General features: G+C 69.5%; 56 protein-coding genes (2 of these 56 cut by a window edge). 19 read left to right on the forward strand and 37 right to left on the reverse strand.

All coding sequences use genetic code 11. From position 1 onward, the window contains the following. On the reverse strand, nucleotides 1-538 hold the 5' portion of the coding sequence (locus ASC65_RS10410) for a hypothetical protein (protein ID WP_056452402.1). Its footprint begins 200 nt before the window's first position; only the first 538 of its 738 coding nucleotides appear in the window; it begins with the start codon at nucleotides 536-538; its stop codon lies off the left edge, out of view. 131 nt (nucleotides 539-669) lie between these two features. On the opposite strand from ASC65_RS10410, the gene ASC65_RS10415 reads away from it, so the two are divergent. Then, nucleotides 670-1074, forward strand: coding sequence for a hypothetical protein (locus ASC65_RS10415; RefSeq protein WP_056452405.1), 405 nt, complete (start codon nucleotides 670-672; stop codon nucleotides 1072-1074). Between the two features lie 29 nt (nucleotides 1075-1103). On the opposite strand, the gene ASC65_RS10420 is transcribed toward ASC65_RS10415, so the two are convergent. The 12 genes from ASC65_RS10420 to ASC65_RS10470 form a co-directional block, all read right to left on the reverse strand. Then, a complete protein-coding gene (locus tag ASC65_RS10420) occupies nucleotides 1104-1619 on the reverse strand; it encodes a hypothetical protein (RefSeq protein ID WP_156459618.1) in 516 nt (171 codons plus the stop codon). A 50-nt stretch (nucleotides 1620-1669) separates the two neighbouring features. Continuing rightward, nucleotides 1670-2635 carry a hypothetical protein gene (locus ASC65_RS17150; RefSeq protein WP_156459619.1) on the reverse strand — a complete coding sequence of 322 codons (966 nt, stop codon included), beginning with the start codon at nucleotides 2633-2635 and terminating at the stop codon, nucleotides 1670-1672. A gap of 131 nt (nucleotides 2636-2766) precedes the next feature. Then, nucleotides 2767-3003: a DUF2093 domain-containing protein gene (locus ASC65_RS10425; protein ID WP_082525983.1), complete on the reverse strand. Its 237-nt coding sequence runs from the start codon at nucleotides 3001-3003 to the stop codon at nucleotides 2767-2769. Beyond that, nucleotides 3000-3692, reverse strand: coding sequence for an SDR family NAD(P)-dependent oxidoreductase (locus ASC65_RS10430; RefSeq protein WP_056452410.1), 693 nt, complete (start codon nucleotides 3690-3692; stop codon nucleotides 3000-3002). Before ASC65_RS10430 ends, ASC65_RS10425 begins: the two co-directional genes overlap by 4 nt. A 19-nt stretch (nucleotides 3693-3711) precedes the next feature. Beyond that, nucleotides 3712-4809: a CobW family GTP-binding protein gene (locus ASC65_RS10435; RefSeq protein WP_056452413.1), complete on the reverse strand. Its 1098-nt coding sequence runs from the start codon at nucleotides 4807-4809 to the stop codon at nucleotides 3712-3714. Between the two features lie 259 nt (nucleotides 4810-5068). After that, nucleotides 5069-6049, reverse strand: a complete 981-nt coding sequence (locus ASC65_RS10440) for a cation diffusion facilitator family transporter (protein ID WP_056452416.1) — start codon at nucleotides 6047-6049, stop codon at nucleotides 5069-5071. An 81-nt stretch (nucleotides 6050-6130) separates the two neighbouring features. Then, on the reverse strand, nucleotides 6131-6790 hold the full coding sequence (locus tag ASC65_RS10445) for a hypothetical protein (RefSeq protein ID WP_056452419.1): 660 nt from the start codon (nucleotides 6788-6790) through the stop codon (nucleotides 6131-6133). 52 nt (nucleotides 6791-6842) lie between these two features. After that, complete coding sequence (locus ASC65_RS10450) at nucleotides 6843-7136, reverse strand: hypothetical protein (RefSeq protein ID WP_056452420.1); 294 nt, start codon at nucleotides 7134-7136, stop codon at nucleotides 6843-6845. Between the two features lie 8 nt (nucleotides 7137-7144). Then, nucleotides 7145-8605, reverse strand: a complete 1461-nt coding sequence (locus ASC65_RS10455; RefSeq protein ID WP_056452422.1) for an alpha/beta hydrolase — start codon at nucleotides 8603-8605, stop codon at nucleotides 7145-7147. 63 nt (nucleotides 8606-8668) lie between these two features. After that, nucleotides 8669-9721: a class I SAM-dependent methyltransferase gene (locus ASC65_RS10460; RefSeq protein ID WP_056452424.1), complete on the reverse strand. Its 1053-nt coding sequence runs from the start codon at nucleotides 9719-9721 to the stop codon at nucleotides 8669-8671. Nucleotides 9722-9870: 149 nt separating this feature from the next. Then, entirely contained in the window at nucleotides 9871-15141 is a 5271-nt protein-coding gene (locus ASC65_RS10465; protein WP_056452430.1) for a beta strand repeat-containing protein, read from the reverse strand. A gap of 228 nt (nucleotides 15142-15369) precedes the next feature. Continuing rightward, on the reverse strand, nucleotides 15370-19077 hold the full coding sequence (locus ASC65_RS10470; protein ID WP_056452432.1) for a beta strand repeat-containing protein: 3708 nt from the start codon (nucleotides 19075-19077) through the stop codon (nucleotides 15370-15372). 263 nt (nucleotides 19078-19340) lie between these two features. On the opposite strand from ASC65_RS10470, the gene rplU reads away from it, so the two are divergent. The 3 genes from rplU to ASC65_RS10485 all read left to right on the forward strand — a co-directional run bounded on the left by rplU (nucleotide 19341) and on the right by ASC65_RS10485 (nucleotide 20902). Continuing rightward, entirely contained in the window at nucleotides 19341-19865 is a 525-nt protein-coding gene (gene rplU, locus ASC65_RS10475; protein ID WP_056452435.1) for a 50S ribosomal protein L21, read from the forward strand. 53 nt (nucleotides 19866-19918) lie between these two features. Next, nucleotides 19919-20200: a 50S ribosomal protein L27 gene (gene rpmA / locus ASC65_RS10480; protein WP_056452438.1), complete on the forward strand. Its 282-nt coding sequence runs from the start codon at nucleotides 19919-19921 to the stop codon at nucleotides 20198-20200. A gap of 168 nt (nucleotides 20201-20368) precedes the next feature. Beyond that, nucleotides 20369-20902, forward strand: coding sequence for a GNAT family N-acetyltransferase (locus tag ASC65_RS10485; protein WP_056452442.1), 534 nt, complete (start codon nucleotides 20369-20371; stop codon nucleotides 20900-20902). A gap of 356 nt (nucleotides 20903-21258) precedes the next feature. Here ASC65_RS10485 and ASC65_RS16755 read toward each other — a convergent pair whose 3' ends face one another. From ASC65_RS16755 to ASC65_RS10495, 3 genes are all read right to left on the reverse strand, one after another. Then, the gene (locus ASC65_RS16755) at nucleotides 21259-21399 is read right to left on the reverse strand and encodes a hypothetical protein (RefSeq protein WP_235561473.1); all 141 of its coding nucleotides are present in this window, start codon (nucleotides 21397-21399) and stop codon (nucleotides 21259-21261) included. Between the two features lie 177 nt (nucleotides 21400-21576). After that, complete coding sequence (locus ASC65_RS10490) at nucleotides 21577-22146, reverse strand: BA14K family protein (protein ID WP_056452444.1); 570 nt, start codon at nucleotides 22144-22146, stop codon at nucleotides 21577-21579. A gap of 54 nt (nucleotides 22147-22200) precedes the next feature. Continuing rightward, the gene (locus ASC65_RS10495) at nucleotides 22201-22707 is read right to left on the reverse strand and encodes a hypothetical protein (RefSeq protein ID WP_056452445.1); all 507 of its coding nucleotides are present in this window, start codon (nucleotides 22705-22707) and stop codon (nucleotides 22201-22203) included. A 148-nt stretch (nucleotides 22708-22855) separates the two neighbouring features. Here ASC65_RS10495 and ASC65_RS10500 point away from each other — a divergent pair, with 148 nt between their 5' ends. Genes ASC65_RS10500 through ASC65_RS10510 form a run of 3 tightly spaced genes read left to right on the forward strand, consistent with a single transcriptional unit; the run spans nucleotide 22856 to nucleotide 25051 of the window. Continuing rightward, nucleotides 22856-24058 (forward strand): threonine ammonia-lyase, encoded by a 1203-nt coding sequence (locus ASC65_RS10500; protein ID WP_056452448.1) that lies wholly within the window; start codon nucleotides 22856-22858, stop codon nucleotides 24056-24058. Beyond that, complete coding sequence (locus ASC65_RS10505) at nucleotides 24039-24584, forward strand: FKBP-type peptidyl-prolyl cis-trans isomerase (protein ID WP_056452449.1); 546 nt, start codon at nucleotides 24039-24041, stop codon at nucleotides 24582-24584. Before ASC65_RS10500 ends, ASC65_RS10505 begins: the two co-directional genes overlap by 20 nt. Continuing rightward, nucleotides 24584-25051 (forward strand): PaaI family thioesterase, encoded by a 468-nt coding sequence (locus ASC65_RS10510; RefSeq protein WP_056452450.1) that lies wholly within the window; start codon nucleotides 24584-24586, stop codon nucleotides 25049-25051. Before ASC65_RS10505 ends, ASC65_RS10510 begins: the two co-directional genes overlap by 1 nt. Here the strand turns inward: ASC65_RS10510 and ASC65_RS10515 are convergent. The 5 genes from ASC65_RS10515 to ASC65_RS10535 are packed head-to-tail and all read right to left on the reverse strand — an operon-like array spanning nucleotide 25048 to nucleotide 27671. Further along, nucleotides 25048-25704: a glutathione S-transferase family protein gene (locus ASC65_RS10515; RefSeq protein WP_056452452.1), complete on the reverse strand. Its 657-nt coding sequence runs from the start codon at nucleotides 25702-25704 to the stop codon at nucleotides 25048-25050. The two genes, ASC65_RS10510 and ASC65_RS10515, sit on opposite strands and share 4 nt — an antisense overlap. Then, nucleotides 25704-26174 carry an SRPBCC domain-containing protein gene (locus ASC65_RS10520; RefSeq protein WP_056452453.1) on the reverse strand — a complete coding sequence of 157 codons (471 nt, stop codon included), beginning with the start codon at nucleotides 26172-26174 and terminating at the stop codon, nucleotides 25704-25706. The genes ASC65_RS10515 and ASC65_RS10520 overlap by 1 nt, the downstream gene beginning before the upstream one ends. Continuing rightward, entirely contained in the window at nucleotides 26171-26836 is a 666-nt protein-coding gene (locus ASC65_RS10525; protein ID WP_056452454.1) for a dihydrofolate reductase family protein, read from the reverse strand. The genes ASC65_RS10520 and ASC65_RS10525 overlap by 4 nt, the downstream gene beginning before the upstream one ends. Further along, nucleotides 26836-27327, reverse strand: a complete 492-nt coding sequence (locus ASC65_RS10530) for an SRPBCC family protein (protein WP_056452455.1) — start codon at nucleotides 27325-27327, stop codon at nucleotides 26836-26838. Before ASC65_RS10530 ends, ASC65_RS10525 begins: the two co-directional genes overlap by 1 nt. Then, the gene (locus ASC65_RS10535; protein ID WP_056452458.1) at nucleotides 27324-27671 is read right to left on the reverse strand and encodes an ArsR/SmtB family transcription factor; all 348 of its coding nucleotides are present in this window, start codon (nucleotides 27669-27671) and stop codon (nucleotides 27324-27326) included. The genes ASC65_RS10530 and ASC65_RS10535 overlap by 4 nt, the downstream gene beginning before the upstream one ends. A 90-nt stretch (nucleotides 27672-27761) precedes the next feature. Between ASC65_RS10535 and ASC65_RS10540 the strand changes: the two genes are divergently transcribed. Next, complete coding sequence (locus ASC65_RS10540) at nucleotides 27762-28142, forward strand: hypothetical protein (protein WP_056452462.1); 381 nt, start codon at nucleotides 27762-27764, stop codon at nucleotides 28140-28142. On the opposite strand, the gene ASC65_RS10545 is transcribed toward ASC65_RS10540, so the two are convergent. The 3 genes from ASC65_RS10545 to ASC65_RS10555 all read right to left on the reverse strand — a co-directional run bounded on the left by ASC65_RS10545 (nucleotide 28139) and on the right by ASC65_RS10555 (nucleotide 30943). Then, on the reverse strand, nucleotides 28139-29149 hold the full coding sequence (locus ASC65_RS10545) for a hypothetical protein (RefSeq protein ID WP_056452465.1): 1011 nt from the start codon (nucleotides 29147-29149) through the stop codon (nucleotides 28139-28141). The two genes, ASC65_RS10540 and ASC65_RS10545, sit on opposite strands and share 4 nt — an antisense overlap. A gap of 88 nt (nucleotides 29150-29237) precedes the next feature. After that, nucleotides 29238-30014, reverse strand: a complete 777-nt coding sequence (locus ASC65_RS10550; protein WP_056452468.1) for an ABC transporter permease — start codon at nucleotides 30012-30014, stop codon at nucleotides 29238-29240. After that, complete coding sequence (locus ASC65_RS10555; protein WP_056452471.1) at nucleotides 30011-30943, reverse strand: ABC transporter ATP-binding protein; 933 nt, start codon at nucleotides 30941-30943, stop codon at nucleotides 30011-30013. Before ASC65_RS10555 ends, ASC65_RS10550 begins: the two co-directional genes overlap by 4 nt. Nucleotides 30944-31046: 103 nt before the next feature. On the opposite strand from ASC65_RS10555, the gene ASC65_RS10560 reads away from it, so the two are divergent. Continuing rightward, complete coding sequence (locus ASC65_RS10560; RefSeq protein ID WP_235561474.1) at nucleotides 31047-31952, forward strand: DUF1206 domain-containing protein; 906 nt, start codon at nucleotides 31047-31049, stop codon at nucleotides 31950-31952. Between the two features lie 81 nt (nucleotides 31953-32033). Continuing rightward, nucleotides 32034-33368 carry a PQQ-dependent sugar dehydrogenase gene (locus tag ASC65_RS10565; protein ID WP_056452473.1) on the forward strand — a complete coding sequence of 445 codons (1335 nt, stop codon included), beginning with the start codon at nucleotides 32034-32036 and terminating at the stop codon, nucleotides 33366-33368. Nucleotides 33369-33448: 80 nt separating this feature from the next. On the opposite strand, the gene ASC65_RS17475 is transcribed toward ASC65_RS10565, so the two are convergent. After that, the gene (locus ASC65_RS17475; protein WP_056452478.1) at nucleotides 33449-34006 is read right to left on the reverse strand and encodes a hypothetical protein; all 558 of its coding nucleotides are present in this window, start codon (nucleotides 34004-34006) and stop codon (nucleotides 33449-33451) included. 369 nt (nucleotides 34007-34375) lie between these two features. Between ASC65_RS17475 and ASC65_RS10575 the strand changes: the two genes are divergently transcribed. From ASC65_RS10575 to ASC65_RS10605, 7 genes are all read left to right on the forward strand, one after another. Beyond that, entirely contained in the window at nucleotides 34376-36175 is a 1800-nt protein-coding gene (locus ASC65_RS10575; protein ID WP_056452480.1) for a long-chain-acyl-CoA synthetase, read from the forward strand. A gap of 92 nt (nucleotides 36176-36267) precedes the next feature. Then, nucleotides 36268-37134, forward strand: coding sequence for a flagellar motor stator protein MotA (motA, locus tag ASC65_RS10580; protein ID WP_056452483.1), 867 nt, complete (start codon nucleotides 36268-36270; stop codon nucleotides 37132-37134). Nucleotides 37135-37279: 145 nt separating this feature from the next. Further along, nucleotides 37280-37549, forward strand: coding sequence for a hypothetical protein (locus ASC65_RS10585; protein WP_056452484.1), 270 nt, complete (start codon nucleotides 37280-37282; stop codon nucleotides 37547-37549). 182 nt (nucleotides 37550-37731) lie between these two features. Beyond that, nucleotides 37732-37977 (forward strand): hypothetical protein, encoded by a 246-nt coding sequence (locus tag ASC65_RS10590; RefSeq protein WP_056452489.1) that lies wholly within the window; start codon nucleotides 37732-37734, stop codon nucleotides 37975-37977. A 189-nt stretch (nucleotides 37978-38166) separates the two neighbouring features. Then, nucleotides 38167-38448: a hypothetical protein gene (locus ASC65_RS10595; protein ID WP_056452490.1), complete on the forward strand. Its 282-nt coding sequence runs from the start codon at nucleotides 38167-38169 to the stop codon at nucleotides 38446-38448. A gap of 103 nt (nucleotides 38449-38551) precedes the next feature. Next, nucleotides 38552-40354 carry an FAD-dependent 5-carboxymethylaminomethyl-2-thiouridine(34) oxidoreductase MnmC gene (gene mnmC, locus ASC65_RS10600; RefSeq protein ID WP_056452492.1) on the forward strand — a complete coding sequence of 601 codons (1803 nt, stop codon included), beginning with the start codon at nucleotides 38552-38554 and terminating at the stop codon, nucleotides 40352-40354. 41 nt (nucleotides 40355-40395) lie between these two features. Then, entirely contained in the window at nucleotides 40396-40836 is a 441-nt protein-coding gene (locus ASC65_RS10605; RefSeq protein WP_056452495.1) for a DUF6491 family protein, read from the forward strand. Between the two features lie 15 nt (nucleotides 40837-40851). On the opposite strand, the gene scpA is transcribed toward ASC65_RS10605, so the two are convergent. Together scpA and ASC65_RS10615 are read right to left on the reverse strand one after the other, a co-directional pair. Beyond that, entirely contained in the window at nucleotides 40852-42993 is a 2142-nt protein-coding gene (scpA, locus tag ASC65_RS10610; protein WP_056452498.1) for a methylmalonyl-CoA mutase, read from the reverse strand. Beyond that, nucleotides 42990-44384, reverse strand: a complete 1395-nt coding sequence (locus ASC65_RS10615) for a methylmalonyl-CoA mutase family protein (protein WP_056452501.1) — start codon at nucleotides 44382-44384, stop codon at nucleotides 42990-42992. The genes scpA and ASC65_RS10615 overlap by 4 nt, the downstream gene beginning before the upstream one ends. Before the next feature lie 254 nt (nucleotides 44385-44638). Between ASC65_RS10615 and ASC65_RS10620 the strand changes: the two genes are divergently transcribed. Both ASC65_RS10620 and ASC65_RS10625 read left to right on the forward strand, forming a co-directional pair. Further along, nucleotides 44639-44899 carry a hypothetical protein gene (locus ASC65_RS10620; protein ID WP_056452504.1) on the forward strand — a complete coding sequence of 87 codons (261 nt, stop codon included), beginning with the start codon at nucleotides 44639-44641 and terminating at the stop codon, nucleotides 44897-44899. 475 nt (nucleotides 44900-45374) lie between these two features. Further along, a complete protein-coding gene (locus ASC65_RS10625) occupies nucleotides 45375-46079 on the forward strand; it encodes a glutathione S-transferase N-terminal domain-containing protein (protein WP_056452508.1) in 705 nt (234 codons plus the stop codon). On the opposite strand, the gene ASC65_RS10630 is transcribed toward ASC65_RS10625, so the two are convergent. The 10 genes from ASC65_RS10630 to ASC65_RS10675 form a co-directional block, all read right to left on the reverse strand. Next, a complete protein-coding gene (locus ASC65_RS10630) occupies nucleotides 46076-48544 on the reverse strand; it encodes a membrane-bound PQQ-dependent dehydrogenase, glucose/quinate/shikimate family (protein ID WP_235561475.1) in 2469 nt (822 codons plus the stop codon). The two genes, ASC65_RS10625 and ASC65_RS10630, sit on opposite strands and share 4 nt — an antisense overlap. A 150-nt stretch (nucleotides 48545-48694) precedes the next feature. Beyond that, nucleotides 48695-49153, reverse strand: a complete 459-nt coding sequence (locus ASC65_RS10635) for a hypothetical protein (RefSeq protein WP_056452514.1) — start codon at nucleotides 49151-49153, stop codon at nucleotides 48695-48697. After that, nucleotides 49150-49752 carry a response regulator gene (locus ASC65_RS10640; RefSeq protein WP_056452515.1) on the reverse strand — a complete coding sequence of 201 codons (603 nt, stop codon included), beginning with the start codon at nucleotides 49750-49752 and terminating at the stop codon, nucleotides 49150-49152. The genes ASC65_RS10635 and ASC65_RS10640 overlap by 4 nt, the downstream gene beginning before the upstream one ends. Continuing rightward, nucleotides 49752-50102, reverse strand: coding sequence for a hypothetical protein (locus ASC65_RS10645; protein ID WP_056452516.1), 351 nt, complete (start codon nucleotides 50100-50102; stop codon nucleotides 49752-49754). Before ASC65_RS10645 ends, ASC65_RS10640 begins: the two co-directional genes overlap by 1 nt. Continuing rightward, the gene (locus ASC65_RS10650; protein ID WP_056452519.1) at nucleotides 50102-50653 is read right to left on the reverse strand and encodes a chemotaxis protein CheD; all 552 of its coding nucleotides are present in this window, start codon (nucleotides 50651-50653) and stop codon (nucleotides 50102-50104) included. Before ASC65_RS10650 ends, ASC65_RS10645 begins: the two co-directional genes overlap by 1 nt. Continuing rightward, a complete protein-coding gene (locus ASC65_RS10655) occupies nucleotides 50653-51042 on the reverse strand; it encodes a response regulator (protein ID WP_056452522.1) in 390 nt (129 codons plus the stop codon). The genes ASC65_RS10650 and ASC65_RS10655 overlap by 1 nt, the downstream gene beginning before the upstream one ends. A 10-nt stretch (nucleotides 51043-51052) precedes the next feature. Then, a complete protein-coding gene (locus tag ASC65_RS10660) occupies nucleotides 51053-52105 on the reverse strand; it encodes a protein-glutamate methylesterase/protein-glutamine glutaminase (protein ID WP_056452523.1) in 1053 nt (350 codons plus the stop codon). Then, nucleotides 52102-52959, reverse strand: a complete 858-nt coding sequence (locus tag ASC65_RS10665; RefSeq protein ID WP_056452527.1) for a CheR family methyltransferase — start codon at nucleotides 52957-52959, stop codon at nucleotides 52102-52104. The genes ASC65_RS10660 and ASC65_RS10665 overlap by 4 nt, the downstream gene beginning before the upstream one ends. Further along, entirely contained in the window at nucleotides 52956-53417 is a 462-nt protein-coding gene (locus ASC65_RS10670) for a chemotaxis protein CheW (protein WP_056452528.1), read from the reverse strand. The genes ASC65_RS10665 and ASC65_RS10670 overlap by 4 nt, the downstream gene beginning before the upstream one ends. Before the next feature lie 2 nt (nucleotides 53418-53419). Further along, a protein-coding gene (locus ASC65_RS10675; RefSeq protein WP_056452531.1) for a chemotaxis protein CheA crosses the window boundary here: on the reverse strand, nucleotides 53420-54839 show its 3' portion. It continues 842 nt past the right edge of the window; the window shows 1420 of its 2262 coding nt (coding positions 843-2262); its start codon lies beyond the right edge, outside the window; its stop codon occupies nucleotides 53420-53422.

The following is a 54839-nucleotide window of genomic DNA, read 5'->3' on the forward strand; positions in this document are numbered from 1 at the left end:
CGACGATCATGAAGGCGCAGGTGGCGACCACCACCGCCTTCTTGGTCGGCAGGAAGCCGAGGGCGATGGTCTGCAGCGGCCCGACATCCGTGGTGTCGGTGCGGAAGCGGGTGTCGATCGTATAGACGAGCATGACATCCGCCTTCAGCTGGGCCGCGGCGGCGCGCAGGTCGCGGGTGTTGCGCAGCTGGGCCGGAAGGAGCAGCCGGCTGACCGGGGCGACGGCGGCGACCTGGGGCATGCGGGCGAGGCGCGCGAGGCTCTCGTCGCTCTCGATGTCCCGCGTCGTCACGATGGCGAAGGCGCCGGAGCCGTAGGCGCTGTTGTTGGAGTAGCTGCGGTAGCCCGCGGACGCGACCCGGATTACGGCCATGCGGGCCGGGAATGTGACGGCGGCCTCGCGCTGGAAGGCGGCGCTGATGTCCTTGTCGCCTTCGGAGATGGCCCCCAGGGAGACGCCGGCGCCGGGCGTGGTGTAGGTCGAGCCGCAGCCGGCGAGCATGGTGGCCAGGCACGCGGCCAGGATCAGTCTCTTCATCGCTTCCTCCCTCGAACGGGCCGAAGCTGCGCAGTGAGTGGGGCCGAATAGTGACGCTCGGCGAGGTTGGCCTCGCACGGCGTTGACGAAGCGAAGGCGGCGGGAGCTTCCCCAAGAGGGGGACCATCGACATGCACCATCGCCTTGCGCGCGCAGTAGCGACGGCCGTCATCGGCCTGGCCGGCGCGGCCTCGGCCCAGACGCTGCCGCACCGGGACGATCCGACTTGGGAGCCGATCGGCGCCGACGGGGCCCGGTACGCCATCCTGCCAGCCCTGACGTCTCAGGCGCACGCCACCGTCTTGCTGACCCTGAAGGCGACCGTCGCCCCGGCCTCGGACGGAACGCCCAATACGGTGGTGGCGCGCGTCACAGTGGACTGCGAGCGGTCGGAGATTGGCGTGGTAACGTCGGAATTCTACAACGAGACCCAGCGCTTCCTGCGCACAGTCGAGGGGCCGGAGCATCCGCCCCTCAAGCCCGCCACGGAACCGGGCCAGCTGCTGGTCGTCCGGCACATGTGCGCCGCCGAGTGAGCGGACCGTACCGACCTAGCGGCGCTCCCTCATCCGCAGGGTCCCCACAAGCCAAGTGTCTGGGCGGGAAAATAGAAGAAGTCCGCGGACTGACCTGTCCGCGCGAGCCCCGGCAGCCCTTCCGCCCTCGCCACGGCGATCAGATCCTCCTTGCCGAGCGGGTCCCAGTACAGGCCCTGCATGCCGTACCGCGAGAAGACGTAGACCACATTCGGACGCGCAGAGTTGCCGAGCAGGAACATCGGGCTGTTCGGAAGGTCGGCGTCGAGGCGGGCGCGAACTTCCGGCCCCTCTTCGACACGGAGGACCTCAGTCTTCAGCTCGCCTTCCCCGAAGGCGCCCTGCGCGTAGCCGTTGCACAGGCGCGGCGTCGTCAGCCTGAGCATGCCGCCGTCGAGACATTTGTTGTCGCTGTCGGAGCAATCCCGGATGGCGAACGTCTGGCCGGCGCGGCCGCGGCCGGCCTCCAGATCGATGGCGATCGAGCCCCAGACGTAGACCCGCGGCGAGCCGTCCGGGACTTGCGCCGCCGAGACAGCTGGCATGGCGAACAGCGCGGCGGCTACCGCGAGAGCCTGGATTAAACGACAAACCATCATTGAGGCGCACTTCCGTAGGGTATCGAAGAGCCAGAATAGGACTGGGCCACCACGCCGCCGGTCATCGTAGCGAGCCCCTGACCAAATGCAGTGGCTCGCTGCTGATCCAGAATGGCCGCTGAGCTAGTCGGCCAAGCTGCGGCAGCCTGCGCTGGGGTCATATTGTTCGGTGGTCCAAGTTGGGCGGTGTACCAGCCTTGAAATCGTGCTGTCGTCTCCACCCTCAGTGCAGCATGTCCGAGTTCATGATAGAGAATAGTCGTGGCGCTGCCCGCGTCAGTGAGGTTGGCACTGCCAAAATAACCGGACACCATCGATGGCCAAATCGTAATGGTTGTTCGCGGCCCATTGATGTCCGTTTCGCCTGCCGCGCCGCGCGGATTGGTGCCTCCCATCAAGACCAGGTCCACCGTTTGCATCAGAGAGAACCAGTCTCTTGCCGTCACGTCGGCAGTGTCAGGGCCATTTATCAGCGCATCAGGATTTGACATCGCCTGATAAACGGTGGCGATGAGATCATTCTTTACGGTGTCGACCGCCGCCTTTTGCTTAGGGTCATTTAGATTCACCGATGTATCAACCCTAACATGCTGATTGACCCCAACTTGGGCACCGCCAGCAATCCCCATTTGCTGTGAGTAGTACATGTTTACTTGAATGGCTATCTGACCGTAGTCAGGAACACTCGGATTCTGCTGACTGCGCAGGTCTGCCTCAAATGCTGCCGCCTTCACTCTGACCGCTTCGACGACCACGTCGGGCAGAGTGGGAACCGGAGGGGGAGGAGTTGTTTGAGTGCTGGCGGCCGATTGCGATCCCTCGATTGCAACTCTCGCCTCAGGCGATAGATCCAAGACATACGCTGGGTTTGAATCAGCTTGACCTTTGGCTTCCGAAGGCACTTTGGCTGCTAGGGGATTGGAAATACTCGACGCTGTTCCGCTCAAGGCTCGGACGTCCATATGATCCCCCGGATGGACTAGATTTAAACTCGGTTAGCTTCTTGAACGCTGTCTCCCCATCTGACCGAGCGACTTGGACTCGCTAGACGGGAGCTGAGGAGCCTAGACACAGAATGCGGATTCGCACAACCTCAGCGAGAGCCACTGTCTAGCTCTGTCCGCCCGTGCGTCTCGACCCACCGCTGCGTCATGAAAGCGGCGGTGGCGTAGGCCTCCTGAAACTCGACGCTCCAGTAGGTCAGCAGGTCCAGCGAGATGAGCTTGCCCGAGACGGCGCAGACGACGTGATCGCCGGGCTGGAGGATTTCGATGTCCGGCGTGGCGTAGCGGACGACGGCGGCGCGCCGGGGCGTGGGCGGCGGGTTCACCAGGGCAGCTCCCGACCGTTCCAGCCGACGAAGCGATGCCCGCCTGAGCCGGCCTGGGCCTCGATCTGGTCGGCGATGCCGCGGGCGCTGGTGGGCACGTCGATAGTGGCGCCCGACCCGCCCATGTCGGTCTGGACCCAGCCCGGATTGACCGACAGCACGGTCAGGCCGCGGGCCTGGCCGGGGCCGATCCAAAGGCTGCGGGCCAGCATGTTCTGGGCGACCTTGGAGGCGCGGTAGACGTCATAGCCGCCCATGGTGTTGTCGGCGATCGAGGCCATGCCGGTCGACATCAGGGCGACCACGCCGGTCTTCTCGCGGATGCGGTCGACCAGGAACCAGGCCAGGCGGGCGGGGCCGAAGGCGTTGGTGTGCATGACCCGGTCAATCTCTTCCGGCAGGGCCTCGAGCATGTCCTTCGGACCCATGACGCCGGCGTTCACGAACAGCAGGTCGAGCGGGCTGTCGATGCGCTCGACCAGGCCCTGGATGTCGGCGTCGCGCGTGACGTCGGCGCGGTAGACGGTCAGGCGGCCGCCCCTGTCCAGCGCGTCGAGGACGGCCTCGCCGTCGCCGTCGCGGACGGTGGCGACCACCGTCCAGCCGCGCGACAGATACTCCTCGACCAGGCCGAGGCCGATGCCGCGCGAGGCTCCCACGATCAGGGCGATCCTAGCTGCATCGGCCATGGCGAGCTCCTTCAGGGTGTCAGGCGGCGCAAGCCTCGAAGCCGCGCTTCAGTTCCGCCTCGTCGAGATCGCGGCCGATGAAGACGGCGCGAGACCAGCGGCGTTCGTTGGCCCCCCAGGGCTTCTGCAGATCGCCCTCGAGGATCATGTGCACGGCCTGGAAGACCAAGCGGCGATCCTCGCCCTGGACGTCGATGATGCCCTTGGCGCGCAGGATGTTCTGGCCCTGCTCGCCGAGCAGCCGGTCCAGCCAGGCGGTGAACTTCTGCCCATCCATCGGCCCGTCGATCGACAGTGAGACGCCCTTGATGTCGTCCTCGTGGGCGTGACCGCGCGCGCCGCCATGGGCGTGCTCGTGCTCGTGGGCGTGGTGATGATGATCATGGTCGTGGCCGTGATGATCATGGCCGCAGTGCTCGTCGTGGACATGGCCTTCCTCGCCGTGGGCGGGGTTGGCGAACTGCGGGTTGATGTCGAGGATCCGCTCGAGGTCGAAGCCGCCGAGGCCCAGCACCTGGTCCAGCGGCACGTCGGCGCGGGTGGCGCGGGTGATGGGGGCCAGCGGATTGAGCTTGCGCAGGCGGCGCTCCACCTCGGCCAGCTCGATGTCCGAAGCCAGGTCGACCTTGTTGAGGATGATGCGGTCGGCGAAGGCGACCTGTTCGCGGGCCTCCTTGGAGTCGTCGAGGCGGGCCATGACGTGCTTGGCGTCGACCAGGGCGGTGACGCTGTCCAGCTCGGTCTTGGCCTTGACGTCCTCGTCGACGAAGAAGGTCTGCGCCACCGGGCCGGGGTCGGCCAGGCCCGTGGTCTCGACGATGATGGCGTCGAAGGCGGGCTTGCCCGGGCGCTGGCGCTTCATCAGGCCGGCGACGACACGGATCAGGTCGCCGCGCACGGTGCAGCAGACGCAGCCGTTGTTCATCTCGAACACGTCCTCGTCGGCGCCGACCACCAGGTCGTTGTCGATGCCGATCTCGCCGAACTCGTTGACGATGACGGCGTAGCGCTTGCCGTGGTCCTCGGTGAGGATGCGGTTGAGCAGGGTGGTCTTGCCGGCGCCGAGGTAGCCGGTGAGGACGGTGACGGGGATCTTGCCGGAAGCGGTATCGGTCATGGCGCTCATCTAGGGGCGGGAGAGGCCGAGCGCCAGACCGGGCTGCGCGTGGGGTTTGGGTCTGGCAGTTCTGGTTCGTCACGAAGGACACCAAGGGAGCACGAAGAACACGAAGGGAGCGGGGGCGCGTCGCGCGAAGCGCCTCAAATCCTTGAGGGGATGGACGCGTGCCGCGTCGTTCGCGGGCGCACGGTCCCTTCGTGTCCTTTGTGAAGCCTTGGTGCCCTTCGTGACGAACCAGCCGACGCCCGCGGCGCGCTCAGCAGTCGGGACAGTCCGGGAGGGCGCCTGCCTCGAGCTGCAGCGTCGTGTGGCCGATCTTGAAGCGGGTGCGGGCGAGGCCTTGCGCCTCTTCCAGCAGGGCGCCGGCGTCGGGGCGGTCGTGGACCAGGTGGGCGGTCAGGGCGGTTTCGGTGGTCGACAGGCCCCAGACGTGCAGGTCGTGCACGGCGCTGACGCCCGGCAGGGCCAGGAAGGCGGTGCGGATGGCGTCGACGTCGACGCCGCGCGGGGCCGCGTCCAGGGCCAGGTTGACCGAGTCCTTGAGCAGGCCCCAGGTGCCGATCAGGATCACTGCCACGATGACCAGGCTGACCAGCGGGTCGATGATCGACCAGCCGGTGAACAGGATCACCGCCCCGGCGATGACCACGCCGATGGAGACGGCGGCGTCGGCCAGCATGTGCAGATAGGCCCCGCGGGCGTTCAGGTCCGAGTGCTGGTCGCGCATGAACAGCAGGGCGGTGCCCAGGTTGATGACGAAGCCGACGCCGGCGACGATCATGACCGTGGCCGAGTGGACCTCGGCGTCGCTGTTGAGGCGGCGGACGGCCTCCAGGGCGATGGCCCCGCAGGCGAAGATCAGCAGGATGGCGTTGGCCAGGGCGGCCAGGACGGTGGCCTTGCCGAAGCCGTAGGTGTGGTGCGTCCCGCCGCTGCGCCGGGCCAGCCAGGCCGCTCCACCGGCCATGGCCAGGCCGAGCACGTCGGACAGGTTGTGGCCCGCATCGGCCAGCAGGGCGGTCGAGCCGCTCCACAGGCCGGCGCCGACCTCGACGCCGACGAAGGCGAGATTGACCAGCAGACCGACGGCGTAGCGCCAGTCGCCGGTGTCGACCGGACCGTGGTGGTGATGGCCGTGGGCGTGCGAGTGGTCGTGCCCGTGGTCATGACCATGGTCGTCATGATCGGGGTGATCATGGCCGTCGTGGCCGTGCGGATGCCCGTGGTCGTGCGCCATGTCCCCTCCTAGGCCCCGCGCGGCGAGGGGTCAACGCCGCCGCGAACTAAGTCTTTGATTGTTAATATATAACCTATCAGCCTAGTGCTGATTGAGGACCACCAGCACGCCGACGGCGATCAGGGCCAGGCCGAGCACGGCGCCCTCGTAGCGGGCCCAGCGCTCCAGGCGCAGCACCGACCAGCCGGCCCGCGCCAGCAGGGTGAACACGGCCATGCCGGCGATGGTGCCGACGGCGAAGATCAGGGTCAGCAGCGCCAGCATGCCGGCGCCGGCCTCGGCCTGGGTCAGGTAGAAGGGCAGCAGCACCTCGCCCGGCGACAAGGCCATCATCGCGACAAGCCCGCCGAAGGCGGCGGCGTGGGACACCGAGGGCTCGGCCAGATCGAGCTGGGGCCCGCCGGCCAACTGGGGCCCGCGGATCAGGGCGCGGACCAGATAGAAGCCGCCGAACAGGAAGAGGAAGACCGCCGACAGGTGCGGCAGGATGCCGGCGATCCACTGGTCGAGCGCCAGCCCGGCCAGAACGATCAGGCCGCCGACGAAGGCGGTGGCGGCGATGTGGGCGAGGCCGGCGGCGACCACGGCCGCCATGACGCGGGCCAGGCTCCAGCGCTGGGCGCGGCCGACGAGGACGAAGGGCAGCCAGTGGGTCGGCAGGGCGGCGTGCAGGAAGGCTGTCGCCAGGCCACCTCCGAGCACGGAAAGCAGGATCGGTTGCTGAAGGTCGGGCGGGGCCATCGCCCGACCCTGTAGCGTGTTACTTTATAACAGTCGAGAGGTTTGTTGCGCGTCAGGCCGGCAGAGGGGCGAACCAGAGCGTGATGACGGCAAGACATCCGACGACCAGGCCGAGGCGCGCCGCCCAGACGGGGATCCAGAGAAGGCCGAGGTTGCTGTACTGGTGGCCGAACAGGCCGCGCAGATGGTCGGACGCGTTCGTCGGCGTCCAGAGGATGATCGGGAAGGCGAAGCCGCTGATGCCAGAACGGGCGGCGATGACCCCCGCATTGAAGTGCATCACCACGATCGCAGCCCAGTAGACGAAGACGCAGATCGCCGCGACGGCTAGGCCGATCGTAAACATAGCGGGCCCTACTCCGACTCGGTGAACTCCAGCGGCGTGCCGGGGGCCGGCAGGCAGCTGCGGTCGACCGGCTTGGACGGATCGCGCAGGAAGTCGCGGGCCATCTTCTGGGTGCAGACGCTGGCGCCGATGACGCCGTGGGTGGCGTTGGTGACGATGACCACCTGGCTGTTCGAATAGCCCTTGGCGGCGGCCTCGGTCAGCGGCGGCGGGCAGCCCGGGTCGATCTCGGCGGCGACGAACAGGGTCGGGATGTCCGTCGTCACCGGCTGGTTCTCGATCGGATCGGCCGGGCCGGAGTCGACCGCCTTGCAGACATCGAAAAGGCGGTTGAGCGAAGGGACCAGCACCTCGGCCACCGGGTCGCCCTTGGCGCCGGCGGCCACGCGCTCGGCCGACTCGAAGGGCAACTCCTCCTTGCAGATGTAGGCCAGCTGCTGACCCTCGAAATAGTAGGTCCGGTTCTCGGCCACACCGGCCACGGGCGACAGGTCGCCGGCGATGATCTTCTCCAGGTCCGCCGGCAGGCTGGGCACGCCGGTGCGCGAGTAGAGGGTGTCCATCAGGAAGGCCGACAGGTCGTCGACGGTGAAGGTCCGGCCGTCCTTGCCGGTCTGGGGGCCGGCCAGCCACAGGCGGGCGTTCGCCTCGAAGCGGGCCTGCAGGTCAGGGTGGCGGGCGGCGCAGGCCGGCTGGGCCTGGCATTTGGCGAGGAGGATCTTCACCGCGGCGGAGACCTGCTCGGGCGTGCCGACGGCCCAGTTGCCCTCGGGCGGCCAGGGGCTGTCCATGACGGCGACGCGAACGATCTCGGGCGCGTGGGTGATGACGGCGGCCTCGACCCGCGGGCCGTAGGAGCCGCCGTAGAGGTCGATCTTCGGCAGGTTCAGCACCTTGGCCAGGTCGCGCATGTCCTGGGCCACGGCGGCGACGTTGTAGTGGGCGAAGTTCACGCCCTGGTCCTGGAAGCCCTTGAGGCACGCCTTGAGCAGCTCGGCGTCCTCGTCCGAGGGCGGGCCCGCATCGGTGATCTCGGCGCCGGGGCAGTCCATCGACGGACTGGAGAGGCCGCCGCCGCGCTGGTCGAAGAAGATCCAGTCCTGGTCGACGGCCATCAGCAGGTTGGCGTCCGGCTGGGCTTCGAGACGCTGCACGATGCGGCCGACGTTGGAGACCGAGGCGCCGCCCGGGCCGCCGTGGAAGACCACCACCGGCGGCAAGGCCTGGCCGGAAGCGTCCTTGTGGGGGTTGCTGGCGCGGACGATGGCGACGGCGATGTCGATGCGGCGGCTGGACGAGCCGTCGCGCGCTTCGTCGACGGTCAGGGTCCCGCACTCGACCCGGCTCGTGGGCCAGTCGGCCGGACACGCCTTGGCCGTGAAGACCGGTTCGGCGGCGGAGACGGCCGTGGGCGCGGTCACGAAGGCCGCGAGCGCGAGGACCGCGCCGGTCAGAATACGCGTCAGCATGAGGAGCCTTTCCTGGATCGCGATCCGTTCAAGCTCCACGCCGGATTTTCCGCAAGTCCTCGATCAGGGGCGAACCTCGAAGATCAGGTTGAATGGAGTTTCGGCCACACGGCGGAAGCGGGTGAAGCCCGCCTCGGTGCAGACCGACCGGAGCCGCGCCTCGCCCGCCTGGGCCCCGAGGCCGAGGCCGACCTCCTGGCTCAACGAGGCCGGGGTGCAGATCATGGTCGAGGCTGAATAGAAGATGCGGCCGACCGGGTTGTGGTTGTCCTCGGCCCGGTCGTGGGCGAAGGGCTCGACCAGCAGCCAGGTCCCGTCCGGCTTGAGCGCCTGACGGATGTGTGCGGCGGCGCCGACCGGGTCGCCCATGTCGTGCAGGGCGTCGAAGATGCAGGCCAGGTCGAAGCCCTCGCCCTCGAACCCCTTGGCCGAAGCGACCGAGAAATGGGTGTTGGCGGCGACGCCCTCTTCCTCGGCGATCGCCGCGGCGCGCTCGATCGAGGGGCCGTGGTAGTCGAAGCCGAAGAACTCGGACTTGGGGAAGGCCTTGGCCATGATCACGGTCGAGGCCCCGTGGCCGCAGCCGATGTCGGCGACGCGGGCGCCCGTCTTCAGCTTGTCGACGACGCCCTCGAGCGCGGGCAGCCAGGCGTCCACCAGATAGGCGTTGTAGCCGGCGCGGAAGAAACGCTCGGTGCCGCGGAACAGGCATTTGTCGTGCTCGTGCCAGCCGACGCCCTCGCCCGATTTGAAGGCCTCGGTGATGCGCGGCTCGTCGCGGAACAGGGAGGCGACGATCTCGAAGCCGCCGGCCATGAAGGTCGGCTCGCCCTCACGGGCGAAGACCATGGCCTGTTCGTCGTTGAGGCTGTAGGCGCCGCTGGCCGCATCATAGTCGACATAGCCCGAGGCGGCCTGGGCGTTCAGCCATTCGCGGACGTAGCGTTCGCGGGCGCCGGCGCGCTCGGCGAGCTGGGCCGGGGTCTGCGGGCCGCCCTCAGCCAGGGATTTGTAGAGGCCGAGCTTGTCGCCGACGACGACCAGGGCGGCCGAAACCGCGGCCCCGAGGTCGCCGACCATCTTGCCCATGAATTGATCGAGACGCTGCTGATCCATGATCCCTCTCCGACGGCGCGCGTCCGCAGACAGCCGGCGGAGCCCGGCCGGCGGGCAACGCGGAAAAATGGAGGCGCCTGCTTACACCCGACGGGAGAGGCCCGCCATCGGAGGAAGGTCATAGGACCGCCCCCCGACAGCGGAGGCCGTCACATCAGCCAGTCGTCGTCGAAGACAGCTTCGTGATGCACGTTGAGAGCGGCGTGCAGCATTCCGGAGTCGGCAAGGCCGGCGGTAGCCTCGCTGGCCAGGGCGAAGACCGGTCCGTCGAACGCCGGGGCGGCGAAGGGGTCGAACGCGTCCGGAAGGATCTGCGGCAGGTCGAGGTCCTTCGGCAGGAAGAAGCCGTCGTCCATCAGCGGCGATACGGCCGCCGCCATCTCCTTGGCAGACAGGACCGGCGCGCCGGCGCCGCCCAGAACGCTGATCTGATCCGAGAAGCGGAGCTGCTCGATGCCGTCGACGATGTCCACGCCATCTCGACCGGCGACCGTGTCCGTGACGCGGTACTGGCCGCCGCCGAGGCTTTCGATCGTGTACTGCGAGAGCGTGCCCGCGTACTGGGCGGTGTCGTAGCCGTCGCCGCCGTTGAGGGTGTCATTGCCCTGGCCGCCCCTCAGGGTGTCCCGGCCTACGCCGCCGGTGATGACGTTGTTCAGGGCGTTGCCGACGCCGGCGAAGTCGCCGTCATCGTCATACTCGAGGTTCTCGATATTGGCCGCGAGCGCATAGTAGGCGCGGTCCGTCTGGACCGTGTCGGTGCCTTCGCCGGCCAGCTCGTGGATCGTGTCGTTGGCGCTGACCACATAGAAATCGTCGCCCGCGCCGCCGTACAGGGTGTTGGCCGCGCCCGATCCGCCGATCAGGGTGTCGTTGCCGTCACGGCCGATCAGGACGTCGGCCCCTTCGCCGCCGCTGAGGGAATTGGCTCCGGCGTTGCCGATGATCAGGTCGTTGAAGGCCGAGCCCCAGATACGCTCGATCGACGAGAGGGTGTCGACGCCCCCGTCGCCGTCCTGGGCCGTCGACAGGTCGAGGCGGACCACTACGCCGGATGCGGCGTCCTGGTAGTCGACGGTGTCCACGCCGAGGCCGCCCTGCAGCACGTCATTGCCGCCGCGGCCGGTGAGGAAGTCGTCGCCCGCACCGCCGGACAGCCGATTGGCGTTGGCGTCGCCCGCGATCACGTCGTTGCTGGACGAGCCGATCACATTCTCGATGCTGATCAGCGTGTCCGTGCCGAGGAAGCCGGCCGCGATGTTGTTGGCCAGGTTGACGAACACGGCCAGGCCCGTGGCGGCGTAGGAGACGGTGTCGCTGCCGCCCGTGCCGCCGTTCAGGATGTCGTTTCCGAAGCCGCCGACCAGGGTGTCGTCGAACACGCCGCCGACGATGGTGTTGTCCAGGTCGTTGCCGATGCCGGTGAAGGGTCCGGCGCCGGTGAAGTGCAGTTCCTCGACGTTCGCCACCAGCGTCATGTTGTTTCGGCTGGTGAAGATGCGGTCGTGGCCTTGGTTCTCAAGCTCGACCACCGTGTCGTTGGCCTCGACGAAATAGGTGTCGTCGCCCTGACCGCCCTGCAGCTGGTTGGCCGCGCCGGCGCCGCCGACCAGGAGGTCGTCGCCGTCCAGGCCGATCAGGACGTCCGACCCCGCGCCGCCCGACAGGAGATTACCGCCAGCGGCGCCGATCAGGATGTCGTTGTTGGCCGAGCCGATCAGGTTCTCGATGTTGGTGAGCGTGTCGGTGCCGCCCTCGCCGTCGCTGCCGAAGCCGCCGTTCAGGCGGATGTGCACGCCGCCGGTCGAGCCGGAGTAGTCGGCGGTGTCTTCGCCGTCGCCGCCGTCGAGAGCGTCGTTGCCGCCGCCGCCGACCAGGGTGTCCTCGCCGTCGCCGGCGGTCAGGGTGTTATCGCCGCTGTCGCCCTGCACCGAATCGCCCGGGCTGTCCTCGCCGACGATGGTGACCGTGACCGTGGCGGTGTTCCCGTTGGTCAGGGTGTAGGTGAAGGTGTCCGTGGCGGTCAGGTTGGTGCCGCCCGAAGCCGGGCCAGACAGGGCGTTGAAGGCGTCGTTCGGATCGTAGCTGTAGGTGCCGTCGGCGTTGACGGTCAGCAGGGCGCCCGAGGCCAGGGAGATCTGGCTTCCGACCGCGGCGGCCGAACCGTTGACCTCGCTGATCTCGAGGGCCGGGCCGTCGACGTCGGAGTCGTTGCCGAACACGGAGCCGTTGAGCACGACGCTCTCGAGGGTCGAGTCGGAGTCATCCCCCGCCACCGGCGCATCATCTGCGGCCACGACGGTGATGGTCGCGGTCTCATTGACCGCGCTGGTGTTGACGCCGCCGTTCGCGGTGCCGCCGTTGTCGGTGATCGAAACGACGGTGATCTGGCGGTCCCCGGCCGTCGGATTGTCGCCGGTGACCTGATACGACATCCCGTTGAGGACCTGCTCCAGGTGGGAGGTCGAGGTCATCCCGACGATGGTCAGGATCAGTTCCCCCGGCAGGGCGCCGGCGGTGATCTGGTACATGACGGCGCCGCCCGGCGCCGGCTGGATGTCCGGGCTGCCGGGGATCAGGAGCATGGGTACGCCGGAAAGGACGATGCTCTCGTTCGCCCCGTCGACCACGCCGGTGATGCTCAGTCGCACCGACAGTTCCTGGCCCGACTCGATGTTCGCGGCGCTCAGGCCGGAGAACAGGTCAACCGCGGCGTCGCCTTCGGTGAAGGTCGCGGTGGCGGCCGTGAGGCTGAGCGTCGGAGCGTCGTTGACGTTGGCGATGGCCGCGGTGCCGGCGCTGGTCGCCGATTCCACCGTGCCGCCGGCGTCGGTGTAGTAGATCACCACGCGGACCACGCCGCCGACGTCGGCGTCGCCGAGGGTGTAGGTGGCCTGGTCAGACCCGACGTTGACGTAGCCCGCGCCGGTGTCGCGCTGCCACTGGTAGTGCAGCGTCCCGAGACCGTCTGCGTCCGCGATGGTGGAGACGGCGGTCAGGACCTGGTCTTCGGTCGCCGTACCGGTGATCGAGGCGCCGCCGGTGTGCGGGTCGTTGACCCCGGCGATGGCCGCCGTTCCGGCGCTGGTCGCCGATTCCGCGAACCCCTGGCCGTCGGTGTAGCTGATGACCACGCGGACCACGCCCCCCACGTCGGCGTCGCCGAGGGTGTAGGTCGCTTGGTCGGCCGCTCCGATTGAGACGAAGCCCGCGCCGGTGTCGCGCTGCCAATCGTAGTGAAGGGTCCCGAGACCGTCGGCGTCAGCCAGGGTCGAGACGGCGGTCAGGACCTGGTTCTCGGTCGCCGTGCCGGTGAGCGCGGCGCCGCCGGTGTGCGGGTCGTTGGTGGCTGCGATGGCCGCCGTGGATGCGCTGGTCGCCGATTCCACCGTGCCGCCGGCGTCGGTGTAGTAGATCACCGTGCGGATTACGCCGCCGACGTCGGCGTCGCCGAGCGTGTAGGTCGCTTGGTCGGACCCGACGTTGACGAAGCCGCCGCCGGTGTCGCGCTGCCACTGATAGTGCAGGGTCCCCAGGCCATCGGGATCGGCGATGGTCGAGACGGCGGTGAGGACCTGGTTCTCGGTCGCCGTGCCGGTGATCGAGGCGCCGCCGGTGTGGGGGTCGTTGGCGGCGGAAAGGGTTACAGTGGTGGTCTGGGTCGCGCTGGTTCCGCCCGCTCCGTCGGTGAGGACGGTCGTGATGGTGCGCGTCGCCGAGGTCGGCGCGTCGGAGGTGTTGTTGTACTGCAGCGCCCGGACCAGGGCCTGGGTCGCGGCGGGAGTGGCGTCGGCGTCAAGGGTGATGGTCAGAGCGGCGCCGGCGGTCCCGCCGGTGAAGGTGGCGATCTGGACGCCCTGATAGCTGATGTTTGCGCCCGAGACGCTGATCTGACCCGCGCCCGTGCCGATGTTGGCGACGCTGAGCACGTCCTGGGCGGCGACGCCGTTGGCGGTGATCGTAACGGTCAAGGCGCCGCCGTTGAAGTTCGCCTGTTCGGCGTCGGCGACGGTCGCATTCTGGCCCATGTCGAGCCGCACGGCGCCCGACACGTTCTCCGTGAAGCCGGCCGTGTCGCCGTTCAGGTTGGTGAAGGTCGGGGCGGTGTTCGCCGCCGCCGTGGTGAAGTTCAGCGTGATGGCGTCGCTGATGCCCGCGAAGATCGAGCCGTCGGCGTCGGCGAAGATGCCGTCGTCGGTGAGAACGTAATAGTTGGTCAGGCCCGCGAGGGTCACCGACGGATCAATTGTCCAGGTCGTGCCCGAGCCCGTGACCTGGGCCGAACCGACGCTGATCGTCTCGATCAGGGTCCCGTCGCCGCGATAGATGTAGATGTTGCCCGAGCCCTTCACGACGGACTCGTCGAAGGTCAGGACGATGTTGGCGCCGACGGCGACGCCCGTGCCGTTGTCGGACGGGGTCGAACTGACGATCTCGGGCGGCTTGCCGTTGGCCAGGTAAAACTCGCCCTGGGTGCTGTTGAGCACGCCCAGAACGTCGTGGTCGCCGTCGCCGTCAACGTCGCCGGCGATGAAATTCGACCCATTGTGGTTGACCAGGGTCACGCCGGCGAAGGGCGACGACGCCTGCGACAGGATGGTCATCGTGCCGTCGCCGTTGGAGCGGGCGTACTGCCAGGCCGAGCCGTCGCCGGCGGTCTGGTAGAGAATGTCGGCGTCGCCGTCGGAATCGAAGTCGCCGACGACAATGCGCGTGATCGCGGCCGGAGCCGGGAAGGTGGCCGAAGACTGGCTCGAGAACGTCCCGCCGTCATTGCGGAAATAGGCGCCGGTGGTGCTCGCCTGGGTGTTCCAAAGGTCGAGGTCGCCGTCGCCGTCGAAGTCGGCGGCGACGTGCGTGCCGCCGCTGTTGTCCAGCAGCGTCACGCCGGCGAAGGGCGAGGCGGCTTGGGCCAGCAGGGTGTAAGTCCCGTCGCCGTTGGACTGGGCGTACTGGAAGGCCGTGCCGTTGCCCACCGTCTGGTAGAGCATGTCGGCGTCGCCATCGCCGTCGAAATCAGCCATGACCACGCGGGACGAGGCGCCCGGCTGCGGGTACGTGGCCGACGACTGGGAGGTGAACGTCCCGTTGTCGTTGCGGAAATAGCTGCCCGTGCCCGCACCGGTCGATTGGCCGGCCCACAGATCCATGTCGCCGTCGCCGTCGATGTCGCCGACGTGGAAATTGCCGCCGTTGTGGTCCGGAATGGTCAGGCCCGCGAAGGGCGAGGAGCCCAGGGCCAGAATGGTGTAGGTGCCGTCGCCGTTCGAGCGGGCGTACTGGAAGGCCGTGCCGTTGGCGCCGGTCTGGTACAGGATGTCCAGATCACCGTCGCTGTCAGCGTCGATGAAGCTCATCCGGCCGCCGGCGGCGGGCTGCGGAAAGGTGGCGGTGGATTGTTCGCTGAAAGTGACCGGCATGCTGCTTCCCCTGCCATCGCGCGCGGCGACAGGGGCCGGCACGGGCGCGCCCCTCCGGACGCCCTACCCGCTTACCTAAACCTTAAAGGCGCGCAAAATTCAACCTGACAGGCCCTGAGGAGGATTCTGCGCCCATACCGCGAATCGAGAAGACCCGGGTTACGCGTATCTACGGCAGCCATTCGTGTGGTGAAGGCGCCGTTTGAGCCAGGACTGCCGCCGCGAAGATCAGCCCTGCAGCCAGTCGTCCGGATCGAAGCCGCGGCGCGCCAGGGCGTCGTCCTCCAGGCCCGGGAGGACGAAGGGCGCGCCGACATCCTTGGCGAGCAGGGCCGCGGGAACCGCGGGCGCCGGGACAGCCATGACGACTCCGTCGGAAAAGCGCACCGACTCGACGCTCACCAGGGTGTCGACCCCGTCCCGCCCGGCGACGCGGTCGGCGATGCGAATGCGGCCGTCGCCGAGGTCGACAAAGAAGTAGTCGGTGCTGAGCCCCAGCATCACCGCCGTATCCTGGCCCTCGCCGCCGGCCAGGCTGTCGTTGCCGAGTCCGCCCGCGAGGGTGTCCGCCCCCGCCCCGCCGGTCAGCACATTGGCCTGACCATTGCCGGTCAAGGTCGCCGCGCCGGCGCCAAGGTAGGCGGCGTTCTCGAGATTGGCCCCGAGGAAGAAGCGGTCGAGGGTCGTGCGGACGGTGTCGGTCCCCTCGCCGGCCGCCTCGACGATCGAGTCGCCGACGGCCTCGACTATATAGACGTCGTCGCCGGTCCCCCCGATCAACTGGTTGGCGACGCCCTGGCCGCCCGAAAGCACGTCGGCGCCGGCCAGACCGACCAGCACGTCGCGGCCGGCCCCGCCAGACAGGGCGTTGCCCAGGGCGTTGCCGTACAGCAGGTCGTCGAAGGCCGAGCCGATCAGGTTCTCGATCGAGTCGAACGCATCCGCTCCGCCGTCGCCATCCGTCGTCGCCAGCCCGGTCTGCAGGGAGGCCGAGACACGCGCGGCGGCCGCGGCGTAGTCGGCCGTGTCGATCCCGCCGCCGCCCGACAGGATGTCCGCCCCGCCGCGCCCGGCCAGGACATCGGCCCCCGCCTGCCCTTCCAGCCTGTTGGCGCCGGCGTCGCCGCCCAGGCGGTCGGCGAAGGCGGAGCCCCGCAGATCCTCGAGGCCGAACAGTTGATCCGTGGAGCCATCCCCGTCGGCCGAGGCTGAAGCGGCCAGGAGGCTGGCGATGACGCCAGCCGCGGCGGTGGAATAGTCGGCCCGGTCGACCCCCGCTCCGCCGATCAGGATATCGCGCCCGGCCCCGCCGCTGAGGCTGTCGGCCCCGCCCGCGCCGGCGATGAAGTTATCCAGCGCATTGCCCCGGCCGGTGAAGGCGCCGAGGCCAGTGTAGACCAGCTCCTCGACATTGGCCGTCAGGGTGAAGGTCAGGCGGTCGGTCAGGACCCGGTCGCGCCCCTGTCCGGCGAGCTCGATGACCGAGTCGTTGGCGGTGACGAAATACTGGTCGTCGCCGTCGCCGCCGATCAGCTGGTTGGCGGCGCCCGCCCCGCCGATCAGCACATCCGCCCCGCCGAGGCCGACCAAGGTGTCCGCGCCTGCGCCGCCGACCAGCCGGTTGGCCGAGCCGGAGGCCACCAGCACGTCGTCGAAGGCCGAGCCGGTGACGTTCTCGAAGTTCGACAAGCTGTCAGCGCCGCCCTGGCCGTCATTGGTCGCGCGGCCGGCGGCGAGGTTGACGGACACGCCGGCGGTCGAGTCGGCGTAGACGAGAACGTCGGTCCCCTCGCCGCCATCCAGCAAGTCGTCGCCGGCGCTCCCCCGGACCTGATCGTCCCCGACGCCGCCGTCCATGTCGTCTGCTCCGGCGCTGCCGAGCAGGAGGTCGAGCTCGCCGTCCTCGCCATTGACGGTGACGGTCACGGTCGCCGTCTCACCCGTGGTCAGGGCGTAGGTGAAGGTCTCGCTGAAGGCGGTGTTGGCCGCGCCCGAGAGCGGGCCGCCCAGGCCCGTGAACAGCGTCCCGTGGTTGTAGGTGAAGGTCCCGTCGGCATTGACCGTCAGGACGGCTCCCGAGGCCAGGAGGATCGGCTGGCCGACGTTCAAGGCGGAGCCGTTGACCGAGCCGACCGCGATGGCCGGGCCGTCGAAATCATTGTCGGCGCCCGAGCCGTTGTCAGCGAAGACGCTGCCGGCGAGGACGCCAGTCTCGGGGGCGGCGACGGCGTCGTCGAAGGCCTGGGGCAGGTCCTCCACCGCGGTGATGTTGACGCTGATCACGCCCGACACCGACTGGGGCAGGTCCGGATCGCCGTCGTTGAAGACGATCTCGATGTCCACAGAGGCGGGCGGCGTGTGCGATAGGTTGGCGTAGGTGATGGCCCGCAGCACGCCGTCGGACAGGGTCGAGGTCGCCGCCGCGCCGAAGGCGATGACCAGTTGGCCGCCTTCCTGGACGTAGGTCCCGATGGTCACGCCCGATACGATCAGGTCGCCATCGACCAGGCTGACCGCGCCGGACCCGGCGAAGAAGTCGTCCACACTGGGCTCGCCCACCCGGGAGAGGGTCAGGGTGGCGCCGGCGTAGCTGTTGGCGAAGTCGAGCTCGGCGTCGGCCAGGGCGACGTCATTGTCGAGGAGGACGCCGGGATCGTGCTCGGTGAAGGCCACGAGGCCGCCCAGCCCGCCGGAGAACTGCGACAGGAACACCCGCGCCGCCCCCGAGACCAGGCCGTTGGTTCCGACGTCGTCAGCGCCGACGATGACGTCCGCGAAACCGTCGCCGTTCAGGTCGCCGGCCGTCGAGACGGAGAAGCCGAAATTGTCGCCGCTGGCGTCTCCGGTGAACAGGGCGAGCGTGCCGCCCGTGGCGCCGGAGACCAGCCGGGCCGAGCCGAAGGTGGCGTTATCCTCGGGCGCGCCGATGATCAGGTCATCGACTCCGTCGCCGTCGACGTCGCCGGCGTTGGCGATCGAAGTCCCGAACTGGTCCGCCCCGCTGGAGCCGTTGATCGACCACAGGACGGCGCCGGTCGCGCCCGAGAAGGCGGTCACGCTGCCGGAGTTCGGCCCCATGTTGTCGTCGAGGTTGGCCCCGACGGCCAGGTCCGCCAGGCCGTCGCCGTCGATGTCGCCGAGCGAGGCCACGGAGACTCCGAACTGATCAGCCGCCGCGCTGCCGGTGAAGGTATGCAGGAGGAGACCGGTCGCTCCGGAGTAGACCTGGGCCAGCCCGGCATTGGCCCCCGCCCCGTTGGCTTGCCAGGCGCCGATGATCAGGTCCGCCCGGCCATCGCCGTCGACATCGCCGGCGGAGGCCACGGAGGTGCCGAAATTGTCCGCCGGCTCGGCGCCGTGGAAGGTCCACAGAACCGCGCCCGTGGCGCCGGAGAAGACCCGGGCGCTGCCGGCGTTGAGACCGCCGTCATCGTCGAGACTGGCCCCGACGATGATGTCGGCCGCGCCGTCGCCGTCCACGTCCCCGGCCGAGGCGACCGCGGTTCCCATGCGGTCCGAGATGGAGTCGCCGACGAAGGTGCGAAGGATCGTACCGTCAGCGCCGGACAGGATGCGGGCGAAACCCGAGTCCGTACCGTTGGCGTCCCCGACCCAGGCGCCGACCAGCAGATCATCGAAGCCGTCGCCGTTGACGTCCCCTGCGCCCGCCACCGAGTGGCCGAAGAAGTCGCCGGCGGCGTCTCCGAGGAAGGTATAGAGAGTGGCGCCGTCGACGCCCGAGACCACCCGGGCGCTGCCGCGGTTCATGCCGCCGACGTCATCGAGGTCCGCGCCGATGATCAGGTCGGCGACGCCGTCATTGTTCACATCGCCCGCAGAGGCGACCGAGACCCCGAAATTCTCGTTGAAGTCGACGCCGAGGTAGGTTGCACCGGGAGTATGAGTAACGGTGCCGAAACGCGGTGCGCCAGGCATGAGGGAGCCCTCCGAAGCCCGCCCCGACCACATTACCGCCACAAAGGATGCACCCAATCGCCCTATTCGGATACTGGATGAAATGGCTAGCCGAGGGCGCCTAGTCCTTCCGGTGGGGATGCCGTGGCCAAATCGCCCCCGCCGGGGCTTTTTCGCCCGTCCGCGTTGACTCGGCCGACCCCTTCCGTATATGTCGCCGCTCTTCGCCCGCCGGGGTCCCCCGACGGGCGCTTATCTTTTTGCGTTTACGCTGAGGCTTCAACATGTACGCGGTGATCAAGACCGGCGGCAAGCAGTACCGGGTCCAACCGGGTGATGTGATCGTCGTCGAAAAGCTCGATGGCGACGCCGGTTCGGACGTGTCGTTCGGCGACGTGCTGATGCTCGGCGGCGACAAGGGCGTGACCCTGGGCGCCCCGACGATCGCCGGCGCCACGGTCGCCGCGACCCTCGTCGAAACCCGCAAGGGTGAGAAGATCAAGATCTTCAAGAAGATCCGTCGTCAGGGCTATCGCCGCACGAACGGCCATCGCCAGATGGAATCGGTCCTGCGCATCACCGGCATCGAAGGCGCCGGCGAGAAGGCCAAGTGGGACGGCGAAACCTCGCTGATGACCAAGGCCGAAATGAACCTGCGCGCTCGCGGCCTCGCCCCGCGCGTTGAGGAAACGGAAGCCAAGCCCGCCAAGAAGGCCGCCGCCCCGAAGGCTGAAGCCGCTGCTGAAAAGCCGGCCGCCGCCAAGAAGGCTCCGGCCAAGAAGGCCGCCGCCAAGTCGACCGAAGCGTAAGAATTTAACAGAGCGCCCGCAGCCGGCGCGCTGAAGGAACAAGGAGCAAACCCATGGCTCACAAAAAATCCGGTGGTTCGTCGCGCAACGGTCGCGACTCCGAGTCGAAGCGCCTTGGCGTGAAGAAGTTCGGCGGCGAGCGCGTGCTGGCCGGCAACATCCTCGTGCGTCAGCGCGGCACCACCTTCCACCCGGGTGACAACGTCGGCCTCGGCCGCGACCACACCCTGTTCGCCACCGCCGAAGGCTCGGTCAAATTCACCACCAAACGTGGTGGCCGTTGTTACGTGTCGATTCTTCCGGCCAACGACACCCAGGCTATGGCCGCCGAGTAAGCGCGAACGGAACACCTCCCGGATCGCGCAAGGCTCAAGAGCCGCGATCCGGACCAAGGGAAATTTTCCGCGGGGAGTCTGGATCACCAGGCTCCCCGTTTTCGTTTCCCCGCCTCGAAGCCGTCCGAGCCCTCCAAGGAGGCGGCGCGAACCGAACGAGGCAGCGTCATGTGCGTGATCGAACCCTCCCCCGTCGTCGAGACGCGGCGCCTGCTGCTGCGTTCGCCGGGACCGCAGGACATCAGCCGCCTGGCCGCCCTGGCCAATGACTCCGACATCGCCCGCATGACCCTGCGCATGCCGCACCCCTTCTCGGCGGACGACGCCGAGGACTTCATCGTCGGGGTCGCCGGCCAGGATCCGGCCAAGGCCCGCACCTTCCTGATCGAGCACGAGGACCACGGCGCGGTCGGGGTCATCGGCCTGTTCGAGGACCGGGACCCGGCCCCCGAGGTCGGCTACTGGATCGGACGTCCCTTCTGGGGCCGGGGCTTCGCCACAGAGGCTCTGGAAGGCGCGGTGGTCTGGGCCTCGCGCCAGTGGCGGCGCCGCGCCCTCGTCGCCGGCCACTTCTCCGACAACCCCGCCTCCGGCCGTGTGCTGGAAAAGGCGGGCTTCCTGTACACCGGCGAGGTCCGCCAGGGCTTCAGCCGGGCGCGAGGCGCCGAAACCGATACGCGCCGGATGGTGTGGTTGGCTTAGTTCAGGGCGCTAGCGCTCGCGCCGCGGGCGCTCGCTGCTTGAGCGCGGGGTTAGGGCGCTAGCGCTCGCTGCTTGAGCGCGGCTGTTTGATGCCCCCTCCACCGTGCATCCCGGCGAATGCCGGGATCCAGATGCGATGTCTCTAAGTCCGGCCCTCCAGCACAGGGGCCTTCTGCCGCCCCGTGCGCCTTATGATCTGGATCCCGGCATTCGCCGGGATGAGCGGTGAGAGGGGCAGCGGCGAACAAGCGTCACCATTCGCGTCCAGACATGCGACAGCCCGGCCTGAGGGAAGGGCCGGGCTGCCAAAGGCTTCGAAGACTCGGGGCCGTCGGGCGGCGACCCCGGCCGTAAGCCTAACCGAAGAGGGTCGGTCCGAAGATAGCCGCCAGGGCGACCGCCCCGCCGGCCACGGCCACGATGGCTCCGGCGACGAAGGCCACCCACGGCTTGCCCGCGCGCTTACGGCGCAGGCTGCCGCCGACCGACCGGAGCATGACTCCGGGTCGCGGCCCGAAAACTTCCGAGCCGGAAATATTATGCTGGGACATGTACGCGCTCCCTGATCCACCGCCCCATGCGGGTCGGATGTCAGCCAAGCGGGCGTGTCAGGGCGAAACAATGGCGAACGCTGCTCGCACACTCTTCCGTGATCGAGTGACCGACGTTCTGCCTCAGCCGCAGAAGATCAAACGGCCGCTGTAGCCGCGATAATAACCGCTGTACGGGTCGTAGGAGCGGTAGTTGGCGCGGCACCAGTCGACGCGGCCAGGATCGCGGCCGGCGCTGTACGACCCGCCTCGCCCGCCGCCGGGGAAGACATGGTCCGGACGTCCGTAGGCGCCCTCATAGGTCGTCGAGCCGGCCGAGTGGCCGTAGTTGCGCCCGTAATCGTAATCGCGGCGACGCCCGGACTCGTGGCCGTAACCGTAGCCGCGATCGTAGTCGCTGTAGCCGTAACGATAGCTCGAGTTCCACGGCGCGTAGCCCGAGCGGCCGCGCTGGTCGCGCCAGCGGGCGCCGCAATCGGTGCGGTTGGCGTCCCAGAAGGCGTCGCAGCGATAGTCGCCGGGCCGGTCCAGCTGGCTGCGCCAGTCGAAGGCCGAGGGCGCGGCGTTGGAGTAGCCCCCGCTCCGCTCGTACCGGTCATACCGGTCGTGGCCCCAGGACTGGGCGGAGGCGCTTCCCGCCGCCAGGGCGAGGCCGGCGGCGAGCAGCAGGGCGGTCGGGATCGGGCGGGTCATGGTTAACTCTCCAGAGCGGCCCGATACGCGGCCTGGGACTACAGGGTTGGGACCTTAGGGCAGGGTGACGGCGACGCGTCCGTTGCGGGTGTCGACGTGGCGCATCAGGACGACGCGGTCGCCTCCAGCGCTGACCGGGGCGATGATGAACCAGCCGCCCGAGGGCAGGCCGCTGAAGCTGAAACGGCCATCCTGGCAGGTCGCCGACCGCACGAAGGAGCGGTAGTCGGCGTTGGGATCAGCCACGGTGCGCGCGCGAACGACGGCTTCCGGCAGGGCGGCGCTTTCGGTCGAGCCGTACAGGGTGCGGAATCGGGCGCGGGTGTAGGGGGTGTCCGGCGTCAGACCGACGGAGCCGCAGGTGAAGGTTTGGCCGTCCTGGCGGAAGTCGACCCGGCCATCGATCGAAGCGGGGCCGGAGTTGGTCGACCAGGCGAAGTCCGCGGCGTTGAAGGGGCTCGCGCCGCCGCTCAGCCCGCCCGAAGGCACAGTCTCGCAGCCGGCGAGGACGCCGGCGGCAGCGATGGCCGCGACGACGGCGAGGGGCTTCAAAAGATTCATCCGAGCTGCCATGGGCTCTCTCCGTCGAGCGGCGGGTAGAACATCTGATCAGACGCTCAACGCCGCCATAAGGTCAAGGTTGCGGCATATCGGGCGGTGGGCCAAAAGCGCGCATCAAGCCGGCGCGAGACCGGCTATAGGAACGCCCATGACAGTCACGTTTGACGACATTCTGGCGGCGCGCGACCGCATCGCCGGCCAGGTCGACCGCACGCCCGTCCGCTACTCCCGCCGCCTGTCGCAGCTGACCGGGGCCGAGGTCTGGGTCAAGTTCGACAACCTGCATTTCACCGGCAGCTTCAAGGAGCGCGGAGCGCTGAACCGCCTGCTGCAGCTCACGCCCGAGGAGCGCAAGCGCGGCGTGGTCGCGGCCAGCGCCGGCAACCACGCCCAGGCCCTGGCCTATCACGGCGGCCGTTTGGGCGTGCCCGTGACGATCGTCATGCCCGAGGGCACCCCCTTCGTGAAGGCCGACGGCACGCGCGCGCACGGCGCCACCGTGGTCATCAAGGGCGCCGACTTCTCCGGCTCGACGGAGGAGGCCCACCGGCTGCGCGACGAGAAGGGCTATGTCTTCGTCTCGGCCTTCGACGATCTGGGCATCGTGGCCGGCCAGGGCGTTTGCGGCCTGGAGTTCCTGGAGGACGTTCCGGACCTCGACATCCTGATCATCCCGATCGGCGGCGGCGGCTTGATCGCCGGCTCGGCGGTGGCGGCCAAACACCTGAAGCCGGACCTGAGGGTGATCGGCGTCGAGGCGGCCATGTACCCCTCCTTCACCGCCAAGCGCCGCGGCGAGACTCCGAAGTGCGGCGGCCAGACCATCGCCGAGGGCATCGCCATCAAGGCCGTGGGCGACATCCCCTTCGCCATCGCGGATCCGCTGATCGACGAGGTTCTGGTCTGCGAGGAGGCCGATTTCGAAAAGGGCGTCGCCTTCCTGGCCACCCTGGAGAAGACCGTCGCCGAGGGTGCCGGGGCCGGCGGGCTGGCGGCCATGCTGGCCTATCCCGACAAGTTCAGGGGCAAGAAGGTCGGCATCGAACTGACCGGCGGCAACATCGACGCCCGCATGCTGGCCGTGGTGCTGAACCGCGAGCTGGTGCGCGAGAAGAAGCTGATCGTCTACCGGATCCTCGGCGACGACCGGCCCGGCATGCTGTCCAAGATGAGCGCCGTGATCGGCGGCCTGGGCGGCAACATCATCGATGTGGTGCACAACCGCCTGGCGCTGGACGTGCCGGCCAAGGGCGCAGAGTTCGACATCATGGTCGAGACGCGGGGCGGCGCCCACGCGGACGAAATCAGGCAGGCGTTGGAAGAGGCGGGCTATGCGCTACGGATGGGCTAAGGGCGTCACGGCGCTGATGATGGCGGCGGCGCTGGGCGGAAGCCTGGCGGCCTGTAACCGCGGGGGGGCCTCGGGCGATGACCCGCGGCTGGCCGAGAACCTGCGTGCGGCGGAGGAATTCATGGCCTCCAACGCCAAGGCCGAGGGAGTTCAGACCCTGCCTTCGGGAATCCAGTACAAGGTCATCCAATCGGGCCCGCCCGGCGGGGAGATCCCGGACGGCAACGACCTGGTGCGCATCGACTATGAGGGCGCCCTGCTGGACGGGACGGTGTTCGACAGCTCCTTCCAGGCGGGCAAGCCGACCGTCTTCACCGTCGACCAGGTGGTGCCGGGCTTCCGCGACGCCCTGCAGCACATGCGGGTCGGGGACGAGTGGTACGTCTACATCCCGCCGGCGATGGGCTACGGCGAACAGGACAAGGGCGACATCCCGCCCAACAGCGCCCTGGTCTTCCGCCTGAAGCTGCACGAGCTGGCCCGCAACCCGGGCGGCGACTCGGGCGTGGACACGGCCGTCGGCTGATGGGCGCGCCCGCGAACACGGCGGAAGCCTTCGCCACCATGACCGGCCGCGAGCTGCTGCAGGCCGTGATCGACGGCGTGCTGCCGCCAGTCGGCATGGGCGTGACGCTAGGCTTCGCCCTGGTCGAGGTCGGCGAAGGCTTCGCCGTCTTCGAGGGCGACACGGGTCCGCACCTGCTCAATCCGGCGGGCGCCGTGCACGGCGGCTGGGCCCTGTCGCTGATCGACAGCGCCACGGCGTGCGCGGGTCACTCGCTGCTGCCTGCCGGGACCGGCTACGCCACGGTCGAGACCAAGGGCAATCTGAGCCGGCCGATCCTGGTCGACACCGGCCGGGTCCGCTGCGAGGGCCGGGTGGTCAACGCCGGGCGTCAGATCATCAGCTGCGAAGCGGTGCTGCGCGACACGGCCGGGCGGGTGCTGGCCCACGGCACCTCGACCCTGATGGTGCTGCCGCCGCGCGGCTAGTCCTCGACCAAGGGCGCGGGCATCAAGTTTCCGAACGGGGCGGCGTCCTCCAGGGCGCGCACGAAGGACGGCCGCGCCATCAGTCGCGCGTGCCAGGCCCTCAGGTGCGGGCGATCGCCGAACGGGACCAGCCGGCGGGCGTAGGTCAGGATCGGGGCGGCGGCGCAGTCGGCCAGGGTGAAGGTCTCGCCCGCGCCCCAGGTCCGGCCGTCCGACAGCTTCTGCTCCAGCAGATCCCAGGCGGACTCCAGCTCCTGGGCGTCCTGCGTCAGGGCCGTCTCGTTCGGCGTGCCCGCGCGGCCCAGCCGGTTGAAGACGATGCGGTTCATCGGCCCGCCGACGTAGTTGTCGACGATGCGGTCGATCAGCCGCGCCTCCAGCGCCGCCTCGGGATCGGCGGGGATCAGTCGCCCCCCGCCAGCCAGGCGATCCAGGTATTCGATGACGATGCTCGACTCGATCACCGTTCGCCCCGTCGAGTCGTCCTGGAGCACCGGCATCTTGGCGAAGGGCGAGACCTGGGCGAAGCCGGCCGTGATCTCGGGAGACCCGTCCACCAGCTTCAGCTCATAGGGCAGGCCCAGCTCATTCAGAGCGATGGCGGCCTTCTGACCGTATGCGGCGTAGGGGTGCGACCAGAGGGTCAGGGACATCAGGCGGTTTCCTTTGCGGAGGCGAGCCACAGGGCCAGTTGGTCCATGCCGAAGGCCGTGCCCTCCTCCCGCTCGGCCCAGCCGTCCTCGCCGAAATAGACGCCCTGCTCGTTGAAGATCAGGCGAGCGCCGTCGCCGTCCGGCAGGATCTCGACGGAGGCGATGGAGGCGGACAGCTTCCGGCCGCCGACGTGCATGACGAAGGCGAACACGAAGCGGCGGCCGTCGACGATGTCGAGGTACTGACCCTCGAACAGGTGCTCGGCCCCGCCCTGCCCGCCGCCGCGACTGACCTCGCGGCCGCCGATGCGGAAGTCGAGCTGTTCGATCGCCGGGGCGCTCACCGCCTCGCAGCCGAGCCAGGCCTGCTTGACGGCGCGGTCGGTGAAGGCGCGGAAGACCCGTTCGGGCCGGGCGTCAAAGCGCCGGTCGATGGTGAAGGATCCGAAGAAGAGGCGGCCGTCGGTCATGCCGCGCCTCCCTGGCCGGTCCGGACGATCTCCAGATGGGTAGCGCGCTCGCCGGCGGTCGACCGAGCGATTTCATAGCCCAGCGCCGGCAGGTCCAGCCCGTCCCAGAAGGGCTCGCCGCGGCCCAGCAACACCGGCGAGATGGCGATGTGCAACTCGTCGATCAGCCCGGCCTGCAGGTATTGGCGGATCGTCTCAGTCCCGCCGCCGATGCGGATGTCCTTGTCGCCGGCGGCGGCGCGGGCCCGCTCGAGCGCCGCCTCGACGCCGCCGGTCTCGAAGTGAAAGACGGTGCCGCCCTTCATCTCGAACGACGGACGCGGGTGGTGGGTGAGCACGAAGACCGGCACGTGATAGGGCGGCTCGTCGCCCCACCAGCCCTTCCACGCCTCGTCGGGCCAGTCGCCGCGGATGGGGCCGAACATGTTCCGGCCCAGGATCCAGGCGCCCATGCCTTGCATGCTGCGTTCGGCGAATCCGTTGTCGGTCCCCTCCGCGCCCTCGCCCTGGCCGAACATCGTCTGGAAGGTCTTGGTCGGATAGAACCAATGATGAAGTCGCTCCCCGCCCACGCCCAGAGGCGCCTCGCGGCTCTGGGCGGGGCCGGCGCCGAAGCCGTCGGCGGAGACCGCGAAGCTGCTGACGCGAACCTTGCCGGCCATCAGGCGTGCGCCTCAAGTTCGCGCGCCAGGGCCTCGAACAGCTCGGTGCAGCCCTGTTCGCGCAGGCGGATGTCGCCGGCGTTCTCCAGGAAGGCGCCCTGCTCGGTGTAGATCAGCCGCGTGCCCGCCCCGTCCGGGACGATCTCGGTCGTTGCCAGGGAGGCGGAGTTTCGGATGCGCCCGACCGGATGCTCGCGGCCCATGACGTAGGAGAAGACGATCCGGCTGTTTTCCACGATGTCGAGGTATTCGGCCTCGTTGAACCAGGTGTCGTTGCCCTCGTCGCCGAAGCGGAAGCTGCCGCTGAGGCGGCCGCCGACGCGGAAATCGTGCTCCCAGTGATGGATGGTCCATTCCTCGCCTTCGGCGAACCAGCGACGGAAGGCGACCGGGTCGGCATGGGCGGCGAAGACCCGCGCCGGCGAGGCGTCGTAGCGGCGCTCGACGGTGAAGGTTCCGTGCGCAACGGACGGCTGGGGGTTCGCTGTCATTTCGTCTTCTCCTCTTCGGGCTTGGTCGCGTCCAGGTAGGCCCCGAGGCGGTCGAGGCTGCGCTCGACCGAGCGGCGGCGCTCGTTGATCCAGCGCTCGGCGGCGCTGAGCGCCTCGGGCTCGACGCGGCAGGTGCGGACACGGCCGACCTTCTCAGACGAGACCAGGCCGGCGGCCTCGAGGATCTTGAGATGCTGCACCACCGCCGACATGGACATCGGCAACGGCTCGGCCAGCTCGCTGACCGAGGCGGGGCCGCGCGACAGCCGCTCGACCATGCCGCGCCGGGTGGCGTCCGACAGGGCCTGGAAGGCGAGATCGAGGGGCGCCTGATGCTGAAGCATTCACTTAAGTATCAAGCGAACCTGGTGGGCGCAACCCCTCGTTAATCGACGCAGCGCAGCCTCGCTTCAGACAGCCTTGCGGAGCGCGCGATGTCGACGATCCAGACCTCCTCCTATCGCCGCCAGCGCGACCATTTCGAGCCGCAGGACATCGACCCGCAGGAGCAGCGTCGGCTGCGCGGCCTGCTGGAGCAGATCGACTACGCGGCTTTCGTGGCCAATCGCGAGGTCATCGGCCACGCCCTGCCCAAGCTGGATCCGGCCATGTTCCAGCGGCTGGCCGTGATGACCGCCGGGGCGCGGGCGAAATGGGTGTCAGAGGCGCTGCGACAGTCGGAATCGGGCGCGCCGGCCACCCCTGACCAGATCGCGCGCCTGACTGCGGCCCGCACCGCCTATGAGGAGCTGGCCGAGGCCTACGAAGGCCTGCGCCGCATGGTCGAGCGCGGCTATCTGAGCATCAAGACCTAGTCCAGCGGCTGTGGCCGGGTCGAGATCGGCGCGTCCGGATCGACGCTCGGGCGTTCGGCTGCGGTCGGCGGCGGGCCCGCCGGACGGGCCGGGGCCACCTCCACGAGCGGTTCGGGGGCGATCGCCGGCGCAGGCGGCGGCGCCACGGGCTGCGCCTGGACCGGAGCGGGCGCGGGCGTTGCGGCGGCCGGAGTCGGACGCGTCGCCGAGGGACTCGCGGGCTGTCGGGCGGTCGCCGGAGCGGTCGCGGCAGGGACGGTCGTGCGAGCAGCCGCCGTCGAAGGCGCTGGAGTCGTCGGCGCAACGGCGGCTTCGCTTACAGGAACCGCATCGACGGGCGCGGCCGGCGCAGTCTCGACCGACGCCGACGCCGTCGTGGCCAGGGCCGCCGTGGGCGCGGCCTCGACCGGCGGGTTGGCTGGCGAGCGGGTCATCATCCAGCCGCCGACAGCCAGGGCGGCCACAGCCGCCGCGGCGACGCCGGCGTAGAGCGGCGTGCGGTTCGCGGCCTTGCGAGCCGGGCGGGACAGGGTCTCGGATGCGGCGAGCGGCTTCACCAACGGCGCAGCGACGGGAGCGGCGGCGCGGGCCGCGACAGGCTCCGCCTTGGGCTCGGCGGGCGGCAGCGGGCGGACGGCGAGGTCGGGCTCGGGCGCGCGGCTGCGGGCCACGACCGGCGCGGTCTTGGGCCGTTCTGGCGGCGCTGACGGCGCGGCCACGGACGGCGCGGGCGTAGGCTCGGGCGTCGGAGCCGGCGCGGGCTCAGGGGCCGGAGCGGGCTTCGGCTGGGGCGCGGCGCGGGGGATCATCGAGCCGCTGAAGAAGTTGGCGGCAGCAGCCGCGGACGGCGTCGGACGCTGGGGCGGCGGCTCCGGGAGCGGCGGCAGGGCCTCGCCCTTCGGCAACGGTCCGGCCCGGAAGGTGGTCGCAGGCGGCCGGCCCCAGGTCACCTGACGACGGGCGAAGGGCTGGTCGGAACCGTTGAGGGGCGGACGATCGTCGGACATGGACACTCCCGCGCCGGCAGGCGGCGCGCTTCAGGAACGCGAAGAGCGGACGAAAGTGCGGACCGATCTGGCCCGTTTCGTGACGCAGTCAGGCCTTGAGGCGATAGCCGGTGCGGAACATCCAGCCGACAATGCCCAGGCAGAGGAAGAAGAAGCCGAGGGTCGCCGTCAGGCTGACGCCGATGCCGACGTCCGAGGTCCCGAAGAAGGCCCAGCGGAATCCGGAGATCAGGTAGACCACCGGGTTGAACAACGTGACCGTCCGCCACGGCTCCGGCAATTCGGTGACCGGGTAGAAGGCCCCGCCGAGGAAGGTCAGCGGCGTCACGATCAGCATCGGGATGAACTGCAGCTGCTCGAAGCTCTGCGCCCAGATGCCGATGATGAAGCCGAACAGGCTGAAGGTGGTCGAGACCAGGATCAGGAAGGCCAGCATCCAGAACGGGTGCAGGATCTCCAGCGGCACGAAGAAATAGGCCGTTCCCAGGATGATCAGACCGAGCACCGCCGACTTGGTCGCCGCCGCCCCGACGTAGGCCAGGACGATCTCGAGCGGCGACACCGGCGCGGACAGGATCTCGTAGATCGTGCCGGTGAATTTGGGGAAGTAGATGCCGAAGGAGGCGTTGAAGATCGACTGGGTGAACAGGCTGAGCATGATCAGCCCGGGCACGATGAAGGCGCCGTAGGGGACGCCGTTGATCTCTTCGATGCGGCCGCCGATGGCGGTGCCGAAGACCACGAAATACAGGGCCGTGGTGATCACCGGGGTGACGATCGACTGCCACAGGGTGCGCAGGGCGCGGGCCATCTCGAAGCGGTAGATGGCCCAGACGCCGTATCCGTTGAAGGCGAGCGAGCTCATGCGGCGCGGTCCTGGTGAACGAGACTGACGAAGATGTCTTCGAGCGAACTCTGGCGGGTGTTCAGGTCCTTGAAGGCGACGCCCAGGTCGGACATCCGGCGCAGCAGGGACGGCACGCCGGTCTTCTCCGCGGTGGAGTCGAAGACGTATTCGATCTCGTGCCCCTCGGCCTTGAGGGTCAGCGGCCATTCGGCCAGTTCGGGCGGCAGAGCGTCGAGCGGGTCCTGCAGGTTCAGCGTCAGGGTCTTCTTGCCCAGCTTCTTCATCAGCTCGGCCTTTTCCTCGACGAGGATCAGCTCGCCCTTGAGGATGACGCCCACCCGATCGGCCATCTCTTCGGCCTCTTCAATGTAGTGGGTGGTCAGGATGATGGTGACGCCCTGTTCGCGCAGCTGGCGGACCATGTTCCACATGTCGCGGCGCAGCTCGACGTCGACGCCGGCGGTGGGCTCGTCGAGGAACAGGATATCCGGCTCGTGGCTGAGCGCCTTGGCGATCATCACCCGTCGCTTCATGCCGCCCGACAGGGTCATGATCTTGGCGTCGCGCTTGTCCCACAGGCTGAGGTCGCGCAGCACCCGTTCGATGTACGCGGGGTTCGGCGCCTTGCCGAACAGGCCGCGGCTGAAAGTCACCGTGGCCCAGACCGTCTCGAAGGCGTCCGTGGTCAGCTCCTGCGGCACCAGGCCGATGGCGCGCCGGGCGCGGCGGTAATCCCTCTGGATATCGTGGCCGTCCGCGACGACGGTCCCGGTGCTGGGCGTGACGATGCCGCAGACGATCGAGATCAGGGTCGTCTTGCCCGCCCCGTTCGGGCCCAGCAGGGCGAAGATTTCGCCCTTGCCGATGGTCAGGTCGATGGGCTTGAGGGCCTGGAGCCCGGATTTGTAGGTCTTTGTCAGACCCTCGATGGCGATGACCGGCTGCATGCGCGCCCCTCCCGTGGCGTTGGCAGATATGCGTCCGACCGCCGCACCTCAAGACCGCAGTTCGCCGGCGCAGCCATATCGGCCGTCGCGGGTTATGCGCCCCGTGTCCAATCCCCTTCACGCCCTTCGAACCCGCCTCGCCGACCTGGGAGACCGCGGCCGCAAGCGTTCGCCCCTGCTGCGCCAGATTCCCGAGCGGGCGGTGCTGCTCGAATGGGCGGCGCGCATAGGCTACGGCGCCCGCGGCTTCGTCTTCCTGTCGGCCGGCCTGCTGATCTTGTTCTCGGCCTTCGACTGGGCCGGAGAGGCGGTGGGCACGCGGGGGGCCATCGCCTGGCTGGGCGAACAGGCCCTGGGCCGGGTCTGGCTGCTGCTGCTGGCGCTGGGCCTGTGCGCCTTCGTGATGTGGCGGGTGCTGCAGGCGGTGTTCGACGCCGACCACGAGGGCACCAGCGCGCGCGGATGGGGCGTACGGGCCAGCCAGGCCTTCAGCGGCTTCGCCTATGCGGCCCTGGCCTTCACCGCCTTCCGCCTGCTGGTCGGCGAGCCGGAGGCGCAGGCGAGCGCCGAGGTGACCCACAGCCGGGAACAGGCGGCCAAGGTGCTGGAGCTGCCGTTCGGCGATCTGCTGCTGGTCGGGGCCGGGCTGGCCGTGCTGGGCCTGGGGATCACCAACATGGTGCGGGCCTGGCGCGAGGACTTCACCGAATACCTGGACTGCTCGCACGACCTGTGCCGCCGCGTCTCGCCGCTGGCTCGGGCGGGATATATGGCGCGCGGAGCCGCCTACCTGCCGCTGGCCGCACTCGTCGTGATCGCGGGTCTGCGCTCCGATCCGACGGAGGTGACCAGTTTCGCCAAGGCGCTGGAGGCCATGGAGCGCCAGCCGGCGGGGCCGTGGCTGCTGGCCCTGACGGCGCTGGGCTTCATCGCCTTCGGCGTCTTCTCCTTCATCGAGGCCCGTTTCCGGAAGATCCGGCCGCCGCGCAAGTTGAAGCCCGTCGTCTGAAGACTTCGGAACGCTGATCGGTCAAATGATCCAGCCCCTGTTTCGCGCGTTAGGCGGGCGACTGATGGCTGGAGGGTCTCGATGTCTCGTTCGCCCCGTTTGTCCCCGCGTCTCACCCTGTTCCTCGCGCCCATGCTCGTCCTGGCGCTCACCGATTGCGGCAGCGGGCCCGCCCTCGATCCAGCGGTAGGCTACGGCCCCACTCCGACCCTGCCGGCGCCGCAGAGCTCGGCGATCCCTGTGGTCAATGTCGCCGATGCAGTCGGCTGGCCCGAGGGTCGCACCCCGGTCCCCGCGGCCGGCTTCCGGGTGCAGCCGTTCGCGACCGGCCTGGACCATCCGCGCTGGCTCTACCGCCTGCCCAACGGCGACATCCTGGTGGCCGAGACCAACGCCCCGCCGAAACCGGAGGGCCTGGAGGGCGGCGCACGCAGCTGGTTCCAGAAGCTGTTCATGGCCAAGGCCGGCGCGGCGGTGCCCAGTCCAAACCGAATTACCCTGCTGCGCGACGCCGATGGCGACGGGACCGCCGAGACGCGAACGGCCTTCCTGGAGAACCTGATGTCGCCCTTCGGAATGGCCCTGGTCGGAGACACCCTCTACGTGGCCAACGCCGACGCGGTAGTGGCCTTCCCCTACCAGACCGGCCAGACCCGCATCGACGCCGCGCCGCGCAAGGTCGCCGACCTGCCCGCCCAGCGGAACCACCACTGGACCAAGAGCCTGGTGGCCAGCGCCGACGGGTCGAAGCTCTATGTCGGGGTCGGCTCGAACTCGAACATCGGCGAGAACGGCTTGGACGAAGAGGTGGACCGCGCCGCCATCTTGGAGATCGACCCGGCGACGGGTGCGCGGCGCACCTACGCCTCGGGTCTGCGCAATCCGGTCGGCATGGCCTGGCAGCCCGACAGCCGCAAACTCTGGGTGGCGGTGAATGAAAGGGACGAGATCGGCAACGATCTGGTGCCGGACTACATGACCTCGGTGACCCCGGGCGCCTTCTACGGCTGGCCATGGAGCTACTATGGACAGACGGTCGATACGCGGGTGGAGCCGGCCAATTCGGACATGGTCGCGCGGGCGATCCGGCCGGACTATGCGCTTGGGGCCCACACCGCCTCGCTCGGCCTGACCTTCGGCGAGGGCGGCCTGTTCCCGGCCCGCTACCGAGGCGGCGCCTTCGTGGGCCAGCACGGCTCGTGGAACCGCAAGCCGCGCAACGGCTACCGGGTGATCTTCGTGCCCTTCTCAGGCGGAACGCCCGCCGGTCCGCCGGAAGACATCCTGACCGGCTTCGTCAACGAACAGGACCAGGCGATGGGTCGCCCCGTCGGGGTGCAGTTCGACCGCACCGGAGCGCTGCTGGTTGCCGACGACGTCGGCAACGTCATCTGGCGGGTCAGCCCGGCGGCCTGACTGCACGCAAAGAAAAGGCCCCCGCCGGATGACGGGGGCCTTCAGGGCCTGGGCGGCCTCTTCTTGTTTCGGGCAGCGCTTTAGTTCAGCGGCTCAACCACGATGGCCGGCGGCGGCGGTTCAGCCGCAGCGGGGGCGATCGGAGCGGGCGCCGGGGTCGAAGGCGCGGCGTTCAGGGTCGCGGTCGAAGGCGCGGGCGGCGGGGTTTCACGGACGGTCGGCGTCGAAGCGGGCGCGGCGCGACGGGCCGGCGCGGCCTCGCGGCGAGCCACGGGGGCCGGAGCCGGAGCTGGCGTGGCCTCGATCGGCGCGGCGACCGGCGCGGCCGGGGCGGCGGCGAGCGGAGCCGCGGCGGTGGCCGGGACGACCGGGGCCGTAGCGGCGGGCTCCAGCACCGGGGCCGGGGCGGCGTCCTCCCCGTTGTAGCTCATCATAGCCATGGCGCCGCCGCCGAGGACCAGCACCGCGACGGGGGCCAGGATCATCCAGGTGCGCACACCGCCCTTGCGGCTGCGGACGCGGCCGGTGCGGGCATAGACCGGCACGAACGGCGCCTCGTCGCGGGCGTCTGGGAAGACCGGCGGATCGAAACGGCCGATCGGGGGCGTAGGTCGATTGTCGGTATAGGTGATGGACATGCTGATTCCTTCCAAACGTTGGATCATCAAACCAATCCGCCAGACCACGGTTCCGTAGAATCGCCCCGGCCCACAAGAAACACTGATACGGCCACAGTTTCGTCGCGGACGGGCCAGCATTGCGGCATTCGCTATACTGAACGAGCTTCGCCGCATCTTTTCAGATTTCTTTAGGACGCCTTCGGCACAGTGCGGACGCAGGAATCGGGTTGACGCAGGGGAACCGCCGCTTCGGCGCCACGCCTCACGGCAAACCGGCGCAGAGCGGCCACTAATGCCGTTCCGGATTCCCCTGCCGGTTGACCGGGCCCCGGCGGTTGTCCATCACCGGTGAGACGCGAACGACTGCTGTCAGGGAGTGGCTGAACGATGGGTCTGGTGGCGAATATCCGGCGCGATATGAAGTTCGCGAAGGGGCTGCGCCGCCTGCTCGCTCGCATCAAGCCCATCGAACTCGACAGCACCGATCTGGTCTGTGACGACTGGGAAGAGGCCGTCGACAAATTCGCCGACCACGTCGCCGTGCAGGATGATCGCGGCAGCGTGACCTATCGCGAGCTCGACGCCATGGCCAACCGCTTCGGCCACTGGGCCCAGAGCCGGCGCCTGAAGCGCGGGGACACCATCGCCCTGGTGATGCTCAACCGGGTCGAATACCTCGCCGCCTGGATCGGCTTCTCCAAGGTCGGCGTCGCCACCGCCCTGATCAACACGAATCTCAGCGGCCACGCCCTGGCCCACTGCCTGTCGATCTCCAACGCTTCGCAGGTGGTCACCGACGCCGACTGCTGGCGCAAGATCGAAGAGGCGCGCCCGTACGCCGGCCGCAACCTGATGCTCTGGGTCCTGGGCCTGGCCGACGAGGACGAGGCCGACGAACGCCGCGGCCTGGACAAGCCGGTGCGCGGCGGCTCCTCGGTTCGTCCGGCCCGCTCGGCGCGCGCCGGCCTGACCAACCGCGACACGGCCCTGTACATCTACACCTCGGGCACCACCGGCCTGCCGAAGGCCGCGCGGATCACCCACGCCCGCGCCCGCACCTATATGCGCGCCTTCGCCGGCGCCACGACAGCGACGGACAAGGACATCACCTTCAACGTCCTGCCGCTGTACCACTCGACCGGCGGCCTGGTCGGCATCGGCCCGGCGCTGCTGAACGGCGGCAAGCTGATCCTGCGCAAGCGTTTCTCGGCGACCAATTTCTGGCCCGACGTGAAGGCCTCGGGCGCGACCCTGTTCGTCTATATCGGCGAGCTGTGCCGCTATCTGGTCAACTGCCCGGAACACGCCGACGAGCGGTCGCACAAGCTGCGCCTGGCCTTCGGCAACGGCCTGCGGCCCGATGTCTGGGACGACTTCCAGAAGCGCTTCGGCGTGCCGGACATCCTCGAATTCTACGGCTCGACCGAGGGCAACGTCTCGCTGTTCAATTTCGACGGCAAGCCGGGCGCCATCGGCCGCGCGCCGAACTTCCTGAAGAAGCAGATCAATTTCCGACTGGTCCGCTTCGACATCGACACCGAACTGCCCTCGCGCGGCGCCAACGGCCTGTGCGAACTGGCCCGGCCCGGCGAGGTCGGCGAGGCGATCGGCCAGATCGGCGACGACATCCGCCACGCCTTCTCCGGCTACGCCGACAAGGCCGCCTCGGAGAAGAAGATCCTGCGCGACGTCTTCGTGCGCGGCGACCGCTGGTTCCGCACTGGCGACCTGATGAAACAGGACGCCGAGGGCTACGTCTATTTCATCGACCGGATCGGCGACACCTACCGCTGGAAGGGCGAGAACGTCTCGACCGCCGAGGTCGAGCAGCGCCTCGCCGACGCGCCCGGCGTGCTGGAAGTCATCGCCTACGGGGTGCCGGTGCCGGGCCACGAGGGCAAGGCGGGCATGGTCGCCCTGGTCGTCGACGGCAAATTCGGTGCCCGCGTCTTCGCCGATTGGGTCGAGCAGGAACTGCCGATCTACGCCCGTCCGGCCTTCGTACGGCTGATCAAGTCGGCCGAAACGACCGGAACGTTCAAGTATCGCAAGATCGACCTGGTAGCCGACGGCTTCGACCCCGAAAAGGTCGACGGCCCGCTGTATGTGCGCGGCGGCAAGAGCGGCTACACCAAGCTGAGCGACGTCGCACGGCAAGCGATCCTGGACGGCGAAACGCGACTTTAGCGCGCAGGAGTTGCCGGGGGCGGGGTTCGCAACCCGCCCTTAAGCATTAACGGCGATGGTTGAGGCCTCTCGCGTCGGGGTCTCCGCCTTCCATGTTCCAGATTATCGGCATTGTGCTGCTGTTCGCCCTGGTGTTCGGCAGCTACGTCATCTCGGGCGGCAAGTTCGAGGTGATCCTGCACGCCCTGCCTCACGAGATGATGGCCATCGGCGGCGCGGGCTTCGCGGCCTTCCTGATCTCGAACTCGACCCCGGTGCTGAAGTCGACGATCGGCGGCCTGGGCAAGGCCTTCGCCGGCCCGAAGTGGAAGAAGCAGGACTACAAGGACCTGCTGTCGCTGTTGTTCCAGCTGACCAAGACGATGAAGTCCAAGGGCGTCATCGCCCTCGAGAGCCATATCGAAAAGCCGGCCGAGAGCACCATCTTCCAGAAGTATCCGAAGGTGCTGAAGGACCACTTCGCCACCGACTTCATCTGCGACACCCTGCGCATGATGACCATGAACCTCGAGGATCCGCACCAGATCGAGGACGCCATGGAGAAGCAGCTCGAGAAGCACCACCACGAACACCTCGGCGCGCCGCACGCGCTGCAGAACCTCGCCGACGCCCTGCCCGCCCTGGGCATCGTCGCGGCCGTGCTGGGCGTCATCAAGACCATGGGCTCGATCACCGAGCCGCCGGAGATCCTCGGCGGCATGATCGGCGGCGCGCTGGTCGGCACCTTCCTGGGCGTGTTCCTGGCCTACGGCCTGGTCGGCCCGCTGGCCGCCCGCCTCAAGTCGATCGTCGACGAGGAGTCGGCCTTCTACAAGATCATCCAGTCGGTGCTGGTCGCGCACCTGCACGGCAATGCTGCGCAGATCTCGGTCGAGATCGGTCGCGGCGACATCCCCTCGTCGGCCCAGCCGTCCTTCCTCGAGATGGAAGAGACCCTGCAGGGCGCCGAGACCGCCTGATTTTCACGACGCCTCACGGTTCCGTCACGCCGGCTCAAGGTCGATCACGGCTTCGGGAACAGCGGGGCGCCTTCGCCGGTTACCCGCTCGACCGATCGTGCACGCGGGCGGCTTTCCGCCCGGGCGATCGCTCGGAGGAGCTCGCATGAAGCTGATGATCATCACCGCCGCGGTCGCCGGCGCCCTGGCCCTGGCCGCCTGCACTCCGGCCGAAGAAAAGGCCGAGACCCCGCCCGTCACCGATGTCGACGTGACCACGGTGGCTCCGCCCGCCGATCCGGCCGCCCCGCCGGCCGCGACCACCCCGCCGGCGACCGCGCCCGCGGATGGCGCGACGGCTCCCGGCACGACGCCGCCGACCCTGCCGCCGGAAACCACGCCGACCTCGCCGGCGACCACTCCGCCGGCTCAATAGCAAAGGCGCGACAATTTCGCCTTTCAGGGGAAGGGGCCGTTGAAAGACGGCCCCTTTTTCGCGTCGGATGACAACAGTTCACGAACCCGTGAGAATTTCGCTTGCTTACGGGCTCACGAACCCGTTATCTCGCCAATGCGAGGATTCATGACCTCGTATGACCCTTCTGAAGGAACAAACTCATGCGCATCACCGCTCTGATCGCCGCTTCGGCCGCCGCTCTGGCCCTGGCCGCCTGCACCCCGGCTGAAAAGACCGAAGAAGCTCCGGCCGCCGACGCCGCCGCCACTGAAGCCGCTGCTCCGGAAGCCGCTCCGGCTGCCGACGCCGCTGCCGCTCCGGCTGCCGACGCCGCTGCTGCTGCTCCGGCCGCTGACGCCGCTGCTGCTCCGGCCGCCCCGGCTGCTGAAGCCCCGGCTGCTCACTAAGAGCATTTGACGCCAGCCCTTCGGGGCTGTGTCGAAGGAAAGGGTCGCCCTCACGGGCGGCCCTTTTTTCGTTGCGCTTCAAGGCGCGGCCTTCGGGAGCGTTGCGCCAAATTCACTTGCGGCGTCCGCGAAAGCGTCGGTATTTCGGCCCTACCGGGACAATACCCCGCCTTTTGGAAGGACCACGCCATGCGCCTCGTCGCCCTGATCGCCGCCTCGGCCGCCGCCCTGGCCCTCACCGCCTGCAACAACGCCGAGGAAAAGGCCCCCGCCGGCTCGACCGAGGCCGTCGAAGCCTCGGGCATCACCGACCCGAACGCGGTGACCGTCACCGAGGAACAGGCCGCCGCCGACGCAAAGGCCGCCGCTGACGCCGCCGCGGCCAGCGAAGTCGCTCAGACCAACGCCCCGGCGGAAGCCGCCGCCGTTGCCCCGGCCGCCGCGCCGGCCGCCCCGGCCAAGGCGCACTGAGCCCAGGCCCGGCCCAATCGACTGGACGGGGGCCGCTCGCAAGGGCGGCCCCTTTTCGTCGTCCGACGCCCGAGCTCGGCAAAAATGGTCTAGAGCCACGCCGATGACCGAGGACCGCTCCCCCCGACTTGTCTGGACTGAAGAGGGCGCGCCGCGCTCGGGACGGTTCGACGACGTCTATTTCTCGCGCGAGGACGGGCTGACCGAGACGCGCGCCGTCTTCCTGACCGGCTGCGGCCTGCCGGAAGCCTGGGGCGAGCGGCGCCGCTTCACCGTCGCGGAACTCGGCTTCGGCACCGGCCTGAACATCGCCGCCCTGCTCGACCTGTGGCGGCGCACACGGCCCGCGGGGGCCAGGCTGCACATCTTTTCGGTCGAGGGCTTCCCTTTGAGCCGCGACGAGGCCGCCCGCGCCCTGTCCAACTGGCCGGAGATCGCCGAGGCGTCGCAAGCCCTGCTCGACGCCTGGCCCGCGAACGCGCCCGGCTTCCACCGCCTCGATCTGCCCGGCTTTGACGCCGTGCTGGATCTCGCCATCGGCGAAGCCGCCGACATGCTGAACCAGTGGTCGGGCCGGGCCGACGCCTGGTTCCTCGACGGCTTTGCGCCATCGACCAACCCCGGCATGTGGTCCGACGCGGTGCTTGACGCCGTCGCCGCCCGCTCCGCGCCGGGCGCGCGGATCGCGACCTTCACCGTGGCCGGGATGGTCCGCCGGGGCCTGGCCGACCGAGGCTTCGCGGTCGAAAAGCGGCCCGGCCATGGCCGCAAGCGCGAGCGGCTGGAGGCCCGCCTCCCGGGCGCAGTTACAGAGACCGAACCGCGCGTCGCCATCGTGGGGGCCGGGATCGCCGGCGCCGCCCTCGCAAGGGCCTTCGCCGCCCAGGGGGTGAGGCCGAGGGTCATCGAGGCAGACCGGCCCGGCGCGGGCGGCTCCGGCTTTCCCGCCGCCCTGGTCACCCCGCGTCTCGACGCGGGCGACGCAGCCATCGCCGGCCTCTACGCCCAGACGCTCGAGCGCGCGGCGACCCTCTATGACGCCCTGCCCGGCGCCGTCACCGCGCGCGGCGTGCTGCAGCTGGAGCAGGCGCCCCGCGACGCCGCCCGCTTCGTAAAGATCGCCGCCCAATCGCTGTGGCCGGAGGGCGCCATGGCCGTGTTCGACGCCTCCGCCTGTTCGGCCCGGCTGGGCGAGACCGTCGCCAGCGGCGGTCTCTGGATGGAGGGAGCCCGTGCGATCCGGCCCGCCGCCGTTCTGACCGCCTGGCTGGCGCAGGCAGACAAAACCCCGGCCCAGGTCGCCCGTCTCGAACCGGCGGACGACGGCTGGCGGCTGCTGGACGAGGCCGGCGAACCGATCGCCGAGGCGGAGGTCGTGATCCTCGCCGGCGGCTGGGGCGCCGCAGGCCTGCAGCCGGACCTCGGCCTCGCGCCGGTGCGCGGACAGGCCGACTGGGTCGAGGGCGCCACGCCCCAGCCCGCCACCGCCTGGGGCGGTTATGCGGCGCCGACCGGAGACGGCCTGTTGTACGGCGCGACCCATGAGCGGGGCGAAACCGTCGTCGAGACCAGCGACGCCGCCTCAGAGCGGAACCTCGACACCGTCGCCGCCCGTCTGCCCGCGCTGGCCGCCCGGATCACGGCCGCCGGGCCCTCCCGAAAGCGCGCCGCCGTCCGGGCCACGACGGCTGACCGACTGCCTCTGGCGGGCGAGATCGCGCCCGGCCTTTACGTTCTGGGCGGTCTCGGGTCGCGGGGCTTCTGCGTCGCGCCCCTGCTGGCCGAGCACATCGCCGCCCGAGCGCTGGGGACGCCTTCGCCCTTGCCGGAAGGCTTCGCCGCCCGGGTCACGCCCGCGCGGCGGGCGCTGGCGCAACCTTTGCCGCAAACAGACGCTTCTGATTGAAGACGGAGCGCGCCCTGCGCCCCACCGCTCGGAGAGCCCCCATGATCCGCTCGCTTCCGTTGCTTGCCGTCGCCGCCTCCTGCAGCCTCCTGGCCGCCTCCTGCGCCCCGACCACCGAGGGCGCGGCAGCCGACGGATCCGCCCCGGCGTCCGCCGCCGGCTCGGGCCGCCAATGCTTCACGCCGGACCGGGTGCGGAACTTCCGCCAGGGACCGCAGGTCGGACAGATCTTCGTCCGTAGCGACACCAATCAGGTGTTCGAGCTGAACTCCGCCGGCGGCTGCACCAACCTCGACTTCGCCGTCCGGATGAGCATCGTGGCGGAAGGCGCCGGCCTGGCCGGCGGACGCACCTGCGTCGGCGACTCGGTCCGCATCGTGACGCCGGGGCGCACGGCCGCGACCAGCACCTGTCGCGCCCGCGTCACCCGCATTCTGACGGCAGAAGAGGTCGCGGCCCTGCCGGCCAACCAGCGTCCCTGAGACGTCCCCGGGGCGTCAGCCCTTCTGGGCGTAGCCGAGACGCTGGTTCAGCTTCTCGATCAGGTCGATGGCCGTGTCGGCGATCACCGAGCCGGGCGGATAGACGGCGGCCACGCCGGCGTCGATCAGCGGCTGCACGTCAGCGGGAGGGATCACCCCGCCGACGACGACGGTGATGTCCTCGCGACCCAGCTTCTTGAGCTCGGCGATCAGCTCGGGCGCCAGGGTCAGGTGGCCGGCGGCCAGCGATGAGGCCCCGACGGCGTGGACGTTCTTCTCCACCGCCTCCTTGGCCGCCTCAGCGGGAGTCTGGAACAGCGAGCCGGCGGTGACGTCGAGGCCGAGATCGCCATAGGCCGTGGCGATGACCTTCTGGCCGCGGTCGTGACCGTCCTGACCCAGTTTGGCGATCAGGATGCGCGGCGGCCCGCCGTCGTTCTCGACGAAGGCGGCGACCATGTCGCGGGCGCGGCTGATCTTCGGATCCTTGCCGGCCTCTTTCGCATAGACGCCCGAGACGGTCTTCACTGTCGCCACGTGGCGGCCGAAGGCGGCTTCCAGCGCGTCGGAGATCTCGCCGACGGTGGCGTAGGCGCGGGCGGCCTCCACGGCCAGTTGCAGCAGGTTCGCATCGCCCCTGGCGCCGGCGGTGAGGGCGTCGAGCGCGGCCTGGGTCTTCGCCGCATCGCGTTCGGCGCGCAGGCGCTTCAGCTTGTCGAGCTGGGACGCCAGCACGGCGGCGTTGTCGACCTTGAGCACCGGGATGTCGTCGACCTGGTCGTTGAGGTAGCGGTTCACGCCGACGACGGTCTGCTGGCCGGTGTCGATGCGGGCCTGGGTGCGGGCCGCCGATTCCTCGATGCGCAGCTTGGGCACGCCGGCCTCGATGGCCTTGGCCATGCCGCCCAGGGCCTCGACCTCGGCCATGTGGGCGCGGGCCTTCTCGGCCAGCTCATGGGTCAGGCGCTCGACGTAGAAGCTGCCGCCCCACGGGTCGATGACCTTGGTCAGACCGGTCTCCATCTGCAGCAGCAGCTGGGTGTTGCGCGCGATCCGGGCCGAGAAGTCGGTCGGCAGGGCCAGGGCCTCATCGAGCGAATTGGTGTGCAGGCTCTGCGTCTGGCCGCCCGCCGCCGCCATGGCCTCGACCATGGTGCGGCTGACGTTGTTGAACACGTCCTGGGCCGCCAGCGACCAGCCGGACGTCTGGCAGTGGGCACGCAGGGACAGGGAGCGTTGGTCCTTGGCCCCGAACTTGGACACGGCCTCGGCCCACAGCAGGCGGCCGGCGCGCATCTTGGCCACCTCCATGAAGTAGTTCATCCCGATGGCCCAGAAGAAGCTGAGGCGCGGCGCGAAGCGGTCGATGTCGAGGCCCGACTCGACACCGGCCTTCAGGTATTCGACGCCGTCGGCGAGGGTGTAGGCCAGCTCCAGGTCCGCCGAGGCTCCGGCCTCCTGCATGTGGTAGCCGCTGATCGAGATCGAGTTGAATTTCGGCGCATGCTCGGCGGTCCAGCCGAAGATGTCCGAGATGATCCGCATGCTCGGCGCCGGGGGGTAGATGTAGGTGTTGCGGACCATGAACTCCTTGAGGATGTCGTTCTGGATGGTCCCGGTCAGGGCGCTGTGCGGCACGCCCTGCTCCTCGGCCGCGACGATGTAGAGCGCCAGCACCGGCAGGACGGCGCCGTTCATGGTCATGGACACGCTCATCTGGTCGAGCGGGATGCCGTCGAACAGGGTGCGCATGTCGTAGATGCTGTCGATGGCCACGCCGGCCATGCCGACGTCGCCCTTCACCCGCGGGTGGTCGCTGTCGTAGCCGCGATGGGTGGCCAGGTCGAAGGCGATCGACAGGCCCTTCTGACCGGCGGCGAGGTTGCGGCGGTAGAAGGCGTTGGATTCCTCGGCGGTCGAGAAGCCGGCGTACTGGCGGATGGTCCAGGGGTTGGACGCATACATCGTCGGATAGGGGCCGCGGTGATAGGGCGCGATGCCGGGCAGGCCGTGGATGAAGTCCAGCCCGTCCAGCGCCTTGGCGCCATAGGCGGGAGCCACGTCGACGCCCTCGGGCGTGCGCCACGGCTTGCGAGCCGGGCCGGTTCCGGTGGCGGTCAGGTCGAGGGCGACCTTGGAGAAGTCGGGGAAGCTCATTTGGCCGCTCCTTCAGCTTCGAAGGGGGCGGCGAGGCGGATGGGGGTCAGGGGCACGCAGGCGTCGCCGCCGCCAACGGGCGCGGTCGTCGGGACGGGTTCGAAGGCGGTCGGACGCGGATCTGGATCGACGAATTTGGTGACGCCGACGAGCTGGGCCGAGCCCTTGGCCAGGGCGGTCTCCAGGCTCTCGCGGGAGCGGGCGATGCGGGGCTGAACCAGGTGGCCGCGTAGGGCCTCGACCAGGCCGCCCTCGGCCTCGATCAGCTGGAACTCGGTCCAGGCGGCCTCGGCCAATTCGCGCGTTCGCTGGTCGAGATACCAGGAGCCGGCGGCGGGGTCGTCGACCCGGCCGATGTAGGCCTCCTCCATCAGCACCAGCTGGGTGTTGCGCGCCTGGCGGCGGGCGAAGGCGTCCGGGCGGCCCTCGGCGCGGGTGAAACCGTCCAGCACCACTGCATCGGCCCCGCCGACCGCGCCGGCGAAGCCCGCGGCGGTCAGACGCAGCAGGTTCGGCCACGGGTCGCGCGCCGCCAGCATGCGGCGCGACGACCGCGCCTCGATGACGGCGGGCGTCTCGACTCCGAAGGCGCCGCATAGGGTGTTCCAGATCAGGCGCAGGGCGCGGACCTTGGCCAGGCCGTCGAAATACTCCTGGTCGACCGAGACGCCGAGGACCATGCCCTTGAACGCCTGTTCGGCGGTCATGCCCGCCTCGACGGCGGCGCGGACCAGGGCGGTGGCATTGGCGGCGACGAAGGCCAGCTCCTGGGCGATCGAGCCGCCGGCCTCATGCGCGACGCGGCCCGAGGCGAGGAAGAAGCTGGCCTCTGGATAGGCGCCGGCGTGTCGGGCGGCGGTATTGGCCGCCAGCGACAGGTGCTCCTCCAGCGAACGCGGGGCCTCGCCGGTCTCGGCGAAGGCGGAGATCGGGTCGAGGTGGAACATCAGTCTCGCGCGCGGCGACCCCTTGGCGGCCACGGCCAGGGCGTTGGCGGCGTCCGGACCGTCGAGGCCGGCGTCCAGGCCCACGGCGGCCAGTTCCAGGGCGACGCCATCGAGAGCCCGGGCCAAAGGAGCGGAATCGGCGAGAATGGCGCCGGCTAGCACGGCCGAGGCGGCCCCGCCTTCGAGGTCGGCCAGCAGGGCCTTGTTGACCGCCTCGGGGTCGTCGCCCTCGACCAGGGTGCGCAGGTCCCAGGCGCGGCCTTCGGCGTCGGACGGCCGCGGCGCGAAGACCGGGTCGACCCCGGTGGCGGCGCCGTACAGCGGCCGGGTCACCAGGCCGTCGGCGTCCATATGGAGCAGGCTCTCGATCGGCCGGTCCTTCAGCGCCTTCTCGGCGAGAGGCCGCCACTGCGCGGGCGTCGGGGTCGGGAACAGGTCTGACATGGCGCCTCCAATGCCCCGATGGCGCGGCGGGGTCCAGAGCCGGGGGGGACCGCTATCGCTAGGGTTGCACCTATCATTGTTCCGTGAAAACTCTCACGAAACGAGGGGACGCGATGCGCACGACCATTCTTGCTAGCTTAGGGCTATTCTTTGTCGCTGGCTGTGCGAGCGCACCGCCGACGTCCGGTCCCGACTGTCGGCCCTTCGTCGCCTCCGTGAGCCTTCAGTGCTGGTATGGTGGCGCAGACTCTCCGATGAGCCAGTGCCAAGTCGGCCGCGAGAGCCCTCAAGGCTGCAAGATCGGCCCGGCGGCGATCGCCTATTTTAACAGCGGGCTCGATCTCTCACCCGTCTTCAGCCCCGACGGGTTCGAGAAGCCGGCGCACGGCGCTCGCTGGGTTCAATTCGAGGTCTACCGAGACGAGGCCGGCACGGTGGGGCGGCTGTATGCAGATCGAAATGGCGTGAAGTCGGTGCTCCGTGAGCGCACGTTCGCGCCTAAAAGTGGCGATTAACCACACTCGCCGGTTGTATCGATAACAATGTTATGTACCTGATATTCGCCCATTGGGGGTATCAGGAGTTCATCCATGCTGAAGACCAACGTTGCCGCGCTATTCGCCATCAATGCCGTCGTCGCGCCGCTTCTCGCCCCGGGCACCTTGACGGTCGCCACGCCGGCATTCGCCTAGGACCCCATCCCCTGTTCGTGATCGACATCGTCTGCGACCGAACCGGCCACTGCACGGTGTCCCAGCCGCAGATCGATTCGGACTGCGACGGTACCCCGGACTAACTGGCTGAAGCGGGGACGGTTTGCCGTCCCCGTACTTCCCGCCCCGGCGAAGGCGTGCCAGCTTCGCCGCATGCAACCTCTACAGCCTCTCCAAGCGGCGGCAGGAGAAGGCTGCCGGGCTTTTCCGCCACCCGGTCCGTTGCAGTTCCGGCGACGCGCCCCACATCGGGTCATCCCCTCCCGGAGCCCTCCCCATGACCGACCTGTCCGCCTTCCCGATCACCCGGCGCTGGCCCGCGCAGCATCCCGAGCGGCTGCAGCTGTATTCGCTGAACACGCCCAACGGGGTGAAGGCGTCGATCCTGCTGGAGGAGCTGGGCATCCCCTATGAGGCGCACCTGGTCGACATCGGCAGGGATGAGAGCCACCTGCCGGAATTCCTGTCGCTGAACCCCAACGGCAAGATCCCGGCCATCATCGATCCGGACGGCCCGGGCGGAAAGCCGCTGGCCCTGTTCGAGTCGGGCGCCATCCTCTTCTACCTGGCGGAGAAGACCGGCCGGTTCATCCCGGCGGATGCGGCGGGCCGCTACGAGACCCTGCAGTGGGTCATGTTCCAGATGGGCGGCATCGGACCGATGTTCGGGCAGGTCGGCTTCTTCAACAAATTCGCCGGCAAGGCCTTCGAGGACAAGCGGCCGCTGCAGCGCTACGTCGCCGAGTCCAGGCGGCTGCTGGGCGTGCTCGACGAACGGCTCGAGGGCCGCGACTGGATCATGGGCGACGCGTACTCCATCGCCGACATCTCCATGCTGGGCTGGGTGCGCAACCTGATCGGCTTCTACGAGGCGCGCGACCTGGTCGAGTTCGACAGCCTGAAGAACGTCCCGGCCTGGCTGGAGCGCGGCCTGGCCCGCCCGGCGGTGCAGCGCGGGCTGGAGATCCCGAAGCGGGCCTAAGCGCCTGAGCCGGCCGGCAGGGCCCAGGCGATGACCTGGTCGCCGGCCGGAGTCTCCATGAAGTGATGGCCGCCGGTCATCAGCACCAGATACTGGCGGCCGTCCTGCTCATAGACCATTGGATTGGCCTGGCCGCCCGCCGGCAGGCTGTCCGACCACACCGTCTTGCCGGTCTCGATGTCGATCGCTCGGATCAGGTCGTCGGTGGCGGCGGCGATGAAGATCAGGCCGCCGGCGGTGACCACCGAGCCGCCGTTGTTCGGCGTGCCGATATCGATCGGCAGCATTGACGGAATGCCGAACGGTCCGTTCTTGCGCGCCGTGCCGAGGGGACGGTCCCAGACGGTCTGACCGGTGCGGATGTCGATGGCCCGGATGCCGCCGTAGGGCGGCTGCTTGCACAGCATGCCGGTGAATTTCTGCCGCCAGCCGGCGTTGACGTCGATGGCGTAGGGCACGCCGGCCTGCGGATCGCCTGCGCCTTCGGGCTTGGCCTTGCCCTGGGCGCGCGGGTCGCCGCGGGGGAACCAGCCCTTCTTGTCCGCCTCGGCGCGCGGGACCAGCCGATTGTAGTTCGGCATGTCGTTGTAGTTGGCGATGATCCAGCCGCGCTGGGGATCAACGGCGACGCCGCCCCAGTCCGAGCCGCCATTGTAGCCGGGGTACTGGATCGAGCGCCTGTCGCTGGTCGGCGGCGTGAAGAAGCCGTCGTAGGCCGCCTTCCGGAAGCCGATGCGGCAGACCATCTGGTCGATCGGGCTCATGCCCCACATGTCGCGCTCGGTCAGGTCTTTCGCCGGGCGCAGGGTGTGGAACAGGGAGTGCGGCTGGGTGCGGGCGCGCTGCTGCGGCTCGACCCCGCCCTGCGGCGCCGGGCGCTCTTCGACCCGGGTCAGCGGCTGGCCGGTGCGACGATCCAGGATGTAGAGGTCGCCCTGCTTGCTGGGCAGGACCAGGGCCGGGACCGCGCCGGTCGCCGTCGGAAAGTCGATCAGGCTGGCCTGCGAGCCGAGGTCATAGTCCCAGACATCCTTGTGCACCGTCTGGAACGACCAGACCGGCCGGCCGGTCGTGACGTCCAGCGCCACCAGGCTGGTGGCGAAGCGGTTCTCGGCCTCTGAGCGGTCGGCGCTGTAGTAGTCGGCCGCCGAGTTGCCCATCGGCAGATAGACCAGTCCCAAGCGGTCGTCGCCGGTGGCCGTGGTCCACATGTTCGGCGTGCCGCGGGTGTAGCTCTCGCCAGGCTGCAGTGGGGCCGAGTTGGGGCGGGTCATGTCCCAGGCCCAAAGCAGCTGGCCGGTGCGGGCGTCGAAGCCCTGGATCACGCCCGAGGGGGCCGTGTTGGTCTGGCCGTCCAGCACCTGGTGGCCGGTGACGACGACGCCACGCACGATGGTCGGGGCCGCGGTGATCGAGACCATGCCGGGCACGACCTCGCCCATGCCCTGCTTGATGTCGACCTGACCGTTGACGCCGAAGTCGGCGCACGGGCGGCCGGTCCGGGCGTCGACGGCGATGAGCCGGCCGTCCAGCGTGCCCTCGATGATGCGGGCCGAACAGGGCGCAGGCGGAAGCGGCTGAAGCGTGGTCGGCGGCGGCGGGATCGCCGCACCGATCGGTAGTGTCGCCTGTCCCGCCGCTGCGACCGGCGCCGGGGCGCCGACGGTGTCGGCGGTCTCATAGTAAGCCACCCCGCGGCAGGCGGCGGTGTAGGGAATCCAGTCCTTCGACACCCGCGGGTCGAAGCGCCAGCGCTCCTTGCCGTTGCGCGCGTCCAGGGCGATCAGCTTGTTCATCGCCGAACACAGATAGATCGTGTCCCCGACCTTCAGCGGCGTGGTCTCGGCGCCCCATTTCTCGTCGGGAATGTCGCCGGTGCGGAAGGTCCATGCGCGCTCCAGCTGCCCGACATTGTCGCGATTGATCTGCGTCAGCGGTGAGAAGCGCCGGGCGCTGGAGGCGCCCCCATAGGCCGGCCAGTCGGCCCCCGTGTCGCGCAGCGAGGCCTCGGTCATGCCGGCGGCGCGCGGGGCGCCGGTGATGGTCGGCGGCTCGGGCCGGTTGGCCTGGGCGACCACGAGGCCGGAAATCAGGGCGCCGAGGAAGAAGGCCGCCACGCCGCCCAGCACGGCTCGCCCACCGCCGCGCCGCACCAATGCAGGTATGACCAGTATGGCCAACAGCAGCAGCACCGCCGGAGCGAACACGCGCGGGACCAGGGCCCAGCCGTTCAATCCGACCTCCCACAGCGCCCAGACGAGCGTGAGGGCGAAGATCAGGATGTAGATCCACACGCCGACCAGGCTGAGCCGGAACAGCATGACGCCGGAGGCTATCAGCCCCAGGCCGGCCACCAGGTAGTAGAAGGAGCCGCCCAGAAACAGCAGATAGCCGCCGCCGATGGCCAGCACGGCGCCGAGCAAGACGAATAGCGCGCCCAGCGCCTGCGCGAGGAACGCGATCAAGCCTCCGCCCCGTTCGATCCTGGCCATCTCCGCTCCGGGCTAGGGCTGGACTATGGGGGCCAAATGACCGGGTTGCGGTCGGGGTTCCGGAATCCTGTCGCCGAGAGATCCGAGCCCTGTCGGACCGCGTCCGCCAAGGCCGGGTTCGCCCTAGGTCGTCGCGTCTGTGACCGCGCCGAGGGCCCGGCGGCGGATGGCCGCCAGGCCTTCCAGCAGGACGATGGAGTTGGCGCTCTCGCGGCAGTCCTCGCGCAGGATCAGGCGCAAGGCGCGGACGTGCACCTCGACCGACGGCCAGTCCCAGGCGCCGGCCATCCGGTCGCTGACCTCGCACAGGCTGAACACCGCCTGGTGGAAGGGGCCGGTGTCAAAGAAGCCGGCCATGTCGAGCAGCGAGGCCGCCTGGTCGTAGATCGGCTCGGCGGTCCGCGCCGCGCACGCCGCCTCCAGCTCGGTCAGAGTCCGGTCCAGCGCCTGCATAGCCGCCTCGCGATGACCCTCGACGGCGCCGTCGGCCGCGGCCAGGGCCGCGTCGATCGTCACCCCCCCCGGCGCGGACATCTTGCGCGCGAGGTTGGTCTTGTACTTGAAGATCTTCACATCACTCATATCGCCACCCGACGAACCTTCATCAGACTATCGATGTCGGCCTGTTCCATATTCGCTTCGGTCGCCTCGCCGATGTGGTTCGACAGGTCGCCGGCCCGGCGCCCGTTCATGCCCAGCGGCGGTCCGAAATTGCGCACCCGGCGGTCGGGTCCGACATAGTTGGGCGCCTTGACGAACTCGCGCTCGTCATTGGCGAGCCAGAGGATGCGCTGCAGCAGCACCCCGGGCGTCAGCGGCTTGGTGACCACGAAGCTGGCGCCGCAATCACGGCTCTTGTGCACCTTTGACGGCGCCGCGTGGCCGGTCAGCATGATCACCGGAGTCATGCACGTCGGGGCCGGGGTTTCGCGCCGCAGCCACTTCACGAAGTCGTAGCCGTCCATCTCGGGCATGGCGCAGTCGACCAGGATGAGGTCGACCATCCGGCGCTTCAGGATCTCGGTCGCGTCCAGGGCCGAGGCGCAGCGGATCTGCTCGCGCACGCCGAAGCCCTGGACAATCGACGCCAGGATATCCAGCGCCTGCGGGTTGTCGTCGACGAGCAGCACCGAGGCCTGCTCGAGGTTGACCTTCGACGACCTGGACGGGGCGCGGGCCATCAGTCGAACAGCAACAGGTCGCCGTCAGACGGCTCAGCGGCGCGTGCGCGAGCGCGCTGCAGGACGGCGGAAGACAGGCGGTCGACAAGTTCGGCCAGCGGCAGGGCGTCGATCGCCGTCTCGACCGGCTGCCCCTCGGACAGGGCGTCGGCCAGGGCGGAAAGGGCCGCCAGTTTCTGCACCAGCAGATCGACCGCCTGCGCCTGCACGACGACAGGGCCGCGTTCAGCGGCGGGCAGGCCGCGCGCGTGTTCGAACACGACGGTCGACAGGCCTTCGGCGGCGTCGGCCATCTCGGCGCATTCGGCGGACAGGGCGGACAGCAGGGCGCGGGTCTGGGACGGGGTCATCAGAACAGCTCCAGGGCGCCGGCGTCGACGACGGGGGCCGCACGGCGCGGCGGCGGCGCGACCTGGGCATGGGCGTCGGCCACGGCGCGCTGCAGGGCGCGCCCGGTGACCGGCCAGTACTGCACCCGGCGTCCGCCGTTTCCGCGCAGGCTGCCGCCGACCAGGGCGATGCCCTCGTCGCGCAGGAAGCGCTCGGCGAAGTCGGCGTTGGCCCGACCCACGTCGCGCAGGGAATCGAACATCCGTCCGCCGCCGAACAGCTTGGCCTCCATCCGATCGCGCCGGGCGCCGGCCTTGAGACAGTCGTTGATCAGGACTTCCATGGCGTAGGCGCCATACCGCCGGCCGGCGTCGAGGCCCCCGGCGTCGCCTTCGGGGAGGAGGAAATGGTTCATGCCGCCGACGCCGGCCGTCGGATCGCGCAGGCACATGGCCACGCAGCTGCCGAGAATGGTCGTCAGCATGACCGACGGATCGTCGGTCACGTGATGCTCACCCTGGCCCACGTGGATGCGCGTGTAGGATTCCATGGCGGCGGCGGCGTTGGTCATCAGGTCAGCGGCCCGAAGACGCCTTCCAGCTTGTCCTTCAGCTGGGCGACGGTGAACGGCTTGACCAGGTAGTTGTTGACCCCGAACTGCACGGCGCGCTGCACCAGCTCGCGGTCGGCGCGGCCGGTCAGCATGATGAAGGCCGCGCCCGCCGTCGGCGGGTGGGCGCGCACGGCGCGCAGCAGGCCGAGGCCGTCCAGGTTCGGCATGTTGAAGTCCGAGATCACCAGGTGGGCCGGACGGGTGATCATCTCGCGCAGGCCGGCCTCGCCGTCCGCGGCTTCGCGGAACTCGCGGAAGCCGAGCTGCTGCAGGCTGGTGCGGATCAGCGAACGCATCGAGGCCTGGTCGTCGACGATGAGCGTGTGGATGGCGGCGGCGGAAGGCATGTCGTGAACCTCAGGCGGCGGCGGCGGGCGGGGCCGCGCACAGATCGAGAATGGCGGTGGAGAGACGGGAGAGCGGCAGCTGGCGCTCGACGGCGCCGAGGTCGAAGGCGGCGCGGGGCATGCCGTAGACGACGCAGCTGGCCTCGTCCTGGCCGAGGGTCGAGCCGCCGGCCTGGCGCATCTCGAGCAGGCCTTGCGCGCCGTCGCGGCCCATGCCGGTCAGGATGACGCCGGTCATCGGACCGCGTCGCCGGGCCAGCGAGCGGAACAGCACGTCGACCGACGGCCGGTGACCGCTGACGGTCTCGCCGCGCACCAGGCGACAGCGCGGCGACGGGCCGCCGGTGACCTCCAGATGGGCCTCGCCGCCGGGAGCGATGTAGATGCGGCCGCGCTCCAGCGGGGCGCCGTCGGTCGCCTCCTCGACGTGCGCCGCCGAGGCGCGGTCGAGCCGGGCGGCGAAGCTGCGCGTGAAGGTGGCCGGCATGTGCTGGGTCACCACCGTCGGCGGACAGTCGGCGGGGAAGGCCGAAAGGATGGTCAGCAGGGCCTCGACGCCGCCGGTCGAGGCGCCGATCCCGAGAATGTGGTCCCGGGCGGCGCGGTACTCGGTCGGCCGCTGGACCGGGGCGGCGGGAGCGGCGGCGCGGACGCGTGAGCGGGCGGCGACCTTCACCTTGGCGGCCAGGTCGGCGAAGGCCTCCTGGGCGGTGACGCCCGCGCCCGGCTTGCCGACCGCGTCGACCGCGCCGAGCTCCAGCGCCGCCAGGGTCACCTCGGCGCCGGCCTGGGTCAGGGTCGAGACCATGACCACCGGCATCGGCCGCAGGCGCATGATCTTCTCGAGGAATTCCAGCCCGTTCATATTGGGCATCTCGACGTCGAGGGTGATGACGTCGGGATTCAGCCGCTTGATCGCCTCGCGCGCCTCCAGCGGGTCGCAGGCCGAGCCCAGCACCTCGATCTCGGGATCGCGGCGCAGGGCGGCGGTGATCAAGCCGCGCATGGTCGGGCTGTCGTCCACGACGAGGACGGTGACCTTGTTGGTGACGGGCGCGGTCATGCGGCGAGCCGGTAGGTGGTCAGGCCGCTGGTCGCGAAGCGGGCCGTGGCGGGGCCGCTGACGCGCTCGGAATGGCCGATGTAGAGGGTGCCGCCCGGGTTCATGACCGGAGCGAACCGGCTCCAGACGCGCTCCTGGGTCTGGTCGTCGAAATAGATCACGACGTTGCGGCAGAAGACGACGTCGAAGCGGCCGCGCATCGGCCAGTCGCCGATCAGGTTCAGCTCGCGGAACGACACCAGCCGACGCAGGGTCTCATTGGCGCGCAGGCGATCGCCGGGAGCCTTCTCGAAGAAGCGGTGGCGCAAGAGCGACGGGGCCGGGTCGAGCGCCTCTTCGGAATAGACCCCGGCGGCGCCCTCGGCGACCATGTTGGGATCGATGTCGGTGGCCAGGATGCGCACGTCCAGGTCGGCCGCCTCGGGCAGGACCGACAGCACCGTCATGGCCATCGAATAGGGCTCCTGCCCGTTCGAGCAGGCCGCCGACCACAGTCGCACCCGCCCCCCGGCGCGGGCCCGCTCGGCCAGCTCCGGCATGACCACGTCGCGCAGGTGATCGAAGTGGTGCGGCTCGCGATAGAAGCGGGTGACGTTGGTCGTCAGGGCGGCCGTCATCGCCTGCCGCTCGTCGACGCCGTTCACGTCCTCGATCAGGGCGCAGTAGTCGCGGAAGCTGCGCAGGCCCAGCGCGCGCAGTCGCTTGGCCAGACGGGAATAGACCAGCGCCGCCTTGCCCTCGTTCAGGGCGATGCCGGCATGGGCGTGCAGCACATGGGCGATGTGACGGAAGTCCTCGGCGGTGAAGACGAATTCGCCTTCGACCAGGGACTCGCGCCCGGCGACGACGGTCATGCGGCTTCCGCCTCGCTTTCGGGCAGCAGCCAGGCCAGTTCGAGCAGGCTGATCATGCGGCCGTCGACGGCGAAGATGCCCTTCACGAAGGTGCGCACCTGATCACTGGCCACGTCCGGCGTCGCCTGCACGGCGTCGTCGGTCAGCTCGATGATGTCCGACACGGCGTCGACCAGCAGGCCGACGGTGCGGCCGCCGATATGGGCGACCATGATGACGTGGCGGGCGGTCGGATCGGAGACGCCGAGGCCCAGACGGGCGCCCAGGTCGATGATCGGCAGCACGGCGCCGCGCAGGTTGATGACACCCTTCATATAGGCCGGCGCGCGCGGCAGGGGCGTCGCCGGGGTCCAGCCGCGGATCTCCCGCACCGACATGATGTCGACGCAGAATTCCTGCCGGCCGATCCGGAAGGTGATCAGTTCTCGGGCCGCGACGGCGGCGGTTTGCTCGGACATGGTCAGCTCGCGAGTTTCAATTCGGGGCGCGCCGGGCGGCGGCGCGCGGTGGCGACGATGGCGTCGACGTCGAGGATCAGGGCGACCCGGCCGTCGCCGAGGATGGTGGCCGCGGCCACGCCTTCGACCTGGCGGTAGTTGGTCTCCAGGCTCTTGATGACGACCTGGCGCTGGCCCTGGATGGCGTCGACCAGCAGGGCGGCGCGGGCCCCGCTCTCGGTTTCGACGACAACGGCCACGCCGGCCGACGGATCGAGGCGCTCGGTGCGGAAGCCCATCACCATCCCGACGTCGATCAGCGGAACGAAACGCTCGCGGAACAGGATCACGGCGTCGTGGCCGCCGACATAGTCGACGTCCTCGCGGCGCGGGGTCAGGCTCTCGACGATGGCGCTCAGCGGCGCGACCAGGGTCTGTTCGGCGGCGGAGACGACCATGCCGTCCAGCACCGCCAGGGTCAGCGGCAGACTGAGGGTGAAGGTCGAACCCTTGCCCGGGATCGAGGCGATCGAGATACGGCCGCCCAGCGCCTGGATCGAGCGCTTGACCACGTCCATGCCGACGCCGCGACCGGAGACGTCGGTGATCGTCTCGGCGGTGGAGAAGCCGGGTAGGAAGATCAGGTTGTCGACTTCGTCGTCGGTCAGGACGGCGTCCTCGGCGATCAGGCCACGCGAGACGGCGATGCCGCGCACCCGCTCGCGGTTGATGCCTTTGCCGTCGTCGCTGATCTCGATGACGATGCGGCCCGAGCGGTGCAGGGCGGCCAGGCGCACCGTCCCCTCCTCCGGCTTGCCGGCGGCGGCGCGATCGGACGGGGTTTCCAGCCCGTGGTCGATGGCGTTGCGGATCATGTGGGTGATCGGCTCGGCCAGGCGCTCGACGACCGTCTTGTCGACCTCGGTGTCCTCACCGGCGGTGACCAGGCGAACGCGCTTGCCGGTCATGTCGGCCACTTCGCGAACCAGGCGCGGCATGCGCTGGAACACCGACTTCACCGGCTGGGCGCGGATGGCCATGACGCTGTCCTGGATCTCGCGCGTCAGCAGCTCGAGATCCTCGAGCCCGACCGAGATGCCGGACGAGCGGGCCAGGCCGCTCTCGATTACGCGCTGGGCCAGCATGGCCTGCTGGATGACCAGTTCGCCGACGACATTGATCAGGCGATCGACGCGGTCGAGGTCGACGCGGATGGTGACGGCGGGCGGCGCGGGGGGCGCAGCCGGGGCGACCGGCGCAGCGGCAGGCGACACCACAGGGGTCGGCTTCGGCGCCGCGGCGGCGACGGCGGCCGGGACCGGCTCAGGCGCGAGGGCGACGACCGGCGCGGGCTCCGGGATGGCCACGGCGATCGGCTTGAACTCCGGCATGAAGTCGTCGGCGGTCGGAGCCGTCGCGGTCGCCTTGGCCAGCAGGGCGGCG

This window comes from Brevundimonas sp. Root1279 (assembly GCF_001425945.1).
In the GTDB taxonomy this organism is placed as follows: domain Bacteria; phylum Pseudomonadota; class Alphaproteobacteria; order Caulobacterales; family Caulobacteraceae; genus Brevundimonas.

Coding starts and splice junctions, on each gene's coding strand:
- ASC65_RS10415 (WP_056452405.1), top strand. CDS start 670: ATGCACCATCGCCTTGCGCGCGCAGTAGCGACGGCCGTCATCGGCCTG.
- ASC65_RS10420 (WP_156459618.1), bottom strand. CDS start 1,619: ATGCCAGCTGTCTCGGCGGCGCAAGTCCCGGACGGCTCGCCGCGGGTC.
- ASC65_RS17150 (WP_156459619.1), bottom strand. CDS start 2,635: ATGGACGTCCGAGCCTTGAGCGGAACAGCGTCGAGTATTTCCAATCCC.
- ASC65_RS10430 (WP_056452410.1), bottom strand. CDS start 3,692: ATGGCCGATGCAGCTAGGATCGCCCTGATCGTGGGAGCCTCGCGCGGC.
- ASC65_RS10435 (WP_056452413.1), bottom strand. CDS start 4,809: ATGACCGATACCGCTTCCGGCAAGATCCCCGTCACCGTCCTCACCGGC.
- ASC65_RS10440 (WP_056452416.1), bottom strand. CDS start 6,049: ATGGCGCACGACCACGGGCATCCGCACGGCCACGACGGCCATGATCAC.
- ASC65_RS10445 (WP_056452419.1), bottom strand. CDS start 6,790: ATGGCCCCGCCCGACCTTCAGCAACCGATCCTGCTTTCCGTGCTCGGA.
- ASC65_RS10450 (WP_056452420.1), bottom strand. CDS start 7,136: ATGTTTACGATCGGCCTAGCCGTCGCGGCGATCTGCGTCTTCGTCTAC.
- ASC65_RS10455 (WP_056452422.1), bottom strand. CDS start 8,605: ATGCTGACGCGTATTCTGACCGGCGCGGTCCTCGCGCTCGCGGCCTTC.
- ASC65_RS10460 (WP_056452424.1), bottom strand. CDS start 9,721: ATGGATCAGCAGCGTCTCGATCAATTCATGGGCAAGATGGTCGGCGAC.
- ASC65_RS10465 (WP_056452430.1), bottom strand. CDS start 15,141: ATGCCGGTCACTTTCAGCGAACAATCCACCGCCACCTTTCCGCAGCCC.
- ASC65_RS10470 (WP_056452432.1), bottom strand. CDS start 19,077: ATGCCTGGCGCACCGCGTTTCGGCACCGTTACTCATACTCCCGGTGCA.
- rplU (WP_056452435.1), top strand. CDS start 19,341: ATGTACGCGGTGATCAAGACCGGCGGCAAGCAGTACCGGGTCCAACCG.
- rpmA (WP_056452438.1), top strand. CDS start 19,919: ATGGCTCACAAAAAATCCGGTGGTTCGTCGCGCAACGGTCGCGACTCC.
- ASC65_RS10485 (WP_056452442.1), top strand. CDS start 20,369: ATGTGCGTGATCGAACCCTCCCCCGTCGTCGAGACGCGGCGCCTGCTG.
- ASC65_RS16755 (WP_235561473.1), bottom strand. CDS start 21,399: ATGCTCCGGTCGGTCGGCGGCAGCCTGCGCCGTAAGCGCGCGGGCAAG.
- ASC65_RS10490 (WP_056452444.1), bottom strand. CDS start 22,146: ATGACCCGCCCGATCCCGACCGCCCTGCTGCTCGCCGCCGGCCTCGCC.
- ASC65_RS10495 (WP_056452445.1), bottom strand. CDS start 22,707: ATGAATCTTTTGAAGCCCCTCGCCGTCGTCGCGGCCATCGCTGCCGCC.
- ASC65_RS10500 (WP_056452448.1), top strand. CDS start 22,856: ATGACAGTCACGTTTGACGACATTCTGGCGGCGCGCGACCGCATCGCC.
- ASC65_RS10505 (WP_056452449.1), top strand. CDS start 24,039: ATGCGCTACGGATGGGCTAAGGGCGTCACGGCGCTGATGATGGCGGCG.
- ASC65_RS10510 (WP_056452450.1), top strand. CDS start 24,584: ATGGGCGCGCCCGCGAACACGGCGGAAGCCTTCGCCACCATGACCGGC.
- ASC65_RS10515 (WP_056452452.1), bottom strand. CDS start 25,704: ATGTCCCTGACCCTCTGGTCGCACCCCTACGCCGCATACGGTCAGAAG.
- ASC65_RS10520 (WP_056452453.1), bottom strand. CDS start 26,174: ATGACCGACGGCCGCCTCTTCTTCGGATCCTTCACCATCGACCGGCGC.
- ASC65_RS10525 (WP_056452454.1), bottom strand. CDS start 26,836: ATGGCCGGCAAGGTTCGCGTCAGCAGCTTCGCGGTCTCCGCCGACGGC.
- ASC65_RS10530 (WP_056452455.1), bottom strand. CDS start 27,327: ATGACAGCGAACCCCCAGCCGTCCGTTGCGCACGGAACCTTCACCGTC.
- ASC65_RS10535 (WP_056452458.1), bottom strand. CDS start 27,671: ATGCTTCAGCATCAGGCGCCCCTCGATCTCGCCTTCCAGGCCCTGTCG.
- ASC65_RS10540 (WP_056452462.1), top strand. CDS start 27,762: ATGTCGACGATCCAGACCTCCTCCTATCGCCGCCAGCGCGACCATTTC.
- ASC65_RS10545 (WP_056452465.1), bottom strand. CDS start 29,149: ATGTCCGACGATCGTCCGCCCCTCAACGGTTCCGACCAGCCCTTCGCC.
- ASC65_RS10550 (WP_056452468.1), bottom strand. CDS start 30,014: ATGAGCTCGCTCGCCTTCAACGGATACGGCGTCTGGGCCATCTACCGC.
- ASC65_RS10555 (WP_056452471.1), bottom strand. CDS start 30,943: ATGCAGCCGGTCATCGCCATCGAGGGTCTGACAAAGACCTACAAATCC.
- ASC65_RS10565 (WP_056452473.1), top strand. CDS start 32,034: ATGTCTCGTTCGCCCCGTTTGTCCCCGCGTCTCACCCTGTTCCTCGCG.
- ASC65_RS17475 (WP_056452478.1), bottom strand. CDS start 34,006: ATGTCCATCACCTATACCGACAATCGACCTACGCCCCCGATCGGCCGT.
- ASC65_RS10575 (WP_056452480.1), top strand. CDS start 34,376: ATGGGTCTGGTGGCGAATATCCGGCGCGATATGAAGTTCGCGAAGGGG.
- motA (WP_056452483.1), top strand. CDS start 36,268: ATGTTCCAGATTATCGGCATTGTGCTGCTGTTCGCCCTGGTGTTCGGC.
- ASC65_RS10585 (WP_056452484.1), top strand. CDS start 37,280: ATGAAGCTGATGATCATCACCGCCGCGGTCGCCGGCGCCCTGGCCCTG.
- ASC65_RS10590 (WP_056452489.1), top strand. CDS start 37,732: ATGCGCATCACCGCTCTGATCGCCGCTTCGGCCGCCGCTCTGGCCCTG.
- ASC65_RS10595 (WP_056452490.1), top strand. CDS start 38,167: ATGCGCCTCGTCGCCCTGATCGCCGCCTCGGCCGCCGCCCTGGCCCTC.
- mnmC (WP_056452492.1), top strand. CDS start 38,552: ATGACCGAGGACCGCTCCCCCCGACTTGTCTGGACTGAAGAGGGCGCG.
- ASC65_RS10605 (WP_056452495.1), top strand. CDS start 40,396: ATGATCCGCTCGCTTCCGTTGCTTGCCGTCGCCGCCTCCTGCAGCCTC.
- scpA (WP_056452498.1), bottom strand. CDS start 42,993: ATGAGCTTCCCCGACTTCTCCAAGGTCGCCCTCGACCTGACCGCCACC.
- ASC65_RS10615 (WP_056452501.1), bottom strand. CDS start 44,384: ATGTCAGACCTGTTCCCGACCCCGACGCCCGCGCAGTGGCGGCCTCTC.
- ASC65_RS10620 (WP_056452504.1), top strand. CDS start 44,639: ATGAGCCAGTGCCAAGTCGGCCGCGAGAGCCCTCAAGGCTGCAAGATC.
- ASC65_RS10625 (WP_056452508.1), top strand. CDS start 45,375: ATGACCGACCTGTCCGCCTTCCCGATCACCCGGCGCTGGCCCGCGCAG.
- ASC65_RS10635 (WP_056452514.1), bottom strand. CDS start 49,153: ATGAGTGATGTGAAGATCTTCAAGTACAAGACCAACCTCGCGCGCAAG.
- ASC65_RS10640 (WP_056452515.1), bottom strand. CDS start 49,752: ATGGCCCGCGCCCCGTCCAGGTCGTCGAAGGTCAACCTCGAGCAGGCC.
- ASC65_RS10645 (WP_056452516.1), bottom strand. CDS start 50,102: ATGACCCCGTCCCAGACCCGCGCCCTGCTGTCCGCCCTGTCCGCCGAA.
- ASC65_RS10650 (WP_056452519.1), bottom strand. CDS start 50,653: ATGACCAACGCCGCCGCCGCCATGGAATCCTACACGCGCATCCACGTG.
- ASC65_RS10655 (WP_056452522.1), bottom strand. CDS start 51,042: ATGCCTTCCGCCGCCGCCATCCACACGCTCATCGTCGACGACCAGGCC.
- ASC65_RS10660 (WP_056452523.1), bottom strand. CDS start 52,105: ATGACCGCGCCCGTCACCAACAAGGTCACCGTCCTCGTCGTGGACGAC.
- ASC65_RS10665 (WP_056452527.1), bottom strand. CDS start 52,959: ATGACCGTCGTCGCCGGGCGCGAGTCCCTGGTCGAAGGCGAATTCGTC.
- ASC65_RS10670 (WP_056452528.1), bottom strand. CDS start 53,417: ATGTCCGAGCAAACCGCCGCCGTCGCGGCCCGAGAACTGATCACCTTC.